The 57,435-nt window shown below is 72.7% G+C and carries 47 protein-coding genes (2 of these 47 only partly in view); 20 read left to right on the top strand and 27 right to left on the bottom strand.

The window, feature by feature from the left end; translation table 11 throughout:
- The 3 genes from ACZ53K_RS10955 to ACZ53K_RS10945 all read right to left on the bottom strand — a co-directional run.
- On the bottom strand, window positions 1–92 hold the beginning of the coding sequence (locus tag ACZ53K_RS10955; RefSeq protein ID WP_468833922.1) for a DUF979 domain-containing protein. 877 nt of this gene lie to the left of the window's left edge; only the first 92 of its 969 coding nucleotides appear in the window; its start codon is at window positions 90–92; its stop codon lies off the left edge, out of view.
- On the bottom strand, window positions 89–796 hold the full coding sequence (locus ACZ53K_RS10950; protein WP_468833921.1) for a DUF969 domain-containing protein: 708 nt from the start codon (window positions 794–796) through the stop codon (window positions 89–91). The genes ACZ53K_RS10955 and ACZ53K_RS10950 overlap by 4 nt, the downstream gene beginning before the upstream one ends.
- Before the next feature lie 122 nt (window positions 797–918).
- The gene (locus ACZ53K_RS10945; RefSeq protein ID WP_468833919.1) at window positions 919–1,644 is read right to left on the bottom strand and encodes a GntR family transcriptional regulator; all 726 of its coding nucleotides are present in this window, start codon (window positions 1,642–1,644) and stop codon (window positions 919–921) included.
- Between the two features lie 253 nt (window positions 1,645–1,897).
- Here ACZ53K_RS10945 and ACZ53K_RS10940 point away from each other — a divergent pair, with 253 nt between their 5' ends.
- From ACZ53K_RS10940 to ACZ53K_RS10930, 3 genes are read left to right on the top strand one after another with little or no spacing between them, the layout of a single operon-like run.
- Window positions 1,898–2,674, top strand: coding sequence for a LamB/YcsF family protein (locus tag ACZ53K_RS10940; protein WP_468833916.1), 777 nt, complete (start codon window positions 1,898–1,900; stop codon window positions 2,672–2,674).
- A 50-nt stretch (window positions 2,675–2,724) separates the two neighbouring features.
- A complete protein-coding gene (gene pxpB / locus ACZ53K_RS10935) occupies window positions 2,725–3,363 on the top strand; it encodes a 5-oxoprolinase subunit PxpB (protein ID WP_468834025.1) in 639 nt (212 codons plus the stop codon).
- Window positions 3,360–4,241: a 5-oxoprolinase subunit C family protein gene (locus ACZ53K_RS10930; RefSeq protein ID WP_468833915.1), complete on the top strand. Its 882-nt coding sequence runs from the start codon at window positions 3,360–3,362 to the stop codon at window positions 4,239–4,241. Before pxpB ends, ACZ53K_RS10930 begins: the two co-directional genes overlap by 4 nt.
- Here the strand turns inward: ACZ53K_RS10930 and ACZ53K_RS10925 are convergent.
- Window positions 4,224–7,868 carry a hydantoinase B/oxoprolinase family protein gene (locus ACZ53K_RS10925; RefSeq protein ID WP_468833913.1) on the bottom strand — a complete coding sequence of 1,215 codons (3,645 nt, stop codon included), beginning with the start codon at window positions 7,866–7,868 and terminating at the stop codon, window positions 4,224–4,226. The genes ACZ53K_RS10930 and ACZ53K_RS10925 overlap by 18 nt on opposite strands.
- A 332-nt stretch (window positions 7,869–8,200) precedes the next feature.
- On the opposite strand from ACZ53K_RS10925, the gene ACZ53K_RS10920 reads away from it, so the two are divergent.
- The 3 genes from ACZ53K_RS10920 to ACZ53K_RS10910 are packed head-to-tail and all read left to right on the top strand — an operon-like array spanning window position 8,201 to window position 10,574.
- Entirely contained in the window at window positions 8,201–9,064 is an 864-nt protein-coding gene (locus tag ACZ53K_RS10920) for an isocitrate lyase/PEP mutase family protein (protein WP_468833910.1), read from the top strand.
- Window positions 9,065–9,079: 15 nt separating this feature from the next.
- Window positions 9,080–9,526 (top strand): hypothetical protein, encoded by a 447-nt coding sequence (locus ACZ53K_RS10915; protein WP_468833909.1) that lies wholly within the window; start codon window positions 9,080–9,082, stop codon window positions 9,524–9,526.
- Entirely contained in the window at window positions 9,519–10,574 is a 1,056-nt protein-coding gene (locus ACZ53K_RS10910) for a bile acid:sodium symporter family protein (protein WP_468833907.1), read from the top strand. Before ACZ53K_RS10915 ends, ACZ53K_RS10910 begins: the two co-directional genes overlap by 8 nt.
- Window positions 10,575–10,648: 74 nt before the next feature.
- Here ACZ53K_RS10910 and ACZ53K_RS10905 read toward each other — a convergent pair whose 3' ends face one another.
- Window positions 10,649–11,230 (bottom strand): EF-hand domain-containing protein, encoded by a 582-nt coding sequence (locus tag ACZ53K_RS10905; protein ID WP_468833904.1) that lies wholly within the window; start codon window positions 11,228–11,230, stop codon window positions 10,649–10,651.
- A gap of 562 nt (window positions 11,231–11,792) precedes the next feature.
- Window positions 11,793–12,920 carry a glycosyltransferase family 4 protein gene (locus ACZ53K_RS10900; RefSeq protein WP_468833902.1) on the bottom strand — a complete coding sequence of 376 codons (1,128 nt, stop codon included), beginning with the start codon at window positions 12,918–12,920 and terminating at the stop codon, window positions 11,793–11,795.
- 511 nt (window positions 12,921–13,431) lie between these two features.
- On the opposite strand from ACZ53K_RS10900, the gene ACZ53K_RS10895 reads away from it, so the two are divergent.
- Both ACZ53K_RS10895 and ACZ53K_RS10890 read left to right on the top strand, forming a co-directional pair.
- Window positions 13,432–14,271, top strand: coding sequence for an IS5 family transposase (locus tag ACZ53K_RS10895; RefSeq protein WP_468833900.1), 840 nt, complete (start codon window positions 13,432–13,434; stop codon window positions 14,269–14,271).
- 96 nt (window positions 14,272–14,367) lie between these two features.
- Complete coding sequence (locus ACZ53K_RS10890; protein ID WP_468833897.1) at window positions 14,368–14,790, top strand: hypothetical protein; 423 nt, start codon at window positions 14,368–14,370, stop codon at window positions 14,788–14,790.
- A gap of 90 nt (window positions 14,791–14,880) precedes the next feature.
- On the opposite strand, the gene ACZ53K_RS10885 is transcribed toward ACZ53K_RS10890, so the two are convergent.
- A complete protein-coding gene (locus ACZ53K_RS10885; protein WP_468833895.1) occupies window positions 14,881–16,305 on the bottom strand; it encodes a HEAT repeat domain-containing protein in 1,425 nt (474 codons plus the stop codon).
- 323 nt (window positions 16,306–16,628) lie between these two features.
- On the opposite strand from ACZ53K_RS10885, the gene ACZ53K_RS10880 reads away from it, so the two are divergent.
- Window positions 16,629–18,107 (top strand): PP2C family protein-serine/threonine phosphatase, encoded by a 1,479-nt coding sequence (locus ACZ53K_RS10880; protein WP_468833892.1) that lies wholly within the window; start codon window positions 16,629–16,631, stop codon window positions 18,105–18,107.
- A 178-nt stretch (window positions 18,108–18,285) separates the two neighbouring features.
- Here ACZ53K_RS10880 and ACZ53K_RS10875 read toward each other — a convergent pair whose 3' ends face one another.
- Window positions 18,286–19,794 (bottom strand): DNA-binding protein NsdB, encoded by a 1,509-nt coding sequence (locus tag ACZ53K_RS10875; RefSeq protein ID WP_468833890.1) that lies wholly within the window; start codon window positions 19,792–19,794, stop codon window positions 18,286–18,288.
- 260 nt (window positions 19,795–20,054) lie between these two features.
- Here ACZ53K_RS10875 and ACZ53K_RS10870 point away from each other — a divergent pair, with 260 nt between their 5' ends.
- Window positions 20,055–21,188: an aminoglycoside phosphotransferase family protein gene (locus tag ACZ53K_RS10870; RefSeq protein WP_468833888.1), complete on the top strand. Its 1,134-nt coding sequence runs from the start codon at window positions 20,055–20,057 to the stop codon at window positions 21,186–21,188.
- A gap of 247 nt (window positions 21,189–21,435) precedes the next feature.
- On the top strand, window positions 21,436–23,436 hold the full coding sequence (locus ACZ53K_RS10865; RefSeq protein WP_468833886.1) for an N-acetylmuramoyl-L-alanine amidase: 2,001 nt from the start codon (window positions 21,436–21,438) through the stop codon (window positions 23,434–23,436).
- Between the two features lie 68 nt (window positions 23,437–23,504).
- Here the strand turns inward: ACZ53K_RS10865 and ACZ53K_RS10860 are convergent, their stop codons facing one another.
- The 6 genes from ACZ53K_RS10860 to ACZ53K_RS10835 form a co-directional block, all read right to left on the bottom strand.
- Entirely contained in the window at window positions 23,505–23,984 is a 480-nt protein-coding gene (locus ACZ53K_RS10860; protein WP_468833885.1) for a hypothetical protein, read from the bottom strand.
- Window positions 23,985–23,986: 2 nt separating this feature from the next.
- Window positions 23,987–24,487 (bottom strand): hypothetical protein, encoded by a 501-nt coding sequence (locus ACZ53K_RS10855; RefSeq protein WP_030018143.1) that lies wholly within the window; start codon window positions 24,485–24,487, stop codon window positions 23,987–23,989.
- A gap of 42 nt (window positions 24,488–24,529) precedes the next feature.
- Entirely contained in the window at window positions 24,530–27,460 is a 2,931-nt protein-coding gene (locus tag ACZ53K_RS10850; protein ID WP_468833883.1) for an ATP-binding protein, read from the bottom strand.
- Between the two features lie 264 nt (window positions 27,461–27,724).
- Window positions 27,725–29,101: a protoporphyrinogen/coproporphyrinogen oxidase gene (locus tag ACZ53K_RS10845; protein ID WP_468833882.1), complete on the bottom strand. Its 1,377-nt coding sequence runs from the start codon at window positions 29,099–29,101 to the stop codon at window positions 27,725–27,727.
- Between the two features lie 147 nt (window positions 29,102–29,248).
- On the bottom strand, window positions 29,249–30,433 hold the full coding sequence (locus ACZ53K_RS10840) for a terpene synthase family protein (RefSeq protein ID WP_468833881.1): 1,185 nt from the start codon (window positions 30,431–30,433) through the stop codon (window positions 29,249–29,251).
- A 14-nt stretch (window positions 30,434–30,447) separates the two neighbouring features.
- Window positions 30,448–31,998, bottom strand: a complete 1,551-nt coding sequence (locus tag ACZ53K_RS10835) for a cytochrome P450 (RefSeq protein ID WP_468833879.1) — start codon at window positions 31,996–31,998, stop codon at window positions 30,448–30,450.
- Between the two features lie 545 nt (window positions 31,999–32,543).
- Between ACZ53K_RS10835 and ACZ53K_RS10830 the strand changes: the two genes are divergently transcribed.
- The 5 genes from ACZ53K_RS10830 (at window position 32,544) to ACZ53K_RS10810 (ending at window position 37,053) form a co-directional block, all read left to right on the top strand.
- Window positions 32,544–32,792: a hypothetical protein gene (locus ACZ53K_RS10830; RefSeq protein WP_468833877.1), complete on the top strand. Its 249-nt coding sequence runs from the start codon at window positions 32,544–32,546 to the stop codon at window positions 32,790–32,792.
- 64 nt (window positions 32,793–32,856) lie between these two features.
- Window positions 32,857–33,654: a DUF2637 domain-containing protein gene (locus ACZ53K_RS10825; protein WP_468833875.1), complete on the top strand. Its 798-nt coding sequence runs from the start codon at window positions 32,857–32,859 to the stop codon at window positions 33,652–33,654.
- A gap of 441 nt (window positions 33,655–34,095) precedes the next feature.
- On the top strand, window positions 34,096–34,782 hold the full coding sequence (locus tag ACZ53K_RS10820; protein ID WP_468833873.1) for a hypothetical protein: 687 nt from the start codon (window positions 34,096–34,098) through the stop codon (window positions 34,780–34,782).
- Window positions 34,783–35,038: 256 nt separating this feature from the next.
- A complete protein-coding gene (locus ACZ53K_RS10815; protein WP_468833871.1) occupies window positions 35,039–36,253 on the top strand; it encodes an RICIN domain-containing protein in 1,215 nt (404 codons plus the stop codon).
- A 53-nt stretch (window positions 36,254–36,306) separates the two neighbouring features.
- Window positions 36,307–37,053 (top strand): leucine-rich repeat domain-containing protein, encoded by a 747-nt coding sequence (locus ACZ53K_RS10810; protein WP_468833869.1) that lies wholly within the window; start codon window positions 36,307–36,309, stop codon window positions 37,051–37,053.
- A 68-nt stretch (window positions 37,054–37,121) separates the two neighbouring features.
- Here ACZ53K_RS10810 and ACZ53K_RS10805 read toward each other — a convergent pair whose 3' ends face one another.
- From ACZ53K_RS10805 to ACZ53K_RS10785, 5 genes are all read right to left on the bottom strand, one after another.
- Entirely contained in the window at window positions 37,122–37,361 is a 240-nt protein-coding gene (locus tag ACZ53K_RS10805; RefSeq protein WP_468833866.1) for a DUF397 domain-containing protein, read from the bottom strand.
- A gap of 70 nt (window positions 37,362–37,431) precedes the next feature.
- Complete coding sequence (locus tag ACZ53K_RS10800; protein ID WP_468834023.1) at window positions 37,432–38,598, bottom strand: thiolase domain-containing protein; 1,167 nt, start codon at window positions 38,596–38,598, stop codon at window positions 37,432–37,434.
- A 26-nt stretch (window positions 38,599–38,624) separates the two neighbouring features.
- Entirely contained in the window at window positions 38,625–39,701 is a 1,077-nt protein-coding gene (locus tag ACZ53K_RS10795) for a thiolase domain-containing protein (RefSeq protein ID WP_468833865.1), read from the bottom strand.
- A complete protein-coding gene (locus ACZ53K_RS10790; protein WP_468833863.1) occupies window positions 39,701–40,699 on the bottom strand; it encodes a Zn-ribbon domain-containing OB-fold protein in 999 nt (332 codons plus the stop codon). The genes ACZ53K_RS10795 and ACZ53K_RS10790 overlap by 1 nt, the downstream gene beginning before the upstream one ends.
- Before the next feature lie 71 nt (window positions 40,700–40,770).
- Entirely contained in the window at window positions 40,771–41,571 is an 801-nt protein-coding gene (locus ACZ53K_RS10785; protein ID WP_468833860.1) for a crotonase/enoyl-CoA hydratase family protein, read from the bottom strand.
- A 236-nt stretch (window positions 41,572–41,807) separates the two neighbouring features.
- Here ACZ53K_RS10785 and ACZ53K_RS10780 point away from each other — a divergent pair, with 236 nt between their 5' ends.
- A complete protein-coding gene (locus ACZ53K_RS10780; protein ID WP_468833858.1) occupies window positions 41,808–43,442 on the top strand; it encodes an acyl-CoA synthetase in 1,635 nt (544 codons plus the stop codon).
- A 412-nt stretch (window positions 43,443–43,854) separates the two neighbouring features.
- Window positions 43,855–45,147, top strand: a complete 1,293-nt coding sequence (locus tag ACZ53K_RS10775) for a cytochrome P450 family protein (RefSeq protein ID WP_468833856.1) — start codon at window positions 43,855–43,857, stop codon at window positions 45,145–45,147.
- Between the two features lie 21 nt (window positions 45,148–45,168).
- On the opposite strand, the gene ACZ53K_RS10770 is transcribed toward ACZ53K_RS10775, so the two are convergent.
- The 6 genes from ACZ53K_RS10770 to ACZ53K_RS10745 all read right to left on the bottom strand — a co-directional run bounded on the left by ACZ53K_RS10770 (window position 45,169) and on the right by ACZ53K_RS10745 (window position 50,460).
- Window positions 45,169–45,828 (bottom strand): chorismate mutase, encoded by a 660-nt coding sequence (locus ACZ53K_RS10770; protein WP_468833854.1) that lies wholly within the window; start codon window positions 45,826–45,828, stop codon window positions 45,169–45,171.
- A 113-nt stretch (window positions 45,829–45,941) separates the two neighbouring features.
- Complete coding sequence (locus ACZ53K_RS10765; protein WP_468833851.1) at window positions 45,942–47,600, bottom strand: adenosine deaminase family protein; 1,659 nt, start codon at window positions 47,598–47,600, stop codon at window positions 45,942–45,944.
- Window positions 47,601–47,793: 193 nt separating this feature from the next.
- On the bottom strand, window positions 47,794–48,243 hold the full coding sequence (locus tag ACZ53K_RS10760) for a hypothetical protein (protein ID WP_468833850.1): 450 nt from the start codon (window positions 48,241–48,243) through the stop codon (window positions 47,794–47,796).
- 130 nt (window positions 48,244–48,373) lie between these two features.
- On the bottom strand, window positions 48,374–49,216 hold the full coding sequence (locus ACZ53K_RS10755; protein WP_468833847.1) for an RNA polymerase subunit sigma-70: 843 nt from the start codon (window positions 49,214–49,216) through the stop codon (window positions 48,374–48,376).
- A 193-nt stretch (window positions 49,217–49,409) separates the two neighbouring features.
- Window positions 49,410–49,652 carry a hypothetical protein gene (locus ACZ53K_RS10750; protein ID WP_468833845.1) on the bottom strand — a complete coding sequence of 81 codons (243 nt, stop codon included), beginning with the start codon at window positions 49,650–49,652 and terminating at the stop codon, window positions 49,410–49,412.
- A 109-nt stretch (window positions 49,653–49,761) separates the two neighbouring features.
- A complete protein-coding gene (locus ACZ53K_RS10745; RefSeq protein WP_468833844.1) occupies window positions 49,762–50,460 on the bottom strand; it encodes an alpha/beta fold hydrolase in 699 nt (232 codons plus the stop codon).
- A 119-nt stretch (window positions 50,461–50,579) separates the two neighbouring features.
- On the opposite strand from ACZ53K_RS10745, the gene paaK reads away from it, so the two are divergent.
- Complete coding sequence (gene paaK, locus ACZ53K_RS10740; RefSeq protein ID WP_468833841.1) at window positions 50,580–51,956, top strand: phenylacetate--CoA ligase PaaK; 1,377 nt, start codon at window positions 50,580–50,582, stop codon at window positions 51,954–51,956.
- Between the two features lie 456 nt (window positions 51,957–52,412).
- On the opposite strand, the gene ACZ53K_RS10735 is transcribed toward paaK, so the two are convergent.
- Together ACZ53K_RS10735 and ACZ53K_RS10730 are read right to left on the bottom strand one after the other, a co-directional pair.
- Window positions 52,413–53,207: a VOC family protein gene (locus ACZ53K_RS10735; RefSeq protein ID WP_468833840.1), complete on the bottom strand. Its 795-nt coding sequence runs from the start codon at window positions 53,205–53,207 to the stop codon at window positions 52,413–52,415.
- A 188-nt stretch (window positions 53,208–53,395) separates the two neighbouring features.
- Window positions 53,396–54,943 (bottom strand): acyl-CoA synthetase, encoded by a 1,548-nt coding sequence (locus ACZ53K_RS10730; protein WP_468833838.1) that lies wholly within the window; start codon window positions 54,941–54,943, stop codon window positions 53,396–53,398.
- 209 nt (window positions 54,944–55,152) lie between these two features.
- Between ACZ53K_RS10730 and ACZ53K_RS10725 the strand changes: the two genes are divergently transcribed.
- Window positions 55,153–57,435, top strand: the 5' portion of a protein-coding gene (locus ACZ53K_RS10725) for a penicillin acylase family protein (RefSeq protein ID WP_468833836.1). It continues 186 nt past the right edge of the window; the window shows 2,283 of its 2,469 coding nt (coding positions 1–2,283); its start codon is at window positions 55,153–55,155; its stop codon lies beyond the right edge, outside the window.

The following is a 57,435-nucleotide window of genomic DNA, read 5'->3' as shown; positions in this document are numbered from 1 at the left end:
CGCTTGGGGTTGCTGCGGTCGGTGAGCATCTGGGAGGCCATCACCAGGAAGCTCAGGCCGACGAGCCAGTAGAACCACTCTGCCTTGATCACTTGGCTGCTCCCTCGGCGACGGGCTCGATGTTGGCGGCGACCAGTTCGCGTTCCAGGTACCGGTCCAGGCGCAGCAGCCGCCAGCCGTGCACGGCCAGGGCGCACAGCGCGGTGGGGATGGCCCACAGCGCCAGGTGCAGCGGCTCCAGGTGGGTGTTGTACGTGGTGTTGACGAAGCTGGTGATCAGCAGGATCGAGCCGACGGCGAGGAAGACGTCCTCGCCGAAGAACAGCCCCACGTTGTCGGCGCTCGCGGAGAACGAGCGGACCTTCTCCCGGCCCTTCTCGGTCAGCCGCCCGTGCTTGCGCTCAGCGGCTCCCTCGGCCATCGGCACGGCCAGCGGGCGCACGGTCTGCGCGTGTCCGAAGACGTGCGTCAGTCCGACGGCCGCGCCGATCTGCCGCATGGCCAGGTAGATCGCGAGGAAGCGGCCGGTGGTCAGCTTGGCGAAGCGGGCGATCAGGCGCCGGGCCTGCTCCTGGAGGCCGTAGCGCTCCAGGAGGCCGATCACCGGAAGGGTGATCGCGAAGATCGTCACCGCCCGGCTGCTCGCGAAGCCGGTGCCGAAGGCCGCCAGGACCTCCTGCGGCGACAGGCCGCCGAGCAGGCCGGTGACGATGCCCGCAACGCCCACGACCAGCAGGGCATTGCGTTTGGTGGCGAAGCCGACCACGACCACGAGCACGCCGAGAAGCACGATCATGGGTCCGCCTTCCGCATACGGGACCCCACGCGGACCGTGAGGAGGATGCGAGGAGGTTAGGCGATTGTTCAACGATCCGACAAGGGGTTGACGGGAGTGAAACTCCAGCCCTCCCATACGCCCTATTGCGCCGCTATGCGCTGGGCGTACGCCCCGGAAAGCTGCGCCCTGGAGTCCTCCAGATAGACCTCCAGCAGCCGCTCGGCGGCGGCCCCGTTCCCGGCCTGCAGCTCCTCCAGGATCTGCCGGTTGCGGGTCAGGTACGGCGCGTGGAAGCGGCGCGGATCGTCCATCACGTGGAACACCAGCCGCAGCTCCGCGAGCACCCCGCGCATCAGCTCGTCGGTGCGCGGACTGCCCGCCAGGCCCGCCACCGCCTGGTGGAAGCGGAGGTTCGCGGTGCCCAGGTCGCGCCAGGCGCGCTCCTCGAAGGCGCTCTCGCCGGCCACCACGGCCGCCTCCATCGCCCCCACCGGGTGCGGCGGCTCGCCCAGGCTGCGTACCGCGGCGCACTCCACGAGCGTACGGACCCGGTAGATGTCGTCCAGGTCGGCCACCGTCACGATGCGCACGAAGACGCCGCGGTTGAGCTGGTGCACCAGCAGGCGCTCGTGCGTGAGCAGGCGGAACGCCTCGCGCAGGGTGTTGCGCGAGACCCCCAGGGCCCCGCCGATGCTCTCCTCGGACAGCCGCGCGCCGGGCGGGAAGTAGCCCTCGGTGATGCGGTCCCGGAGAATGTCGGCGACCCGCTCCGCGGTGCTGGACCGTCCCAGCAGCACCCGGTCGCCCGCCAGGTCCGAGACCTCGGCGAGCCTGTGCCGATCGCCCCGTGTCGTCCCGCCCGCCATCGCCGTCCCCGCTTTCGCCCCGTACGCGCACCCCTTGTGCTCTGTGCGGCAGTCAATCCCAGATGGCAGAACGAGACAACACACCTCTTGTCGGATCGTTGAACGATCGCTTACGTTGGCCTGACCACCGGCCGGCCCGAGTGCCCTCAGGGGGAGAGCCACTACGGATACGGGCCGGCCGGTTCAGAACCAGTGATCTGCTGCCCGTGGGCCCACCCGCGTGGGCCACTTCCGGAACGGACTTGCGACTTCTATGAGCGACCCGGTGACCACCCCCCTCGTCGATCTCAACGCCGACCTCGGGGAAGGCTTCGGGCGCTGGGAGCTCACCGACGACGAGGCCCTGCTGTCCGTTGTCACCAGCGCCAACGTGGCCTGCGGTTTCCACGCCGGGGACCCGGGCACCATGCGCCGGGTCTGCGAGCTGGCCGCCGAGCGCGGCGTGGTCGTCGGCGCCCAGGTCTCCTACCGCGACCTCGCGGGCTTCGGGCGCCGCGCCATGGACGTACCGCCGCGCGAGCTGGCCGACGAGATCGCGTACCAGATCGGCGCGTTGGAGGTCTTCGCCCGCGCCGCCGGGACCCGGGTCGCGTACGTCAAGCCGCACGGCGCGCTCTACAACCGCTGCGTCCACGACGAGGCGCAGTCCGCCGCCGTCCTGGAGGGCGTACGGACCGCCGGCACCCCGCTGCCCATCCTCGGCCTGCCCGGCTCCCAGCTGCACGAGGCGGCCCGCCGCGTCGGCCTGCCCGTCGTCGGCGAGGCGTTCGCCGACCGCGCCTACACCCCCGAAGGCACGCTGGTCTCGCGCCGCGAGCCGGGCGCCGTCATCCACGACCCGGACGAGGTCGTCAAGCGCGCGCTGGGCATGGCGACGGAGGGCACCGTCACCGCCGTCGACGGCAGCACCGTACGGACCGAAGCGCGCTCACTGTGCCTGCACGGCGACACCCCCGGCGCCGCGGACCTCGCACGGCGGGTACGCGACGAGCTGACCGCGGCTGGCGTGCGGATCGGCAGCTTCGCGTGAGTACCGGTACGTCCGGCGGCCGTGCCCCGGCCGTCCGGTCCCGGCTGCCCCTGCGCCCCGTGCCGGTCGGCGACCACGGCCTGCTCGTCGAGCTGGACGACGCCGCGGCCGTCGAGGCGTTCCACGCCGAGCTGCTGCGCCGCGCCGCCGCGGGCACCCTCCCCGCGGTCCGCGAGATCGTCCCGGCCGCCCGCACGGTCCTGCTCGACGGGCTGGCCGACCCGGGCCGGCTGGCCGCCGAGCTGCCCGGCTGGGACATTCCCCCGGCCACCGCCGGCGACCGGCCCGCCATCGAGATCCCGGTGCGCTACGACGGTCCCGACCTCGCCGATGTGGCGGCCCTGTGGGACACCACGCCCGAGGACGTGGTCCGCATCCACTCCGGTACCGAATTCCACGTCGCCTTCTGCGGGTTCGCGCCGGGCTTCGGCTATCTGACGGGCCTGCCGGAGCGCCGCCACGTGCCGCGCCGGGCCACGCCACGTACCAAGGTCCCGGTCGGCTCGGTCGCCCTGGCGGGCCCGTACACCGGCGTCTATCCGCGCTCCTCGCCGGGCGGCTGGCAGCTCATCGGCACCAGTGACGTCGACCTGTGGGACCCGGACCGCGATCCGGCGGCCCTGTTCTCCCCCGGCACTCGCGTCCGCTTCATTCCGGTTTCAACGCAAACATCCCAGGAAGCCCGATGACCGACCGCGCCTTCTGTGTCGTACGCGCCGGAGCCCTGACCACCGTCCAGGACCTCGGCCGCGCGGGCCACGCCCACCTCGGCGTACCGCGCGCGGGCGCCCTGGACGAGCCCGCCCACCGGCTCGCCAACCGGCTCGTGGGCAACCCGGAGACGTCCGCCACCCTGGAGACCACCCTCACCGGCTGCGCCGTACGGGTCCGCACGGACACCGTGGCCGTGGTGACCGGGGCGCCCTGCCCGGTCACCGTCGACGGCCGCCCCGCCCCCTGGGGCGCGCCGGTACGCGTCCCCGCGGGCGCGGTGCTGGACGCCGGTCCGGCCACCGCCGGACTCCGCTCGTACCTCGCCTTCGCCGGCGGCGTCGACGCGGAGCCGGTGCTCGGCAGCCGCGCCGCCGACCTGCTCTCCGGCCTCGGCCCCGCGCCGCTGACCGACGGCGGTGTGCTGCCGCTCGGCACGCCGTACGGCCCGCCCGCCCAGGTGGACGCCGTCCCGCGCTCGGGGCTGCCCATCACGGAGCTGGTACTGCCCTGCGTACTGGGACCGCGCGACGACTGGTTCACCGAAGCGGGCCTGCGCACCCTCGCCACCGGCCGCTTCCGCGTCTCCTCGGCGAGCAACCGCATCGGCCTGCGCACGGAGGGTCCGCCCCTGGAACGCCGCCAGGAGGGCGAACTCCCCAGTGAGGGCATGCCCTTGGGCGCCCTCCAGGTGCCCCCGAACGGTCTGCCGGTGCTCTTCCTCAACGACCACCCGACGACAGGCGGCTATCCGGTCGTCGGCGTCGTCCCGGAGCGCTTCCTCACCGCGGCGGCACAGGCGGCACCGGGGACGCCGGTCCGTTTCGTGCCCCGGCGCTCACGCGCCGCCGCCTGAGCCGGGCGGCGGCGGCCCGTACCCCCCGCCTCCCGGCGTCCGGATCACCAGCACGTCCCCCGCGCCGATCTCCGCCACGTCGCACCCTGCGAGCGCCTCTTCCGTACCGTCCGCCCGGCGGACCAGGTTGTCGCCGGTCGCGCCCGGCCCACCGCCCGCCATGCCGTACGGCGGCACCCGCCGGTGCCCGGTGAGCAGGGCCACGGTCACCGGTTCCAGGAAGCGCAGCCGGCGTTCGACGCCCTGGCCGCCGCGCCAGCGGCCGGAGCCGCCGCTGTCCTCGCGTACGGCGAAGTACTCCACCCGTACGGGGTAGCGCCACTCCAGTACCTCGGGGTCGGTCAGCCGCGAGTTGGTCATATGGGTCTGTACCGCGTCCGCGCCGTCGAAGCCGTCGCCCGCGCCCGAGCCGCTGGCGACTGTCTCGTAGTACTGCACCCGGTCGTTGCCGAAGGTGAGGTTGTTCATCGTGCCCGAGCCCTCGGCCTGCACGCCGAGGGCGGCGTAGAGCGCGCCGGTGACGGCCTGCGAGGTCTCCACGTTGCCCGCGACCGTGGCCGCGGGGAATTCGGGCGCGAGCATGGAGCTGGGCGGGATGCGCACCTCGACCGGCTTCAGGCAGCCGCTGTTGAGCGGGATGTCCTCGGCGACGAGCGTGCGGAAGACGTAGAGCACCGCCGCCATCACCACCGAACTCGGCGCGTTGGCGTTGCCGGGCAGCTGTTCCGAGGTCCCGGCGAAGTCCAGCACGGCGCTGCGGGCCGCGCGGTCCACGGTCAGCGCGACCTGGATGACCGCGCCGCTGTCGGTCTCGTAGCGGTACGAGCCGTCCGCCAGGCGCGCGATGATCCGGCGAACCGATTCCTCGGCGTTGTCCTGGACGTGTCCCATGTAGGCGCGCACCACGTCCAGGCCGAACTGCCCGATCATCGTGCGCAGTTCACTGATGCCCTTCTCGTTGGCGGCGATCTGGGCCCGAAGGTCCGCGATATTGGCGTCCGGGGCCCGTGAGGGGTACGGCCCGGCGGCGAGCAGCTCGCGCGTCTCCTCCTCCCGCAGCCGGCCGTCCCGCACCAGCAGCCAGTTGTCGAAGAGGACGCCCTCCTCCTGGATGGTGCGGCTGAAGGCGGGCATCGAGCCCGGGGTGATACCGCCGATCTCGGCGTGGTGGCCGCGCGAGGCGACCAGGAACAGCAGCTCCTCGCCGGCGTCGTCGAAGACCGGGGTGACGACCGTGACGTCCGGCAGGTGCGTACCGCCGTGGTACGGGTCGTTGACCGCGTACACATCGCCGGGGCGCAGGTCGCCCGCGCCGCGCCGCCGCTTGAGCACCTCCTTGATGGACTCCCCCATCGACCCGAGATGCACGGGGATGTGCGGGGCGTTGGCGATGAGGTTGCCTTCGTGATCGAAGAGAGCACAGGAAAAGTCCAGCCGCTCCTTGATGTTGACCGAGTGGGCGGTGTTCTCCAGGCGGACGCCCATCTGCTCGGCGATCGCCATGAAGAGGCTGTTGAAGACCTCCAGCAGCACCGGATCGGCGTCCGTGCCGACCGCCGACCCGCCCGCGCGGGGCCGCGCCCGGGTCAGCAGCAGATGGCCGCGCTCCCCCGCGCACGCCTGCCACCCCGGATCGAGGACCGTCGTCGCGTCGTCCTCGGCGATGATCGCGGGGCCGGTGAGGGTGTCACCGGGGCGCAGGTCGCCACGTGCGAACAGATCGGTGTGCTGCCAGCGCCCCTGCGCGAACATCTCCACCGTCGCGACCGGCTCCAGCTTCCCTGCCCGCTCCCCCGTCGGCACCTCGTGCCCGGCCGTACCGCCCGCCGCGCCCACCGCCTCCACCGAGACCGCCTCGGCGATCAGCGGCTTGTCCATCGTGAACGCGTACCGCGCGCGGTGCGCCCGTACGAACTCGGCGGCCATCGCCCGCGGGCTGTCCAGCGCCACGCCGATCGCCGAGTCCGTCCCGGCGTAGCGGAGCAGCACCCGCGCCCGGGTGGTGACGCTGCCCTCCGGGACGCCGTCGTCGAGCAGTTCGCGGCGGGTCCGGCCGGCCAGCCGGTCACAGACACCATGCACCTCGGCGAGGTCTGTTGCGTCCGACTCCGGGTCGATCTCCACCTCGACGGCCTGCTCCCGCATGGCCGTCGCGTCGGCGACCCCGATGCCGTACGCGGACAGCACACCGGCCAGCGGCGGTACGACGACCGTGCCGATGCCCAGCGCGTCGGCGACCGCGCAGGCGTGCTGGCCGCCCGCGCCGCCGAAGCCGGTGAGCGCGTAGCGCGTGACGTCGTATCCGCGCTGGACGGAGATCTTCTTGACCGCGTTGGCCATGTTCAGCACCGCGATGTCCAGGAACCCGGCCGCGACCTCCTCCGGACCGCGCCGGTCGCCGGTGGCCTCGGCCGCCTCCTCGGCCAGCCGCGCGAAGCGGTCCCGTACCGTCACGGCGTCCAGCGGCTCGTCCCCGTCCGGCCCGAACACCGCGGGGAAGTACGCCGGCTGGACGCGGCCCAGCATCACGTTGGCGTCCGTGACGGTCAGCGGTCCGCCGCGCCGGTAGCAGGCCGGTCCCGGGACGGCGCCCGCCGAGTCGGGGCCGACGCGGTAGCGCCGCCCGTCGAAGTGCAGCACCGACCCGCCGCCCGCCGCGACGGTGTGGATGTTCATCATGGGCGCCCGCATCCGTACGCCCGCGACCTCGTTGCCGAAGATCCGCTCGAAGGAACCCGCGTAGTGCGACACGTCGGTGGAGGTGCCGCCCATGTCGAAGCCGATCACCCGGTCGTACCCGTCGCCCGCCTCGGCCGAGGCGCGGGCCATCCCGACGACGCCGCCCGCCGGGCCGGAGAGCACCGCGTCCTTGCCGCGGAAGTGCGCGGCCTCCCGCAGCCCGCCGTTGGACTGCATGAACATCAGCCGGATGCCGGGGAGCCGGCGGGCCACCTCGTCCACGTACCGGCCGAGGATCGGCGAGAGGTAGGCGTCCACGACGGTGGTGTCGCCGCGCGGCACCAGCTTCATCAGCGGGCTGACCTCATGCGAGCAGCTGACCTGCGCGAAGCCCGCCTCCTTCGCCAGTGCGGCCACGGCCTTCTCGTGGCCGGCGTGGCGGTAGCCGTGCAGCAGCACCACCGCCGCGCTGCGCAGCCCGTCCCCGTACGCCCGCGCCAGCTCCGCCCGCACCGCGTCCGGCTCCAGCGGCCGGACGACCCCGCCGCGCGCGTCCACCCGCTCCGGGACCTCGATCACCCGCTCGTACAGCGCTTCGGGCAGGACGATCCGCCGGTCGAAGATCCGCGGCCGGTTCTGGTAGGCGATGCGCAGCGCGTCCCGGAAGCCCTCGGTGGTGACCAGCACGGTCGGCTCACCCGTGCGCTCCAGCAGGGCGTTGGTGGCCACGGTCGTGCCCATCTTGACGACGGCGATCCGCTCGGCGGGGACCGGTTCGCCGGGCGCCAGGCCCAGCATCGCCCTGATCCCGGCGACGGCGGCGTCCTCGGTGCTTCCCGGGCGGTGCGAGAGCAGTTTGCCGGTGACCAGCCGCCCGTCGGGCCGCCGCCCCACCACGTCCGTGAACGTGCCGCCCCGGTCGATCCAGAACTCCCAGCGTCCCGTCATGCCGCCATTGTGGCAGCGGACTTGGCGGGCCCGGCGATTTCCGCCACCGGCGCCGTCCGGCGTGCGCGGCGAACCGGCCGCGAACGGCCGGGAAGCCTCCGGCGCATTTCAGCTCATCGCCAATACGCCCCCTCGATCCCTCGCCGAAACGTCACTTCCGTGGTAGGCGCATCAGATCGTAAGGAATTCCACTTTACGGGTTTGACCTGCACCGTTTCCCCAAACGGGTGCTGCTTCCCGAAATCCTTTTACTCGCCCTTGGTTTCCTGGGACCGTCGGGTCAAGAGCACCCCAAGAACCCGCGCCCCGCGGGTTCGAGAGGCGGGAGAAACATGCAGCACGGCAGTGCCCTGCGCGAGGCGGTCCGGTCGCCTCGCACCACACCGCTCATCGGTATCTACGACATGTATTCGGCGTCCATCGCGGCCCAGCACTACGACGGGATGTTCGTCTCCGGATTCGGCTTCGCCGCATCGCATTACGGCCTGCCCGACATCGGATTCATCGCCTGGCCGGACATGGTGCAGTTCACGGAACGGCTGCGGCTGGCCTTCCCCTCCCACCACCTGCTGGTGGACATCGACGACGGCTATGTGGACCCCGAGGTCGCCTGCCACGTCGTCCAGCGCCTGGAGCGCGCCGGAGCCTCCGGCGTGATCCTGGAGGACCAGAAAAGACCCCGCCGGTGCGGACACGCGGACGGCAAGCTGATCCTCCCGCTGGAGGAGTACCTGGACAAGCTCAACCTGGTGCTGAGCAGCCGCACGGACCTGGTCGTGGTGGCGCGTACGGATGCCACGGAGGAAGCGGAGATCGTCCGGCGGGCGGCGGCGTTGGCGGAGACGGACGCGGACGTCGTCCTCGTGGACGGGGTGCGCAGCGTCGAGTGGATCGAACGCATCCGGTCCGTCGTGGGCGGCAAACCGCTGCTGTTCAACCAGATCGCGGGCGGCAAGTCGCCGCGCCTGTCGCTCACCGAACTGACCGACCTCGGCGTGGACGTGGCGATCTACAGCACCCCGTGCCTGTTCGCCGCGCACGGCGCCATCGACGGGGCGCTGGCCGACCTGAAGAACGCCGACGGCCGGCTGCCCGGCACGGGACAGACCGGCAGCGTCGAACTCCGGGGCGCCACCGAGCTGTTGGAGAAGAACATCAGCAGGCACCACACCCACCGCGAACCGGCCCCCGTCTGAGATGAGGTCCTCCTGATGGCACCGAACCCCTTCCGGGGCGGCGCCGGGCGGCGCCGGGACCGCGGCCAGCGGTCCCGGGCCGTGCGCCCCTCCACCCTGTCCGTCGCCGTCGCGGCGGTGATGGGCGTGCTGTGGGGCGGCACAGCGGCCCAGGCCGCGACGCCGTCCCCACCGGACCCGCCGCGACCGCCGTGCGAGTCCCAGGACGACGAGGAGGAGACACCGCCACCGCCCCGTGCGGGCACGTCCATCGGCCTGCTGGTGGTCGACAACTCCTCGGCGGACTCCTGGCTGGAGGTCGACCGGACGCTCAACACCCTCCTCGCCGGCAAGGGGACGGCGGGCAGCGACCACGACGGGGGCGGCGGCGCCATCGACGTCCACACCCGGGACGCGAACGGCCCCGGCGCCGACCCGTCGCGCGTCGGGCACCCGCCCTGGCAGACCGGTGACGATGAGTGACCCGGCGCGGGCCGCCCGGACGGCGCGCCGGCTGAAGCAGACGGTCGACCCGTATGTGGCGGCCCTCCTCGGCACGGTCCTGCTCGCCACCCTGCTGCCCGCCACCGGACAGGGCGCCGTGGCCGCGGGCACCGCCGCCGACCTCGCCATCGGCCTGCTCTTCTTCCTCTACGGAGCGCGGCTGTCCACCCGTGAGGCGCTGCACGGACTGCGGCAGTGGAAGCTCCACCTGCTGACCGGGGCGAGCACCTTCGTCCTGTTCCCGCTGCTGGGACTGGCGGCGGTCGGCCTCGTCCCGTTCCTGCTCACCGACCGGCTGTACACCGGGCTGCTCTTCCTGTGCGTCGTCCCCTCGACCGTCCAGTCCTCGATCGCCCTGACCTCCACGGCCCGTGGCAACGTCCCGGCCGCCATCTGCGCCGGCACGTACTCCAGCCTGTTCGGCATGGCCGCCACCCCGCTGCTCGCGGCCTGGCTGATCGGCTCCGCCCTCAGCTTCTCGGCGGCCGGCCTGCTGTCGATCGCCACCCAGCTGCTACTGCCCTTCCTCGCCGGCCAGCTGCTGCGCCGCTGGGCCGACGGCCTCCTCACCCGCCACCGGAAGCCGCTCGGCCTCCTGGACCGCTTCTCGATCCTCCTCGTCGTCTACACCGCTTTCAGCAGGAGCATGGCGCAGGGCATCTGGCAGCAGATCACCCCCGTCCGGCTGCTCGCCCTGCTGCTCCTGGCCGCGGGCCTGCTCGGCACGGCCCTCGTCACGACCTCGCTGGCCGCACGCCGGCTGGGGTTCTGCCGGGAGGACCGCATCACCATCGTCTTCTGCGGTTCGAACAAGAGCCTCGCCACGGGACTGCCGATGGCGGCGGTGCTCTTCGGCGGCGCGGCCGGTCCGGTCATCCTGCCACTGATGCTCTACCACCAGCTCCAGCTGATGGTCTGCGCGGTGATCGCCGCCCGCTGGTCCCGTCAGCCGGAGAACAGCCCGGCCGCCCCGGAACCGTCACTGCGCCTCGGTGCCCGGCGGGTGGAGGGGGAAGCGTCGGCCTGACCCTTCCGTACGGGCGGTACGGCGACGCCGTGGGCCGCGACTGACGAAAACGCCCCCCGAGAGGCGCCGTCGGCCTACTGCGCCCCTCCGTGCCCGGAAGGGCGGCCGGCCGACGCGTTCTCGGACACCGCCGCGAGCACCGGCCGCCCGGCGCCGTATGCCGCGGCCATGGGAGAGCTGCCGGCGGTGATGAACGTCTTGATGCCCGCCAGGTAGGCGTCGCGGCCGACCAGCCCGTCGCCGTCGGTGTCGAGGGCGTCGAAGGCCGCGGCGGCGTCGGGTCCGGCGTTTCCCGCGGCGGTGCGCAGGCGGACGAACGCGTCGCGGTCCAGGCACCCGTCGGCGTCGAGGTCGGCGATGTCGAACAGGGAGCCCAGCGCGGGCCGGCAGGAGCGTTCGAACGTCTCGTGTCCCACCCAGGCGCGGTACTCCTCGAAGGTCACGCGGCCGTCGTGGTCGGCGTCCATGTCCGCGAAGACCGCCTCATGGGCGGCGAGCGCGGCGGTGACGACGGGATGGTGAGCCTCGCGCTCCATGGCGGACGCCACGCGGCCGACCCGTTCGAGGTATTCCGCACGGGTGATGGCGCCGTCACCGTCCACGTCCAGCATGGCGAAGATGCGGTGCTGCGGTGAGTCGGACAGGGGGTGGGCCACGGTGCTTCCTCCCGGCTGCGTGCAAGATTTTTCAGCCACGAAGATACCCACGCGAAGCGCAGAAAACGCGCATTCCGTCAGTGTCGCGCGGAATGCCTTCCTCTCCGCAGACCGGAACGGCGCGCCGACGAGTCGACCAACCGGAGAGGCGCCCAAGGCGGGCACCACTACCGAGCGTGCGGGACCTGCAAATGCGGTGACGTGATAGCGGTACGCGACTCGAAGAACGAGGGTCGCCCGGCCCGGACGGCCTCTGCGCCCCCGGCCGACAGACGCTCAGACCGGCATCGTCACGGCGTGGAAGACCGTCGGCCCGGAGGGCGTCCGCGGCGGCCGGGCTGGCTCGGCTACCTCGAACGGAGCCGGCAAGAGCCAGTTCGCGCGCCTCGCCCGCTGCCGCAGGAATCGTTACTCCTTGTACCGCCGCACCCACTGCCCCCTCGCGCCGTACGCGAGATCTTCGCGGCAGACGGAGACGAGTCGGTGACCTGCCGATTCTCTTGTCCAAGAGCAAGATCTGGCGGCTTTCTGCCGTATCTCGGTCAGCCCCGTGGTCGCGCCGTCATACGGCCACCGCCGTCCGTTCCGCGAGCACGTCCTCGTAGTGGCCCAGCAGTTCGTCGCCGACCACTTCCCAGGTGCGGTGCTCGACCGCTGCCCGGCCCGCCGCCCCCAGCCGGGCGCGCGCGGCCGGGTCACCGGCCAGCAGCCGGACCGCGTCGCGCAGCGCCGCTCCGTCCCCCGGCGGCACCAGGAGTCCCGTACGGCCGTGCCGCACGAGGTCCAGCGGGCCGCCCGCGGCGGGCGCCACGACGGGCGCGCCGCTTGCCATCGCCTCCTGGACGGTCTGGCAGAAGGTGTCGTAGCGGCCGGTGTGCACGAACACGTCCAGGGATGCCATGAGCCGCGCCAGTTCGTCGCCCGTGCGGCTGCCCAGGAAGCGCACATCGGGCAGCGCGGCACGCAGGCCGGGGGCGCTCGGCCCGTCCCCGATCACCACGGTCCGGACGCCGGGCAGCCGGGAGACCGGGGCCAGCAGCCGCACCTCTTTCTCCGGCGCGAGCCGCCCGACGTAGCCGACCAGCAGCTCCCGGCCTGCGGCGAGCGAGCTGCGCAGCACCTTGTCGCGCCGGGCGGGATGGAACCTCATGGAATCCACCCCGCGTGGCCACAGCCTCACCCGGGGCACGCCGTGCGCGGCCAGGTCGTGCAGGGCGGAGCTGGACGGGGCGAGTGTCCGGTCGGCCGCCGCGTGCACCGCCCGCAGGCGCCGCCAGGCCGCCGCGCTTCCGGCTCGCAGGTAGGTGCGGGCGTAGCGCCTCAGGTCGGTCTGGTACACCGCGACGGCGGGCACGCGGCGCCGCACGGCCGCGGCCATGGCGCGGGCTCCGAGGACGAACGGGCCGGCCAGATGGACGACGTGCGGGCGGTGCCCGTCCAGCGCGGCGGCCAGGCGGCGGCCGGGCAGGGCCACCCTGACCTGCGGATAGCCCGGCAGCGGTACGGAGGGCACGCGGACGACGGGGCACGGCCCGGCCCGCCCGCCGTCCGGCGTGCCGTCGGCACCGAAGGGGGCGACGACGAGTACGTCATGGCCGCGCCGGACCAGGTGCCGGGCGGTTTCGAGGGCGCAATGAGCGACGCCGTTGACGTCGGGCGGGAAGGACTCGGTGACGATGACAACACGCATAGGGCTGTTGTCGGCCCGCCGGGCGTGGTTCCGGCCACGTGGATCTTTCCAGCCGGGGAACGTCCCATGAGCGTTGGCGCCCGCGCCGGAGCGCGGGCACCGGGCGGGCGCCGGAGCGCGGGCGGCCCGTGAGAGCCTGTCTTTGAACCCCCGTCGTCCGCCCGAAGGGCGGGCGCAGCGGCGGTCGGTGCGTGCGATGGGGGTCCCCCTGCTCGAAGAGCTCGGGGGAGGGCGTGCCGGGCGTCGGGGCACAGGCGGGGGTTCAAAGACAGGCTCTCAGAGGGCGTTTAGCCCGCGTTTGTGACGTTTAAGGCCGTTTGATGGTGAGTGATTGGTGGGGTTGGAGGGGGCGGCGGTTCGAGTGGGGTGGAGGGGACAGCGAAGTCGTTGTTGCGCCCCATCTGCTCCTGTTTCATCCCAACAGGCGCTGGTTCACGCCGAATGCTTCCGCTCCGGTCTTGCGCGCCCTGCCGCCCTGCCGCCCTGGGCATGCTTGCCGCCTCCTGGCAGTATGAGCGAACGGCGGCGGTATCCCAGCGACCTGTCCGATGCCCGATGGGCCCTGGTAGAACCGCTGTTGACGAGCTGGCGGGACGACAAGGCCCGCCATGGGCTCAACATCGGCACCCCGCCCCAGCACGATCTGCGCGACCTGCTCGACGCCATCCTTTACGTCGCCCGCACCGGCATCCCCTGGCGCTACCTGCCGCACGACTACCCGCACTGGAACACCGTCTACGGCTACTTCGGCCGGTGGGAGAAGGACGGCATCTTCGAGCATCTCAACGCCCTGCTGCGGCGCCGGGTCCGCGAGGAAGAGAGCCGCAACGCGGAATCGACCGGTTTCGTGATCGACGCGCAGAGCGTGAAGACCTTGACCAACGTCCCCCTTCGTGAACAGGGCGCTGACGTGACCAAACGGATCGTGGGCCGCAAGCGGAGCATCATCATCGACACCACCGGCCTGATGCTCACCGTGCTGGTCACCGCCGCCAGCATCCAGGACTCCGTCGCCGGCGAACGCCTTCTGGACCGCCTCGCCGCCGACCACCCCGGCCTCCGCAAGGGCTGGGCCGACCGCGGCTACCGCGAGTACCTCGTCGACCACGCCGCCCGCCTCGGCATCGACCTCGAAGTCGTCCGCCGAGCCCCCGGCACGAAGGGCTTCAAGGTCCTGCCCCGCAGGTGGGTGGTCGAGCGCACCCTGGGCTGGCTCATGCACCACCGCCGCCTGGCCCGCGACTACGAAGCCCTGCCCACCCGCTCCACCGCCATGATCTACATCGCCATGATCGCCCTCATGACCCGCCGCCTCACCCATGAATCCACCCCAACCTGGCGAGGAGCCTGAACCACCATCACGTGCCCACCCGGAAGCCGGCCGAAGGATGCTCGCTGGTACCGATTCTCGGTGTCGTTGTGGAAGGCGCTGCGGGATACTCGCCCTGTGGAATGGCGGGAGCAGGTACAAGCGGCAGAACAGATCAGTGATTGGGATGCAGCTATCTCGCTGGTGAGCGCTCGTGCCGAGTGCTACTCCACCGATTTCCTCGCGCATGACAATCATCTGTGGCACATGGATCTGCTCGTTCGTGCGGAGCGATTCGACCAGCTCACCGAACGCGCACTCACAGACGTCCACGCGCGTCGGCGCCTCAACAGATCGCTTCACGAGCGGGGGATGGACACAGCGCTGCGCCACCGAGCTGAGGCTGGCGACAGTAGCGCCTTGTATCACCTCGTGAGGTTGCTGTGCGAAAGAGACCAGCTTCAGGAAGCCCACGAAGCGGTTGAGCGTCTAGATCCTGAGAACGAGTACGCGCACCAGCTCGTGGCCGACTTCCGGGCGGCCTCGGGCGGCACTCGGTAGCTCTCCGCTGCGGACTGCCGTACGTCCGTGAAACGATGCCATTTCCGGACGAAGTATCGGCAGAAAACACCCTCTCAGCCCCCCGCGCGCTCAGAGCGCCGGCGCGTCCGGCCCGAACCGGCTGCGTACCGCCGTCTGCACCTCGGCCTCCTCGGCCGGATCGGCGGCCAGCCGCCGCAGCTGCTCCACGACCCGGTCGTCCCCGGTCGCGGCGTGCCGGGCGGCCAGCTCCCGGGTGCTCTCCTCGCAGTCCCACAGGCACTCGACGGCGAAGCCCGCCGGGAACCCGGGATCGGTGACGGCCAGCGCGCCCGCGGCACGGCCCCTGAGGTGCGAGGAGGAGGTCTCGCGGTAGATGTGGCGCAGTACGGGCGCGGCGCAGGCCACGCCCAGCCGGCCCGCCCCGTCGACCAACTCCCACAGCCCGTCCGCGTCCGGGCCCTCGGTCCGTACCGTACGGCGCAAGGCGGCCAGCACCAGGTCGGCGTCGCCGCGGCCGCCGCGGCGGGCCAGCATCGTGGCGCCGGCCGCGCCGACGGGATCGGGGCGCGGGGCCCACCGGCGGGCCCGCTCGATGGCGGCCGGGCCCCGCATCCGCTCGAAGGCGGCGAGCGCGGCCTCGGCGAGCGGCCGGCTGGAGAAGGGATCGGCGGCCGCGGTCTCGATGAGGTCGAGGGCGTCCGGGTCGCCGCGCTCGGCGAGGTGGCGCAGGGCGGCGGCGCGGGCGGCGTCCGGGCCGGTGCGCGCGGCGCGCAGCAGCTCGGGGCGGTCCTCGGGGCCCGCGACGGCCGCCAGGCAGCGTGCGGCCGGTACCTGGCGCCACTCCTCCGGGTGCAGCTCCAGGCCCTGCTGGGCCCAGTCGAGCACTTCGGTCACGCTCCAGCCGGGGCGCGGCCCGCTCGGCCGCATCTGGCGCTGCCAGCGGTCGAAGCAGCCCTGTTCCTGGGCGGCGCGGATGCGTTCGCCGTACCGGGGGTCCTCGGCCCACAGCCGCCACGGGCGGGGTTCGAAGGCGTCGCGCACGGCGGCGGCCAGCTCGGCGTCGCCCTCCGCGGTGCGCGGGAAGCGGGCGAGGACGGCGGGGGCGAGGGTCGCCAGGCCCGCGTCGTCGTCCCGCAGGGCCAGCTCGTCCAGGGCCCAGCGCCAGTTCGTGCCGGCCGCGGCGTAGCTGCGCAGCAGCAGGAGGGCGGCGTCCCGGCCGTACGCGGCGAGGTGGCCGAGGACGGCGAGTGCCAGGCCGGTGCGCTCCTCGCCGGGGTCGGTGAGGTCATCGGGGTGGAAAAGATGCCGTTCGATCTCTTCGAGGCCGCCGTCGAGCTGCATGTAGAGGCGCGCGTAGTACAGGGAGCGGTTCTCGACCTGCCAGTCGCGGCGGGGGTCGCGCAGCACGCTGTCGTTCAGTGCCGCGAGCGCCTCGGCCCGCGGCGCCGCGAGGGCGTGCAGGGTCCCGTCGCCGCGGCCTCGCTGCAGGAGGCCGAGCAGGGTGCCACTGGGCGCTATGTCTGGATCGAACATGAGGTCAGCATCCGGTGCGGGGGACAGGCTGGCAACGGGATTTCCGCTGACCGGCATTCTTGCCGGTGACCGCGGGTCGTATGCGTCGTTCCCACCATGGATCGGTGGGACCGAGCGCGCTACGGCGGCCGAAGCCTAGCCTGGAACGCTCCGTTCCGCTGATTCGGCGGACGGTTGCCCCAGGGAGGCCGGGGGCATATGCCAAATGCACCACCGTATCGGGTAATGCCAAATCCCTTACGGGCGGTCGCAGCCTGTGCAACAGTCGTTACCGGCCCTTCCGTCAGACCTGGCCCCGGCGCCGCCTGATATCGGAGTACGTCATGCCGTCCCCACTCTTCGCGGACCGACCAGCCGCCCAGCCGCCCGAGCGCGACGTGGTCGAAGCCCTGATCACGCAGGCCCGCAGGCTGCGGGGCGGCCTGGACGCCGTACGCCGGGAGACCTCGGCGGCGGACGACGAACCCGCCGACCCCCGGCTCCGCTGGCAGCGCGCCTTGTGCGACCTCGCCGTCCACCACCTCGACGACCTCGGCGGGCACCTGGACCAGCTCCGGGAGGGCCTGCCCGCCGACCCCGGGACGGCCGCCGACGCCCCGGTGGAGGAATGGCTGCCGGTGGCCCCGCCCGAGCCCGAGCCCGCCGGGTATCCGCGCGGCTCGCTGCTCAGCCGGGTCGGCAGCGCCGAGTGGAACCTCCTCACCGACGAGGTGAGCTGGTCGGAGGAGCTGTTCGGGATCTTCGGCCGGGAGCCGGCCGAGGGCCCCCTGACCCTGGACGAGCTGCCCTCCCTGATCTTCAGCGAGGACCAGCAGCTGCTGACCACGATGGTCACGGACTGCCTGGTGGACGGCCGTCCGATCGACGGCGAGTTCCGCATCGTACGAAGCGACCAGAGCGTCCGTACGGTGCACATGATGGGCGAGCCGGTGCTCGAAGCCGACGGCAGCACGGCCTGCATGTGGGCCGTGCTGCGCGACGTCAGCGAGCTGCGCCGCAGCCAGCGGGCGGTGCGCGAGACCCGTGACTCGCTGCAGCGCCAACGGCACCAGGCGCAGACCGAGCACCGGCTTGCGGTCGAACTGCAGGAAGCCGTGCTGCCGCCGTGGCGCGGCTCCCTGCGGTTCCCGCAGGGCGGACCCGTCGCACTCGACCTCGCCGCCCGTTACCTCCCTTCCGGCACCAGCGCCCTGATCGGCGGCGACTGGTACGACGCGCTGCAACTGCCGGACGGCCGGACGCTGTTGAGCGTCGGCGACCTCACCGGCCACGGCGCCACCGCCACCTCCGGCATGGCCATGGTGCTCGGCGCGCTGCGCGGTATGGCGGTGTCCGGCCAGGATCCGGGCCCGCTGATGGGCTTTCTGAACCAGCTGCTCGACACCTCCGCACAGCCCGCTCTGGGCAGCGCGGTCTGCTGCCGTTTCGACCCCTCCTCCCGTCAGCTCGTCTGGGCCCAGGCCGGACATCCCGCCCCCCTCCTGTTCCGCGACGGCACGGGCAGCCCGCTGAACCCCCCGGAGGGGGTACTGCTCGGCGCCACCACCGGAGCCGCCTACACACAGCGGTGCGAGCAGCTGGCGCCCGGCGACGTGCTGGTGCTGCACACGGACGGTCTGGTGCCGCGCCGGTCGCACGGCACGCTCGCGCCCCACGAAGGGACCGAGCGCCTCCTGTCACTGGCACCGCGGTTCGCCGCGGCGCGTAACGCGCAGGACTGCGTCCGCGTCATCGCCGAGGAGTTCGGCGGCGCCGACCGCGAGGACGACGCGTGCGTGCTGATCGCCAGGGTGAGCGGGTAAGCGCGTACGTACGGGTACTACGTACAGGTACGCAGGGGCATGGGGCCAGGACCGGGGTCACGGGTCTTGGCTTCTCGCTGCTCGACATGGTCGTCTTGGTGGTCGGTGTGGGGGGTGTGACTGCCGTACACCGGTCCCGTACGGCCGGCCTCCTCCCGTACGCCGGTGACCGCCGGTGTCAGATCCGCAGGTTGGAGCCCACCGGCCCCAGCCCCGGTCCCAGCCCCTTGGCCTTGGCCGTGGGCATCACCCGCTGGATCTCCTCCCGCAGATCCTGGATCTTGGCGTAGTTCGCGTACCGTCCGGTGAGCCGGTACATCTCCCGCAGCCGGTCCCAGGTGCGGTGGGAGGAGTTCTCCTTGATGGACACCAGCGCCAGTCGCGCGTAACGGTCGGCCTGTTCGGGGTCGTTGCCGATGAAGCAGGCGGAGGCGAGCGAGAGATAGTCGAAGATCTGCGACCGCTGCCGGCCGTTGTCGCGCAGCCGCAGCGCCTGCTTGGCGTGCGCCTGGGCGATCTTCGCCGCCCTGGGGTCGTGCTCGGCCAGCGTACGGAAGGCCAGGGCCTGCATACCGTGCAGGTCGGCCTCGTCGAACATCTGCATCCAGCTCGGCGGCGGCACATCGCCCCGGTCGGAGACGAACAGCTCCTCCGCCTCACCCAGGGTGCGGCGCATCGCCTGGCCCTGGCCCTTGCTCGCCTGGGCCCACGCCTCGATGGTGTAGAGCATCGCGCGGGTCCGGGGCAGCGTCTCGCCACCGGAGCCCGACTTGGCCAGTTTCATCAGGTCCAGGGCGTCGTCCGGGCGGCCCAGGTGCACCATCTGGCGGGCCGCCCGGGAGAGCGCCTCGCCCGCGCGCGGCCGGTCACCGCCCTCGCGCGCCGCGTGCGCGGCGATGACGAAGTACTTCTGGGCGGTGGGCTCCAGCCCCACGTCGTGGGACATCCAGCCCGCCAGGACGGCGAGGTTGGCCGCCACCCCCCACAGCCTGCGCTGCAGATGCTCGGGATGGCGATAGGCGAGCATGCCGCCCACCTCGTTGAGCTGGCCGACCACCGCCTTGCGCTGCAGCCCGCCGCCGCGGGCCGCGTCCCAGGCGCGGAAGACCTCGACCGAGCGCTCCAGGGCGTCGATCTCCTGCGACCCCACGGGGGCCGCTTCATAGCGGTCGAAACCGATCTGGTCGATGGTGTTGTCGGCGAACGGGTCGTCGAATCGGGGTGCGTCGGCTGCCAGCGCCGGATCGGTGTGCAGCCAGTCGTGCATGGCGCTGCTGAGTGCGGAGCCCGCGGCAAGCGCCGCGCCCGCGCCCACCAAGCCGCGTCGGTTGAGCATGAGGTCCATTCCCGTGAATTCCGTGAGGACCGCCGCCGTTCGCTCGGGCGGCCACGGGAGACCGTCCGCGGCCTGTTTCCTCCCCGCGCGCCCGGAACGACCGAACCCGAGGTCCTCGATGGTTACGACACGGCCGAGACGCTCGGTGAACAGGGCCGCCAGCACCTTGGGCACCGGGTCGCGCGGGGTCTCCCCCGTGTCGATCCAGCGCCGCACCCGCGAGGTGTCGGTCGCCAGCTGCGGATGCCCCATGGCGGCCGCCTGCCGGTTGACCAGTCTCGCCAGCTCGCCCTTGGACCAGCCGGCCAGGCCGAAAAGGTCCGCGAGACGGGTGTTCGGCTCCCTGTCCACGTCAAGCCCCCAGGTTCCTCGACTGACTTGACAGTAACGGGCCGTCCGGGACGCCCGCGAGCATTCGCCAGGGTTCGCCAGGGTCCGCCAGATGGTCTGCCACCCGCGCCCGCGTGTTCTGTTAGGAGGGCAGCCCCCGGCCCGGTGTCGGTACCGCATTCCCCAGGGTGCGGACACCGGAATCGAGGCCTTCGGGCCCCGGTCATCGGGCCGGAGGCGGCACTGCAACTCGTCGGCGCACGAAGGGATCTGTCTCACCCATGTACGCAGCATCGTCCGCCGTGAGCGCCCCGAACCGGCCGTACCGTCCGCAGCCTCCGGGAAGCGGACCGTATCTCGACCCCTCCCAGTCTCCGGGGGCGGTCTCCGGCCTCACCGGCGGCCGCAACCGGCGGGTGCAAGGGGGGACAGCCCAACCGCTCAGCGGGAGACTCGACTTGTCCGGCCCCCAGGGCGCCCAGCTGCGCGCCGCGGTCGCCTCCGTGCACCGTATCTGCCCCGAGTTCCACCCGGTCCAGGTGCTGCGCCGGACCGGCAGGTCCGTCCTGCTGGTGGGCACCACCGGCCGGACGACCGCCGTCGCCAAGTGTTTACTGGACCATTCCCCCGCGTGGGCCGAGCGGTTCCGGCACGAAATAGCTGCTTATCGGTCCTTCGTACGCCACCGCCCGCCGGTGCGCGTACCCAGGCTGGTCGCCGCGGATCCTGACAACTGCACCCTGGTCGTCGAGCGGATGCCCGGCCGGGTCGCCTCCCTCCAACGGCATCCGACCGAAGCACCACCGCGCGCGGACGTACGGGCCGCGCTCGGCGCGATCTGCCGGGTCAACCTCTGGCGGCCGCCGGCCGGGATGTTCGACGCGCCGCTGGACTACGCGGGCCGTATCGGTCGCTTCCACGACCTCGGTCTGCTGACCGACCGGGACCTGGGCGACCTGCAGAAACTGCTGCACGGCCTGGCCCACACCCAGGGGCAGTTCTGCCACGGCGACGCGCTGCTGAACAACGTCCTGCTCTCCCCCGCCGGTCCGGTGCTGCTCGACTGGGACCACGCCGGCTGGTACCTGCCGGGCTACGACCTCGCGACCCTGTGGTCGGTGCTCGGTGACGCCCCCGTGGCGCGCCGCCAGATCAGCCAGCTCGCGCAGGCCGCCGGACCGGCCGCGCGGGACGCCTTCCTGGTCAATCTGATGCTGGTGCTCACCCGCGAAATACGGCGTTACGAAACCGCCGTGCAGCGCACCATGCGCGAGCCCACGCCGACGGGCACGCCGGGGCCGGGACACCCCGGTGCGTTGGCGGCGGGTGAGGAACAGCGGCTGCTGCTGCGCCGGCTGCACGACGACTGCCAGATGGCGCGGCGTGCGGTGCGGGCGGCGGTCGGCACCCGCTGATCCGCCAAGGGGGGTAGGTGAGCGGCACGCCGCACGGCGTGCCGCTCACGTGTGTCCGGGGCCGCCGGGAGCGCCCCTCTCGTACGGGGTTGCGGATGGCGCGCTGACATACGAAACCCTTGTGGCGCACGGTGATTGACGGATCGTCGGCCAGGCGATAGCTGTAGGGATTCCGTTCCGCGCACGGTCGTATGCACACCATCCGCCAGACGCCCCGGCTCGTTCCGGTCGGCCACAGGAGGCTGCATTGCGAGGATCCGACGAGAAGAGAACCTCCCGCTCCAGAGCGCGCAGGGCCGCCACCGCCGTCGCGGCGGCGGCCTTGTTGCTGCCCCTGGTCTCCGCCACGCCGTCCGCCACGGCCGGGCAGCCCCGCGCCGTGGCGGCACGGCCCGCCGCCGGCGCCCTCCAGCAGGCGTTCGCGGACGCCTCCGCGCGGTACGGCGTCCCGCAGGGCGTGCTGCTGGCCGTCGCTTACCTGGAGTCGCGCTGGGACGGGCACGGCGGCGCGCCCAGCGTGTCCGGCGGCTACGGCCCGATGCACCTGACCGACGCCCGTGCGGCACTGGCCGAGCGGCCGCACCACAGCGACGGCGACGAGGACCCGCGGGGCGACGGCTCCCGGGCCCGCAAGCGGGTCCACGCGCCACTCCCGGACGTCACCGAGCTGCCGGCCCGGCTGCGCACCCTGGAGCGGGCGGCGCGGCTGACCGGGCTGCCCGCCGAGCGGCTGCGCCGGGACCCGGCGGCCAACATCCGCGGCGGCGCGGCGCTGCTGGCCGCGGAGCAGCGCCGGATCGGCGTGCACTCCGCCGACCCGGCCCGCTGGTACGGCGCCGTCGCCCGCTATTCCGGCGCCGACGACGCCCGGACCGCGGCGGGCTTCGCCGACGACGTGTACGACGTCCTGCGGCAGGGCCAGTCCCGTACGACCGGCTCGGGCCAGCGGGTGACGCTGCCCGCCTCCCCCGGGCTGACGGCGGACCGGGCGCAACTCGGGCGGCTGGGCCTGCGGTCCGCCGCCGCGCCGGCCGGACCCCGCCTCGAATGCCCGCGCACGGTCTCCTGCGTATCCGTACCGGCGCCGTACGAGGAGTTCGGCGACGGCGATTACGGCAACCACGACAAGGCGGACCGGCCGCGGGACCAACGGATCGACGCCATCGTCGTCCATGACACCGAGGGGTCGTGGGAGACGACGCTGAAGCTCATCAAGGACCCGACGTATGTGTCCTGGCACTACACGATCCGGTCCGCGGACGGGCTGATCGCCCAGCACGTGCCGACGAAGGACGTCGCCTGGCACGCGGGGAACTGGTACGTCAACGCGCACTCCGTCGGCATCGAGCACGAAGGTTTCCTCGCGGCTCCGGACGCCTGGTACACGGAGGCGATGTACCGCGCGTCCGCGCGGCTGGTGCGCTACCTGGCGCACAAGTACGACCTGCCCCTGGACCGGCAGCACATCATCGGCCACGACAACGTGCCGGGCACGACGCCCGCCACGATCAAGGGGATGCACACCGACCCGGGCCCGTACTGGGACTGGGCGCACTACTTCCGGCTGCTGGGCAAGCCGTTCGTCCGTACGGCGGGCCCCGGGGGCGGCCTGGTCACCATCCGCCCCGATTACGACCGGCACCGGCCCCTCTACACGGACTGCGCCAAGCCGGGGCAGCCCTGCGCGCCGCACGGCTCCACGGCGGTACGCCTGCACACCGAGCCGAGCGGGAGCGCCCCGCTGGTCCGGGACATCGGCCTGCGCCCGGACGGCAGCCCCTCGACGACCGGCGTGAACGACACCGGCGCCCGCGCCACCACCGGCCAGCGGTACGCGGTCGCGGAGCGCCGGGGCGAGTGGACCGCCATCTGGTACCTCGGCCAGAAAGCGTGGTTCCACAACCCGCCCGAGCAGCCCACCGCGGTCGACGCGAAAGGGCTGGTGATCACACCGAAGGCCGGCCGGGCGGACATCCCGGTCTACGGCCGGGCGTACCCGGAGGCGGCGGCGTACCCGGCGGGCGTCCCCGTGCAGGCCGTCACCCCGCTCCCGTACAAACTGCTGGCCGGCCAGCGGTACGCCGTCGGGAACCGGGTCCGCGGCGAGTACTTCTACGCCCCGACGTACGACCTGTCCCAGCACGCGGTCGTGCGGGGCACGGATGTCTACTACGAGATCCAGGTGGGTCACCGGGTGGGCTACGTACGGGCGGCGGACGTTGACGTGCGGTCTTCTTCCAAGCGGTGACACGGGCGGGCACGGCGCCCGGGCCGGGCGCCGTGCACCGCTCGCCGTCCAACGGCTCCGCCCGTCCGTCAGTCCCACGTGTTGAAGAGGATCCCGCCCACGGTGGTGCTGCCGTGATAGCGCGCCTCACGCCATTCGCCCTCGGTGAGCGCCGAGGGGTCCAGCTCGGTGAGCGGTGTGGCCAGCTGCTCACTGCTCAGGACCTCGAAGCCCGCGGCGGTGAAAGGCGCGGCCCAGGCCGGTGGCGCGAGGAATTCCTCCCCGTACCAGTGCCGGCGTTCCGGGGAGAAGGCGATCCAGGGGTGATGGGCGTGGCACAGGACAATGTGCTCGCCTGCGCGGCCGGTGACCGTCGCGGTGTGGAAGGTCCGCGGGTACGCCCGTTCCCGCACCTCTCCGACGGTCCCTCCGCCGAGACGGGCGGCGGCGTACAGAGCGGTGCGGAACATCCGGAGATCGGTCTGCGGGAGCGGCCCGTCCTTCGGCCGGAAGAAGCCCGTCGCGCCCCGTGGCAGCGTACGTCCGGCGCCGCCGTCGCTGAACAGCATGCTCAGCCCTGCTGGAACATCTCCGCCGGCAGCGGCTTCAGGAGGGCGTACAGGTCGTCGGTGATCGGCCGGTCCCAGCTGGCGATGGTGACCAGGACGCCGTCGCTGCGGTCGAACTGCGCGCAGGAGATCCGGCCCTCCGAGCACTTCACGCGCTTGACGATGAGCAGGTTGTCGTCGTGCATGACCGGGGTGTCCTCGGTCTCGACGACGGTGACCGGCTCGTCGTTCTCCAGCGCCGCGAGGAGCTGCGCCACCTCGAAGGGCACCTGGCCGTCCGCGAGGTCGCGCGCCGGGGAGCCCTCCGGGAGGTTGCCGATGATCATCGCGGGGCCGCGGCCGCCGAACAGGTCGTAGCGCAGGAAGACCCCCTGGCAGCTGCCGTCGGGGGCGGGCAGCAGTCCCGCTCCGAGATTGCCGGGCCAGTCCCCGGGGTCCATGGCGAGGACGTCGAAGTCAGGCCCGGCGGGCGTGGCTGCGCTGCGGCGGCGGAGGAAGGACATACCGCCATCGTACGTGGCCGCCGGCCGCCGCCGGGCCCGGCGTCAACGCAGTGGCGGCCCGTCCGGCGCGGAGCCCGCGCCGGAGGTCTCCAGCAGCCGCGGCAGGCCCGTGTAGTCCGTGCCCATCTTGCGGCAGACGCTGGACAGCAGGCGGGTGACGACCGTCTCCGGGGTGGCCAGCTCCTCGGCGATACGGCTGGTGGGCCAGCCCAGCGCGAGCCGTTCGGCGGCCGCCCGTTCCTGGGCGGTGAGCGCCTCGGTACCGGTGCTGTGCAGCTGGAGCGGGCGCAGGCCGGCGGCGGACAGTTCGTCGCGGGCGCGTTCCGCCAGGCCGTCGGCCCCGCAGTGGACCGCGCCTTCCAGCCCGCGGTAGAGGCGTTCGGCGGCATCCTGGGGCAGGCCGGCCCGGCGCAGCGCCGCTCCGTGGTCGACCAGGGCCTCGGCCAGCGCGTGTCCGGCCGGTGAGTGCTCCAGCTCGCGTACGGCCTCGGCGAGGAGTTTGAGGGCCCGGCCGCCGCCGATGACGGTGGCGGCGCAGTGCAGCGCCTCGCCGATCGCCGTCGCGGTGCCGAACCTGCGGGCCCGCCGTACGCCTTCCTCGGCCAGCTCGACGGCGCGCGGGCTGTCGGTGAGCGCCGTGGCGCGGGCGAGGTGCAGCTGCCAGGGGCACCAGGCGGGGTTGCGCATGCCGCGGGCCTCCAGCCGCCTGCCGACCGTCCTGAGGTGGTGTTCGGCGTGCCGGTGCAGTCCGCGGGCCAGCAGCAGTTCGCTGTAGACGGTGCGGGAGTCGGGGTAGACGACGGCGTTGGGCACGACGTCGCCGTAGCTGAAGTGGTCGGCGAGTTCCTGGGCGTCGTTGACGCGGCCGCGCGCGAGCAGGATCTCGATGAGGATGCCGATGGCGTACCACTGGGCGGGCACCGCGCCGCCGACCCGTTCGGCGATCCGCAGTCCTTCGCGGACCAGCGTCTCGGCTTCGGTCAGCGCGCCGCGGCGGTAGCGGATGTAGCCGAGCAGGGCGTGGCCGAAGGCCAGGTGGGCGCCGCGCCAGCCCTTGCGTTCGCACTCGATCATGCCGCGGGTGAACAGTTCCTCGGCGCGGCCGGGCTGGTCGCAGTACATGAACGTCATGGCGACGGCGACCGGGACCTCGAACCCGCGGTTGTCCTCGGTCCAGCTCAGTCCGCCGACCAGCGCCGCCTCGGCGTAGCGCAGGGCGGTGGCGGCGGGCTCGCCGTGCACCACGCAGTCCCAGGCGCGCAGGCCCAGGATGTAGCGCTCGGCGAGGCCGTCGCCGGTCAGGTGGTCGGCGAGCCGGGCGAGCCTGCGGGAGCGGGCGGCGGAGTCCGGTTCGTCGGCGCGGAAGGCGCTCCAGACGAAGTTCTCGGCCTGCATCCGCAGCCGGGTGCCGGGGAGGCTGGTGCGGCGGGCCTCGTCGGCGGCGAGCGCCGCGGCCTCGGCGACCTGGTCGGTGTGGGCGAGTGCCTGGGCCAGCCGGTAGGTGACGGCTTCGCGCAGCTCGGGGGCGACGTCCGGTTCCTCCAGGGCTTCGCGGAGGTAGTTGACGGTGACTTCGGGGGCGGAGAGGAAGGTGGCGGCGCCCAGTTCGAACAGGACGGCGGCGCGGTTCTCGGGTGAGGGCGGCTCGCGCAGGGCGCGGGCCAGGAAGCGGCGGGCGGCGTCGGGCGCGCCGGCCCGTACGTATTCCTGTGCGGCCTGGCGCAGCCGGTGGACGACCCAGTCGTCTCCCTGGCAGGGCACCTCCAGCAGGTGCCGGGCGGCGACGGTCGGTCCGAGGCCGGCTTCGACCACCGCTTCGGCGGCCATGTTGTGCATACCGACGCGCAGCGCGGTCGGGATGGCGCGGTGTACGGCGGTGGCGATCAGCGGGTGGGCGAACTGCAGGACGCCGTCCGGTGCCTCGGCCTGGGACAGGATGCGTGCTGTGCGCAGCTGGGTGACGGCCTCGTCCGCCGCGTCGGTGCCCAGTGCGGCGACGCCGGCGGTGATGTCGGGTGTGGCCGAGGTGCCCAGTACGGCGACGGCCCAGGCGAAGCGGACGGTGGCGCCGCCGAGCCGGTCGAGCCGGTCGGTCAGGCCTTTGCCCTTGACGGCGGAGGCGAGTTCGCGCAGGGCGGGCAGGTCCTCGCGGCAGCCTTCGACGCCGCGTTCGCGGAGTCCGGCAGCGAGTTCGACGGCTTCGAAGGGGTTGCCGTCGGTGACCGCCCAGCATTCGGTGCAGAACTTGTCCTCGGCGCTCTCGCCGATCGCCTCACGGACGATGCTGGCGACCGCGTCGCAGGTGAGCGCGGTGAGGGTGAAGGGGCGGGTGGCGTGGCGTTCGGCGAGCTTGCGGAAGGGGGCCGCGTCGCGCGGCAGTTCTTCGGGCCGGTAGGCGACCACCACGAGCATGGGGAGGTGTTCGGCCCGTGGCGCGAACGCGGTGAGCCAGCTCAGGGACTCCTGGTCGGCCCAGTGGGCGTCGTCCAGGACGAGCACGGTGGGCCCCCGCTGCACGGCGAGACGGGTCACCAGCCAGTCCAGGCCGTCGCGTACGCCGGTCGGGTCGGGCACGCTGCCGCCCGCGTCCGCCTCCAGGCCGAGGGCCGGGGCGACGATGTCGTACCAGCTGCCCAGGACGGTGCGGGAGGCGGTCTCGTCGTATGCGGCCAGGACCGGCTGCACGAGCTGGCGTACGACGTGGAAGGCCATGCCGTGTTCCTGTTCGCCGCCGCGCGCGGAGAGTACGGTGCAGCCGTGGGACGCGGCCCGGGCGCGGACCTCGGCGAGCAGGGCGGTCTTGCCCATTCCGGCCGCCGCGGCGAAGGAGAGCAGGCCGCCGCGCGGTACGGCGGCGGGTCCGCCGCCGGGCCCGCAGAGCCGGTCCAACGCCGCCTCCAGGGATTCGAGTTCGGCGTTGCGTTCGAGCAGGGCGCGGCGCGCGTCGCGTGCCTGCTCCCATCCGTTGGCCATGACTGAATCCGTTCGCCGCGTTGGGTGCTCCCGCCCGCCGCGAGTGCGGGCCCGTACCGGCCGCACTCTGCCTGCGATAGCGCAGAGCGTACGCCCATACGGACCCGCGGTAACCAGGATGAGTGACATGCTGCACACCGGGGGCCGGGCCGTGCTATAAGCGCGCGCAGCCAGCCGTTCCGGCCTGCCCGGAACCCCCGTAAGCAGCCACTCTTACGGGGGAAACGGTTGTGCGCGGGGGCAGTCGCGCCACCCGCGCGCGACTCAGCGGCGATCCGGCGTGAGCGACCCCTCGGTGCGCAACCGGGTCAGGAGGTTGCGGGCGGCCCGCTCGCCGGACGCCACACTGCTGTTGGTGGTGGAGTGGCCCAGGATGTCACCGCCGGCGAGCTGGACGCGGCCGCGCGGGTCGAATCCGGCCGCGAAGCGGGCGATGGCACGGTAGTCCCCCGGCCGCCGGCCGATCAGGCACGGGGAGACTCGCCAGATGTGCGTCATCGTGGTGTGGCGTTCCAGTTCGGGCAGCACGCCCATCCGGTGGACGCCCGCCAGAACGTGGTCCACCACCTTGTCGTCCCCCAGGTCCCAGTTGCGGTCCGACCACGCGCCGCGCAGGTGGGTCATGACCAGCCCGGCCCCCTCCGGTACCCGCTGCGGGGAGAGGTTGTGCTCCAGCACGAACGCGCAGAGGTCCGGGTGTTCGACGCGGGACGCCTGCACCAGCATGGCCCGTTCCGCTGTCGGGCGGTCCAGCCCGAAGGCGACGTGGATGCTCCGGGCGTACGGCGCGTCGTCCAGGAACTCGCGCTGTTCAGCCGCGAGTTGTCCGTACAGGTGCGGTACCTGCGGCGGCGGTACGGCCAGCACGCAGGCGGCGGCGGTCTCCAGATGCTCCGCCTCGCCCGGCCGGTGCCAGGTGACCGCCACCTCGTCACCGCGGTCCTCGACGGAGGTGACCCGGGCGCGGTATTCGACGCTGAGCTGCCGGGCCAGTCCCTTGGGCAGGAAGCCGACGCCTTCCTTGGAGGTGAAGAAGCCGCCGCCGCACAGGATGACGTCGATGAAGACGAACGGCATCGCGGCGGAGACCTCTTCCGGCTCGCCCAGGCACAGCCCGGAGACGAGCGGGTCGAGCAGGTACTCCAGTGTCTCGGGCCGCAGTCCGCGGCGGGTGGCGTACTGGTGGACGGATTCGAAGTCGGCCGCGGCCATCGCGGACATGTCGTGCGGCGTCAGCAGGGGACGCACCCGGCGGTAGTCGCGCAGCAGCTTGGCGACGTCGCCGAGGGGGAAGCTGGTCAGCAGTCCGCCGGTGGCGAGCTGCCGGCGGGAGCCGAGGCGGACGCGGTCCACCCGGCCGCCGCGGACCAGGCCGAACAGGTCGGATCCCGGTACGACCTCGCCGGCCAGGCCGGCGTCGGCTATCAGCCGGATCAGGTCGCGGTAACTGTTGATGAGAATGGTCGCCGCCCGGTTGACGGCGAATCCGCTGACGTCGACGGTGGCCATCCGGCCACCGGTCAGCTCCGGTCCGGCGCTTTCCAGGACGACGGTCGCGCAGCCGGCCCGCTGGAGCCGGAAGGCCGCGGACAGGCCGGCGATACCGCCGCCCACCACGACGACACGGGGCTTTGCACTCACACCGGTTCACCCTTCCTGCCGGTGCCCGGCCCGCGCCCGCCGGGGCGCCGGCACGGGTACCGGAACGTGATGACTGGGCAGAAGGTCCGAGGGGCCGCCGGGAACGGCCGGCCCCGTGGACCGCGATGCCGGGGGTGTCCCCCGGCCTCAGAGCCCGGGGCTCAGCTGGTCCCACCACCACTCGACCGGGCGCAGCGGCAGCGGTTCGAGACTCCCATCACTGGGCGAGTCCGCCCAGAGACCGAACGCGGGCGCCGGGTCGGGGGCGGCGCTCGGGTCGGACCGGTAGCGCGGGGACACGGCGCTGTAGTCCAGGTTGCCCCGGATGAAGTGGTCCAACTGCCCGAGGTAGCACCCCACCTCGGGGGTGGCCCGTACGGCGGTCCGGTCCCGCAGGGTGACGTACAGGCACATCAGGCGGTCGTGCAGCGCGGCTGCCCGGATCATGGCTTCCTGGGGCGGTACCCGCAGTTCGTGCTCCAGGACGCCGACGAGGTTGGACTCCAGGGACTGCTCCTTGACCTCGCGGTGGTACGAGTAGACGTCGTTGGCGAAGGTCACCAGTGCCGACGCGATCTGGGTGAGGGCTCGTATTCGCGGTGTCTCGGCCGCCTCGTTGGGCAGCGAGGTGCCCTCCGCCAGTTCGATGACGGCGATGGACGCCTTGGTGCCGCGGTCCCGCGGACCGATGACCAGGTACTCCTCCAGGCTCGGCACGGTTCCCGAGGCGCGCTGGCCCATGCCGACGCACGCGGCGAGAAACCATTCGGCAACTCCGTCGACCCAGCGCCGTACGACCGTGCCGGTGGCGTGCCGCCGGTAGCGGTGCGAGACCTCGCCGAAGGCCGCGGTGTAGGGGTCGGTCGCCGCGTCGTCGGTGGTCTCGGGGTGGTCGGCTCCGTGGATCACCTGGACGGCCATCGGGAGGAAACGTTCCGGGTTCCGGCTGAAGAGCCCGCCGTCCAGATAGACGTCGTCCAGCAGCAGCCCCAGGCAGGACCAGTCGGCGCCGATCTGCAGCAGGTCGGCGGCGCCGTCGGGCGCGATCCGGCAGGCCCACTCGGCGGTGCGGTTGGCCAGAACCTGTGCGTGGTGGAAGTCGTTGTCGCAGAATCCGAACCGCGCCATCCAGTCGACCACCCGCGCTTCGATGCCGGCGGTCTCGTGGTGCGGCGCCGCCGGGATGGGGCAGAACAGCTGGGGGACGACGACCGCGCCTTGCGTCGCCGTCGGGTCCGGGTCGTTCTCCGGCCGGTCCCCGGTTAACGGGACCGTGGCCGACCGGGCGGCGGGGGTCTCGTGTTCCGGGGCGCCGTAGCCTGTTGCCTGCATGGTTCTCTCCATGTTCACGGTGCTTGAGACGGCACTGCCGGTGCTGTGCCGCCGTCCGGCCTGCTGCGGGGCTCGCAGACCATGGGCAGCGGGCCCGGGCTCAGCACGGCCGCCGGGACCGGGCGTACGGTCCTGGCGGACGGCGGGCGCAGGCGCCAGCGCGCGGCGATGGCGGCAAGGGCGAGCACGGCTTCGGTCATCGCGAAGTGGTCGCCGATGCACTTGCGGTTGCCGGCGGCGAACGGGAGCATCGCACCGCTCGGAACGCTTCCCGCGCGTTCCGGCAACCATCGGTCGGGGTCGAACCGTTGGGGGTCGGGAAAGGCCACCGGGTCCTGGTGCAGCACGTACGCGCTGTACAGGACGGTGCTTCCCGGTGCCAGCCGGTGGCCGGCCAGGGTGGTCTCGGTGGTGGTGACGCGGGTCAGCGCCCAGCCGGGCGGGTACATGCGCAGGGCTTCGGTGATCACGCGCCGGGCGTGGCCGAGCCGGGGCAGGTCTCCGGGGGCGGGCGGGCGGCCGGCGAGCACGGTGTCCGCTTCGGCGTGCAGCCGGCGTTCTTCCTCGGGGTGGGCCGCCAGGAGGTGGAAGGTCCAGGCGAGCGCCAGCGCGGTGGTCTCGATCCCGGCCACCAGGAAGGTCATGAGCTGGTCGTGGGCCTCTTGGTCGGTGAGCGGTTCCTTGGCGTGGGGTGCCTCCTGGGAGGTGGGTGCGGTGGTGCCGTGGCGCGGGTCCGGGCCGCCCGGGCAGACGGCCGGTGCCGCGTCGCCACCGGTCGCGGTTCCGCCGTCGTCCGTGGCTTCCAGGAGCGTGGCCAGCAGGTCGTCGTGCTTCTCGGTGCCGGCGCGGCGTTCGGCGATGATGTGGTCGATGATGTGGTGCAGCCGGGACAGCGCCCGGTCGAAGCGGCGGTTGCCGGGGGTCGGGAGCTTGTAGAGGGGGCCGAGCGGTACGACCGCGCGCAGCAGCACACCGCGCATGACGGTCGACAGGCACCTGCGTACCTCCGCCGCGAGCCCCGGGGCGAAGGAGGTGGACATCAGCACGCCGGTGGTCACCCGGGCGGAGAGGTCCATCATCGCGTCGGTGACGTCCAGCGTGTGGCCGGGCCGCCACTGCCGCACGGCGTCGTCGATCTCGGCGCTCATCACGGTCGCGTAATCGGCGATCCGGGAGGGCCGGAAGCAGGGCTGGGCCAGCCGGCGCTGCCGTCGGTGCACGTTCTGCTGGCAGGTCACCAGACCGTTGCCGAGCACCATGCGCATCGTGTCGTACAGCGGACCGCCCTTGTCGTAGGTGCGCGGGTCCATGAGGATCTGCTGCACCAGGGCCGGGTCGCAGGCCAGCCAGACGCGTTGCGGCCCGAGGCGGATCGCGACCAGGTCGCCGTGGGCGGGCAGCGAGGCGAGGAATTCCAGCGGGCGCCGCCACAGCGGGAGCGCGTGTCCCAGCAGCGGTGCGCCGCCGGGTGCCGTCGAGACGACCCAGGCGGTGTCCGGTGCAGCGGTCGCGGAGCCGTGCGCTCGGCGTACGCCCGCCTCTCCGCGCATTCCCAGTATTCCCATCGGAGACCACCTCGTTGTTCGGCCGGTGTCCCGGGGAGCCGCCGAGCGGGCCCGGGACGGAAGGGGACAGGTAGGTGTGACGCACCATTACCTACCCGGGCGACCCTGTCGGTCCCATGGACATACTTTCTTGAGGGGGCGCGTCGGAGTGGGGGTCAGCTCACCGGAGCGGCATACGCTGAAACGGTACGGCGCGCGCCGGAGCCGCCCCGACGTCGGCAGTATCGTTTCACTTTCGAGGTGGGCGCTCTCGGACGGACAACCGTTCGTGCGGACGAGGTGGCGCGCCGGGGCCGTCCGCCCAAACGCGCCGTTCCGGGCCGTGGTGGCGCGCGACGGGGACCGGTGGTATAGGGGCGCCGCCGCGGCGGGCGGCACCCGGGTGCGGTGCACGCGCCGCGCGGGGCGCCGGCGGCGGGCCCCGGGCGAATCATCCACCTTTCCGATCACCTCCTCTTCGTACCCTCCACGTCTTCTTGAGTTCACTTGGGGCCGTCCGGGCCGGGTACCCGTCCCTTAGTGCCGGGGGCTTTCGTTCCGCATGTATGCCTGACACTCCTGTGGATCAGCCGGTACGACGTCTCGGTCGGCGCTTCTTCAAGCCCGTTGGCATCTCCGACTCCCCCGCAACCGACCGGCCGGCGGCCGACGCGGAATGCGAAAGGGAATACTTCCGCCCGGAAATCTCCGCCGATCTGCTGGACCTCCTCGGCGCGGAACTCGACCGGATCAAGGCGACGCTGTGGTCGCAGCACACCGACGCCGAGTGCGGCGCCGGGCCCCGGCGGTGCTGAAGGCGGCTCGCGCCGCCTGACAGCCCGGGCCTCGACGCCGCCGCCCAGCCGCAGGGAAGTTGTTGTGTACGATCCCCCCACCCTCCATCTGCTGATGCCGTCCACCGCGGACGGGTACCGGATTCCCGCCCAGGTCAGCTCCGAGCCCGACCTGACGGCCGGCTTCGGCCTCGCCGACGGTCCGCTCTTCCGCGACCAGCCGGCCCACGAGAGCCTGGCGGACGCCTACGACGCGTACGACTCGGGCCCGATGGTCGTCCCCGACGACCTCGACGCCGAACTGGCGCAGCTGCTGGACACCGCCGAACAGCCCGCCGTCGCCGACCGGGTCCCGGCGGCCGAACGGCACAGCCACCGCAAGCCGACCTTCCTGCACGCCGCCCGCGGCGGCCGGGAGGGCGGCACCCGGTCGTGGCGGCGCACCCTGAGCCTGGTGACCGTCGCCCTGACGTCCGTGATCGTGATGGCGGTCGCCATGCTCGCCGCGGTGGCGTCCTACCCGCCGCTGCGGGCGCTGGCCGGTGAGGCCACGTCGCCGCGCATCGCCCAGCTGTGGCCGCTGCTGGTCTACGGGCCGTGGATGGCCGCCATCCTGTCCATCCTGCGGGCCCGGACCCACCGGCGCCGCACCGCCCACTCATGGTGCGTCGTGATCTTCTTCGCGGCGGTGGCCACGGTGCTGTGCATCGCCAAGGCCCCCACCACTCCGGCGGGGATCACCGTGGCGGGGCTTCCGCCGGTCACCGTGCTGCTCTGCTTCCACCAGCTCATCCGCCAGCTCGACCCCGGGCCCTCGGTGACGCCCACCACCCGGCACGCGTACAGCAACCGCGGCGCGCACCGCCATCGTTCCGGACGCTGAGCCCCGGCCCCCGGCAGCCGTCCGTGGCCCCGGCGCCCCTCCCGTGCGGGGAGGCCGCCGGGGCGCGGCGGTTGCCTTTTCCCGTTTTTCCGGCCCTTTTCGTTGCACCGTGCCGCCTGCCGGGCGGTGGCAGGAATTACTCCGTGCCGTTTGCGGTGGCATATCAGTAATACCGTTCCGGCGGATCGGCTGATTCTCCGATCACCCTGCCGGCCGGGCATGTTCGGGCGGGTTGTGGAAACACCGGTGCCGTTTCGGGCGGTCCGGCGGAAGGGGCCGTCGTGACACTTTTTCCCACGCCCCCCTCATGCGCCCGACTGTCCGGAGGAAACTCCGCAGCAGAAACGTTGTTTGACCCGGGCGAGCGTATCCGGCAATTCCGTTGTTCGTTGGTGGAGGCGTGAACCCGTGCGTCCGTGCCCGACGAAGGAGTGTGCAGCGATGGCAGTGAGCTGGGCGAAGAGAATCGCTGTCACGGAGCCCGCCCCGAAGCCCGTCCGTTACGCCCGCTATCTGGCCCCGCACTGGCAGGGCCTGCTCCGGGTGGACAGTGAGAACGGCATCGGCATCGTTCCGGCCGTCGCGTTCTTCGGCGTCCTCGCCTCGGTCCTCTTCGGCGCGGGCGGCGCGGGGGTGGCGCTGCTGGTCGACGTGGCCATGGACCGCGACCACATGGCGCGCGCCTGGGTGACGTTCGACCTCGTGGTGGTCGTGGCGCTGTCCGTCTCGTACTGGCTCGTCGGCCGGTACGGCCTGCGGTTCTACGACACCGACCCGGCCACCAACGACCTGTGGCGGCTGATCACCGTCGCCAACACCGCCTGGCGGTCGCTGCCCCGGGCACACCGTACGGCGCAGAAGCCGCGGCTGCGTGCCGTGAACACCGCCGCCCGCATCCTGCTGGCCGACCCCGAGGACACCCGTACGCACCAGATGCTGCACGCGCACGCGGACGTCCTGCGGCACCTGGCCACCACGGTCCTCGCGGACACCCAGCAGGACCAGCCGCCGGAGCCCCCCACCACCACGTACGCGTCCCGCGCGGCCGAGCCGGTGCCGCGTGGTGAGCACGACCCGGTGCCGTCGGCGTCGCTGGAGCGGGCTCCTTCCATTCCCAACCAGTGCTGACCTTCGGCCCTTTGGACACCGTCGTGCGGGCGGTGGCTCCTTCCTGCGTGCTGTTCCGGTCGTTGCTGATGCGCGCAGCCGGAACGGCGGAGCGCCGGTGCCGGGAATCCGGCCTTGTGGGCGGTGCGTACCCGGGCCGGGGCCGGGACCTGACCTTGGCCGGGTCTGGTGGCCGCACCGTCGCGCCCCGGGGAGCGGGCTCCTAGGGTGGGACGCCGGAACCGGAACTCTTCCCGTCCGCTCCCAGGAGGTTCCCGTGAGCGTCAGCGCCAAGGGCACGTACCTGATCAAGAATGTGAGCAGCGGCCTGTACCTGACCGTCAAGGGCCACACCAAACAGACCCCCGCGGACATCGTCCAGGAGAGGCTCTACGACTGGCCGCAGCGAGCCGCCCAGACATGGCGGCTGGAGTCGGCACCGGGCGGTGAGCGCACCTTCCGGATGCAGAACCAGCACAGCGGCGGGTACCTCCAGGTCCGCAGGTGCGGCAAGGACAAGGGAACACCCCTGGTCCAGGAGCACCTGAAGGAGAACACCCCGGCGTACCGCAGCCAGTCGTGGCAGCTCGTCGACGAGGACCCGTACCGCGTCTCCAACCTGCACAGCGGGCTGTGGATGAACGTCCGCGACAACGCCGCCGCCGCCGGCACGGTCATCGACCAGTCGACGGAGAACACCGGCGCCTACCGCACCGCCGAGCAGTGGACCTTCGAGCCGGTCGAGGCGCGCGGCGCCGACCCGGTCTTCGACGCGCTGTCCGGGGTGCTGGTGGAGCCGGGCGGCGGCATCATCTCGACCGTCACGCACGTCTTCAAGGCGTCGCTGGAGGCCGCCGGGGGTGTCTTCGGCACCGTCGCCAAGTACGTGCCGGGCGACACCACGCCGTTCGTACGGTTCGAGGGGTTCCGCGGCGACGAGGTCGTCCGGTTCTCCTCGCGCAACCGGGTCGAGGCGGGGCCGCGGAAGATCAGTACGCAGTTCCCGCACCTGCCCAAGGAGTTCCACGGCGGCTTCGACTTCGTCACCCGGGCGCCGCGGCACAGCGGCCGGACCTACCTCGGGATCAAGGGTGATCTGACGGTCGCCTTCTCCGACAAGGGCAACGACGGCATCGACCGGTCCGAGGAGTACTTCCCGTCCCGCGAACTGGAGCCGTACGGCCGGGTCCTGGAGGCGGTGCCCGCCCGGCCCGACGACTCGCAGTACCTGCTGTTCTGCGAGCAGGGCACGGTGCTGATCGACGGCCGGTTCCGCGCGCCGGACCTGCGCGAGGTGCAGCCGGTGTCGCTGGGCCAGCTCCCCAAGGGCTGGCAGAGCCCGGACGCGGTGGCCTCCGCCACCGTGGGCGACGAGGTGCACTTCTTCGCCACCAAGGGCAACGAGTACACCGTCTTCACCCTGCGCGACCTCGTCCAGGGGCCCGCCCCGGTCCTGAACGCCTATCCGTTCCTGCTGGGGCTGTGGGCGTAGCGAGCGGCCGGCCGCGCGCGAAAAGGCCGCCGGGCGTGCCTTAGCCTGCGTCCATGAAGAACGCCCCCGGCCCCGACGGCTCCCCGCAGGTGCTCAACCGCTGGAAGGCGGGCCTGCGTTCGGTGCCCGCGGAGGTCTGGGGGCGTACCGGCCTGCGGGTGCTGATCCTCGCCGAAAATGAGCTGGCCGTAATCCCGCCCGGGATCGGCCGGCTGCGCGCGCTGCACACCCTCGACCTCGGACACAACATCCTGACGGCCCTTCCCGAGCAGATCGGAGACCTGACCGGACTCACCCGCTGTCTCTACCTGCACGACAACCGGCTCACCGCGCTCCCGGCCGCCCTCGGCAAGCTGGCCCGGCTCGGCTATCTCAACGTCGGGGACAATCCGCTCGGCCGGCTGCCCGAGTCGCTCGGCGACATGGCCGGGCTGCACGAACTCCGCGCACAGCGCGCAGCCCTCACGGACGCCCCGGCCTCCCTCGGCCGGCTCGCGCGCCTGCGGGAGCTGTGGCTGCGCGGCAACCACCTCACGGGGCTGCCCGCCACCGTGAGCGGCCTGCGGGCGCTGCGGGAGCTGGAGCTGCGGGAGAACGCCCTGTCCCGGGTGCCGGAGGGCCTGCGCGGGCTGCCGTTGCTGCGCCGGCTCGACCTGCGCAGCAACGGACTGGACGACGTACCGCACTGGCTGGCCGAGTTGCCGTGTCTGGAGAAGCTGGACCTGCGCTGGAACTCCGTGGACCACGACGCGGCTGCACTGCGCGCGCTGCGCGAGCGCGGCTGTGTCGTGCTGACGTGACCCGGCCGCCACCTGGCACGGTCGGCACCGGCACGGCCGGACCGCCCCCGCCTCCCGCCCGCGGCACGTCAGGTCAGGTCGAACTCACCGTCGCGGGCGCCGAGGACGAACCCGCGCCACTCGGCCGGTGTGAAGACCAGCGCGGGCACTTCCGGCGTGCGCCGGTTGCGCATCGCGATCCAGCCCTCGACGAAGGCGACCTGTACGTCGCCCATTCCCTGGCTGCTCGACTGCCACGCGGCGCCCGTCAGGTCGAGCTCCGTCCTGGCTCCGTCCGCGAACCGCTGTTCGATGATGCCCTCGGCCACGTCGCTGCTCCTCCCGGTTCGGCGTCGCGGTCAGCCTAGCCACCGTGTCCGGTGTCGGACAGGGCGCGCTTCAGGTGGCGGGCGGTTCGGCGCCCACCAGCCACATGGAGAAGAACTGGGACCCGCCCCCGTAGGCGTGTCCCAGGGCCCGGCGCGCGCCGGGGACCTGGTGTTCTCCCGCCCGGCCCCGCACCTGGAGCGCCGCCTCGGCGAAGCGGATCATGCCGGAGGCGCCGATCGGATTGGCGGACAGCACCCCTCCGGAAGGGTTGACAGGCAGGTCGCCGTCGAGTTCCGTCACCCCGGACTCGGTGAGCTTCCAGCCCTCGCCGGGCGCGGCGAAGCCCAGGTTCTCCAGCCACATCGGCTCGTACCAGCTGAACGGTACGTACATCTCCACCGCGTCGATCTCCCGGCGCGGGTCGGTGATCCCGGCCTGCCGGTACACGGCGGCCGCGCAGTCCTTGCCCGCCTGCGGGGAGACGAAGTCCTTGCCCGCGAAGAGGGTCGGTTCGCTGCGCATCGCCCCGCCGTGCACCCAGGCGGCGGGCCGGGGCGCCCGCCGCGCGCCCGCGCGGTCGGTCAGGACCATCGCGCAGGCGCCGTCGGAGGACGGGCAGGTCTCGGAGTAGCGGACCGGGTCCCAGAGCATCGGGGACGCCTGGACCTTCTCCAGGGTGATGTCGTGCTCATGGAGGTGGGCGTACGGGTTCTTCAGCGCGTTGCGGCGGTCCTTGTACGCGACCAGGGAACCGACCGTGGCGGGCGCGCCCGTACGCCGCATGTAGGCGCGTACGTGCGGGGCGAAGAAGCCGCCGGCGCCCGCCAGCAGCGGCTGCTGGAAGGGGACCGGGAGCGACAGCCCCCACATCGCGTTGGACTCGGACTGCTTCTCGAAGGCCAGGATCAGGACGGTGCGGTGCACCCGGGCGGCCACGAGGTCGGCGGCTACCAGGGCGGTGGAGCCGCCGACCGAGCCCGCGGTGTGCACCCGCAGCATCGGTTTGCCGACCGCGCCGAGCGCGTCGGCGAGGTACAGCTCGGGCATCATCACGCCCTCGAAGAAGTCGGGGGCCTTGCCGATGACGACGGCGTCGATGTCCTGCCAGGTCAGTTCGGCGTCGTCCAGGGCCCGCCGGGCGGCCTCGCGTACGAGGCCGGCCAGGGAGACGTCGCGGCGCGCGGCGACGTGCCGGGTCTGGCCGACGCCGATCACGGCAACGGGCTCCTTGGACACTGCGGACCGGGACGCTCCGGCCTTGCTCATCGCGGCTCCCCTTCGAGTACGGCGACCAGGTTCTGCTGGAGGCAGGGCCCCGAGGTGGCGTGGGCCAGCGCCCGCCGCGACTCGCCGCCCCGGACGCGGAGCGCGGCCTCGCCGATCCGGATCAGTCCGGTGGCCATCATGGGGTTCGCGGCGAGCGCGCCGCCGGACGGGTTGATCCGCACCCCGTCGAGCAGCCGCAGCGCCTTGCGGAGCACGACCTCCTGCGAGGAGAACGGGGCGTGCAGTTCCGCGGTGTCCACCGGCCGTTCGAAGGCTCCGGCGCGCTCCGCGGCCAGGCGGGTGGACGGCGAGTCGGTGAGGTCCCGTACGCCGAGACCGTGGGCCTCGATGCGGTGGTCCATGCCGCGGATCCAGGCGGGCCGGTCGCACAGCCGCCGCGCGGTGTCACCGGCGGCGAGGACCACGGCGGCGGCGCCGTCGGTGACGGACGGGCAGTCGGCGGTGCGCAGCGGCCGTACGACGTACTCGCCGGGCGGCACGGGTCCGCCGATCCGGGCGTGCGGGTTGGCGGCCGCGTCGGCGCGGCTGCGGGCCGCGACTCCGGCCAGCGCCGCTTCGTCCGTGTCGCCCGCGTCGATGAGGGCCTGGGCCTGGAGTGCGGCCAGGGAGACGGAGTCCGGCCACAGGGGCGCGAGGTGGTACGGGTCGAGCTGGCGGGTGAGCACGTCGCGGACCTCGCCGGACGAGGACTTGCCGTACGCGTAGACGAGCGCGGTCTCGGCATCCCCGGTCAGCAGCTTGACCCAGGCTTCGTACAGCGCCCAGGCGCCGTCCGTTTCGACGTGCGACTCGGCGATGGGCGGCCAGGCGCCGACGCTGTCCAGCGCCATGGTGAAGGAGAAGGCCCGCCCGGCCAGGTAGTCCGACGACCCCGAGCAGGTGAAGTCGGTCTCCCCGGCCCGCAGGCCCGCCTGGCCCAGTACGTCCTGGAGCACCGGCAGCAGCAGTTCGGCCTCGGAGACCTCGGCGGTGTCGCGGGTGTGGTCGCTCTGCGCGAAGGCGACGACCGCGACCTGGCGGGGCGGCGCGGCCGGCTCGTGGGGCGCGGGCATCAGACCAGCTCCTTGTAGCTGTCGTAAGCGGCGTCGGGTTCGCCGGTGGGCCGGTAGTGATCGGGGAAACGGCCGTCGCCGCGCCAGACCGGCTCCACCCGCAGCCCCATGCGTACCTCGTCGTACGGGATGCCGCCGATGCGCGCGTGCAGGGCCAGGTCCGCGCCGTCCAGGGCGATGTGCGCGTACACGTACGGCACGTCGATGTCGAGGTTCTTGGCCTTGATGTTGACGATGCAGAAGGTGGTGACGGTCCCCTTGGGGCCGACCTCGACCCGGTCGCGGGTGGCCACACCGCAGGTGGGGCAGGCGCCGCGGGGAGGTACGTACACCTTCCGGCAGGACGGGCAGCGTTCGCCGACCGTCCGGTGCCCGGCGAGGGCGGCGAGGTAGCGGGACTGGGCACGGCCGGGCGAGTAGGTGTAGTCGAGGCGGGCGGGGGCGGTGATGCCGGTGACGGGGTCGGCGAACTCGCCGCTGTGCGGCGCTGCGTCCTTCGCATTCTCCGGCGCTCCGCCCTCGTACGGCTCGAAGCACGCGATGTCGGTGATGGCGCCGGTGCGTTCCGGCGCCCACCGGACGCGTACCCGCATCCCGGTGCGCACGGCGTCCGGCCCGGGCGCGTCCAGGGCGTGCAGCAGGGCGGTGTCCGCACCGTCGAGGCGCACCAGCACCCAGGCGAACGGCGTGTCCAGCGGCTGGTGGCGGCGCGGAGCCGGATTCCAGGCCCAGGTGGTGACGGTTCCGGTGCCGCCGACCTCGACGAGGTCGCGCAGCTCCTCGGCGGTGGCCGGGTCGTACTCGACGGGCGGCACCAGCACCCGCCCTTCGCGGGTGCGGACGCCGAGGACGACGCGCTCGCGCAGCCCGGTGAGGAAGGCGCTCTGTACGGGTCCGAGCGACCGGGTGAAGGGGAACTCGACGACGAGCGGGGCCGACAGGATGTCCGGGGTGTCCGAGGTATCCGGGGTGTCCGAGGTGCGGGAGGTCGGGGGCATACGGGCTCCTCGCTTCCGTACGGGGCCGGGTGCGACGGGAATCTGGCCCGGCGGGGTGGGGCGGGCCGGGGTCAGGCGCGCCGGAAGACGGGCGGGCGCTTCTCGGCGAAGGCCCGGGAGCCTTCCTTGGCGTCGGCCGTGTCGAAGACCGGCCAGCCGCGTTCCAGTTCGGCTTTCAGCCCGTCCTCCTCGGTCATCGCGGCGGTCTCGTAGACGGACGCCTTGACCGCCTCGACGGCGAGCGGGCCGCATGCGTTGATCTGTGCGGCGATCTCCAGGGCTGTGCCGAGCGCGTCGCCGTCCGGCACGACGTGGCCGATCAGCCCGATGCGGGCGGCCTCTTCGGCGGTGTAGGGCCGCCCGGTGAGCAGCATCTCCAGGGCGTGGGTGCGGGGGATCTGGCGGGCGAGGCGGACGGTGGAGCCGCCGATGGGGAACAGTCCGCGCCGTACTTCGAAGAGCCCGAATGTGGCGCTCTGTCCTGCCACCCGGATGTCGGTGCCCTGGAGGATCTCCGTGCCGCCGGCGACGCAGGGGCCTTCGACGGCTGCGATGACCGGTTTGCGCGGGCGGTGGTGGCGCAGCATCGCCTTCCAGTGCAGATCGGGGTCGGCCTTCAGGCGCTCGCGATACTGCTCGCCGTCCATGCCCCGCCCGGCCAGCGCCTTGAGGTCCATACCGGCACAGAAGGCGCCGCCCGCGCCGGTGAGCACGACCGAGCGCACGGAGTCGTCCTCGTCGGCCGCGGTCCAGCCGTCGTACAGGCCCACCAGCATCGGCAGGGAGAGCGCGTTCCGCGCCTCCGGCCGGTCGAGGGTGAGCACCAGGGTCGCGCCGTCGCGTGCCACGGTGAGGTGTTCGGTGCCGCCCATGCGTCCTCCTGTCCGTGCGGCCGCGGGCCGTGCGCGTCCGCCGTCGGGCGGCCGCCGGTCCGCCGGCCGGTCGCCGCCGGCCCGTTCCGGAACGTAGAACAGGTTGCAGTAGCGCGGGGACGACTTCAATAGTTTTCTGACAGCCAGTCAGTTTCCGGTGCTGTGCCCCTTCCCCCGTACGGCGCGCGGCGCTCTAATGACCGCGAACCGACGCCGCCGCCCGTTCTGGAGGAGACGTGGAATACAATCTCGCCGATCTGTTCGAGTCGGTCGTCGACACGGTTCCCGGACGCGAGGCGCTGGTCTTCCTCGACCACCCGGGTACGGGCGCGGAGCACCGGCTGACCTACGCCGAGCTGGACCGCGCCGCCAGCCGCCTCGCCCACCATCTGCGCGACCACGGCGTCACCCCGGGCTCACACGTCGGCCTGCACCTCTACAACGGCGTCGCATACCTCCAGACCCTCTACGCCTGTCTGAAGATCCGCGCCGTCCCGGTCAACGTCAACTACCGCTACGTCGAGGACGAGCTGGCCTACCTCTACCGGGACGCCGACCTGGTCGCCCTGGTCTTCGACGCGGAGTTCACCGGCCGGGTCGCGGCCGCCCTGCAGCGCGCGGACCGGCTGCGCCATCTCGTGCGGGTGGGCGAACCGCCCGCGGGCGCCCCGGAGCCCGGCATCGCACCGGTGCCGTTCACGGACGCCGAGGCGTCCGGCTCGCCCGACCGCGACTTCGCCCCGCGCTCCGGCGGCGACCGGCTCGTCATCTACACCGGCGGCACCACCGGAATGCCCAAGGGCGTGCTGTGGCGACACGAGGACATCTTCTTCTCCGGCATGGGCGGCGGCGCGCCGACCGGCGAACCGGTACGGCGCCCCGAGGAGCTGGCCGAACGCGTCGCCGCCGGCGGCGAAGGGCTCGTCTTCTTCCCCACGCCCCCGCTGATGCACGGCACCTCCACCCTCACCGCCTTCATCGCCTTCCACTTCGGCCAGAAGGTGGTCCTGCACCGCAAGTTCGTACCGGAAGAGGTGCTGCGCACCGTCGAACGCGAGAAGGTGACCAGCATCTCGCTGGTCGGCGACGCGATGCTGCGCCCGCTCGCCGACGCGCTGGCGGGCCCGCTCAAGGGCACGGACTGCTCCTCGCTGTTCAGCGTCAGCAGCTCCGGGGCGATTCTCTCGGAGACCGTACGGGCCCAGTTCGCCGCGCTCGTGCCGGGTGCCCTGCTGCTCAACAACTTCGGCTCCTCCGAATCGGGCTTCAACGGCACCGCCACCGAGGACTCCGGCCCGGGCAGCGGCTTCCGGTTACGCGTCAACGCGCACACCGCCGTCGTCGACCCGGCCTCCCCCGCGCACGCCCGGGTGGCGGCCGGCGAGGTGGGGCGGCTCGCGCTGCGCGGACACGTACCGCTCGGTTACTACAACGACCCGCGCAAGACCGCCGAAACGTTCTTCGAGGCGGACGGCGAACGGTGGGTGCTGCTCGGCGACATGGCGACCGTCGACGAGGTGGGCATCGTCACCGTCCTCGGCCGGGGCTCGCAGTGCATCAACTCCGGCGGCGAGAAGGTGTACCCGGAGGAGGTCGAGCAGGCGCTGAAGGCACATCCGGACGTGTACGACGCGCTGGTCGCCGGGATACCGGACGAGCGGTGGGGCAGCCGGGTCGCCGCGGTCGTACAGCTCCGCGAGGGGGCCGCGCCGCTGGGGCTGGAGGCGGTGCAGGACCACTGCCGCACCCGGCTGGCCGGTTACAAGATCCCGCGGTCGGTCGTCTTCACCGAGCACATCCAGCGGTCCCCGAGCGGCAAGGCGGACTACCGGTGGGCGAAGGCGGTCGCTTCCGGAGCGGGCGCTCCGTAGGGCACGGGGCCTGCGGCTGCCCCCGGGGCCGGACTCCGCAGGGGCCGTCCGTGGGGCCTCCATGGGGCCGCTGCCCCTCGGTACGGACCGGGCTCCGGCCGCCGCCCCGACGGCGGCCGGAGCCCCTGACCCGCTGGTTCAGGCGGTACGGCGGTGGCGGCGGCGCGGCCCACACACCCGGAATCCGGTGTGCGCCGCGCCTGGCCGGGGTATGACGGCGAGAATCTTCGACATGGGGAGTTCTCCTGAATGGGAAGAAGGGGACACCCGCACGGTTGCCCGCGCCCCGCGCCGGGTCGACAACCGGTCCGGCCGCTTCACCCGCTTGGCACACGCCGCGCCCCCCTAATGCAGCAAACCGGAGCCCGCGCCAAGGCTGGGAAGGGACCCGGCGGCGGTTCTAACCTGAAGCATGGACTTCGACGGCGTGGAGCTCGGTGACGCCCCCTCCGGGACGCACGGCATCCGGGTACGGCTCGACCCCGCGGAGCACGATCCCCGCTCCGGCACGGCATCGCTGTGCGCGGCGGGGCCGGTGGTGCCGGTCCTGCTGCCGGGCGGGGTGTCCGCCTGGCTGGTGACCCACCATCAGGCCGGGCGGGCGGTGCTGGCCGACAGCCGCTTCGTCAAGGACATCGGCGCCTGGCGCGCCTGGCGCGGCGGGGAGGTCCCCCGCTCCTGGCCACTGGCGCCACTGCTGACCGTCGCCAACATGACCACCGCGACGGCGGGCGACCACACCCGGCTCCGTGCGCCGCTGACCCGCGCGTTCACCGCGCGCCGCGTGGAGGGGCTCAGACCGCGCGTCGAGGAACTGGCCGGGGTACTGCTCGACGGACTCGCCCAGAGCCGTCCCGGGGAGCCGGTCGAGCTGCGGACCCGCTACGCCCACCCCCTGCCCATACGGGTCATCTGTGAGCTGTTCGGCGTGCCCGACAGCCGCCGCGACCGGCTGCGGTCACTGTGCGGCGCCCTGTTCGGCGCCCCGTCCGGCCCGTCCGAGGCACTGACGGTCCACCGCGAGCTGCGCGCTGCACTGGCCGGCCTCCTCGGCGAGAAAAGGGACCGGCCCGGGGACGACCTGACAAGTGCGCTGGTGGCCCCCGGCCCCCACCCGCTCAGCGAGAACGAACTCGTCGACACCCTGCTGCTGATGATCGTGGCAGGCCATGAGACCACCGTGAACCTGCTGGTCAACGCCGTACACGCACTGCTGACCCACCCGGGGCAGCTCGCCCTCGCGCGCAGCGGACAGGTGCCCTGGAGCGCGGTGGTCGAGGAGGCGCTGCGCTGGGACCCGCCGGTCGCCCACTTCCCGTTCCGCTACGCGCTGTGCGACGTGGACGTGGCCGGCCGGACCATCCGCGCGGGCGACCCGGTGATGCTCTCGTACACCGCCTTCGGCCGTGATCCGCGGCAGCACGGACCCGAGGCGGAGCGCTTCGACATCACCCGGACCCCCACCCGCCACCTCGCCTTCGGGCACGGCATCCACCACTGCCTCGGCGCGCCGCTCGCCCGGCTGGAAGCGGCCGTCGCCCTGCCCGCGCTCTTCGAGCGCTTCCCCGGCCTGGCCCTGCACATCCCGGAACAGCCGCCGTCCCGCCGTCCGTCCCTGGTCTTCAACGGCTTCGGCGAACTGCCGGTCCTCCTCTCCGCCGGAAGCGACCGGCCACAGCCCCCGCGTCCGCGCGACGGCGTATGACGGCCGCCCCGTCCCCGTCCGTCAGAGCCCCGTGGCACGGTCCGGGCCGCGGCACACGGACCGTACGGAACGGGCCAGCGCCACCGTGTGCAGGATGTCCAGGTGCTGTTCATGGCGGACGTGCGCGGCGGCGCCCGCCAGCGAGGGGACGCAGCGCGGCGATGTGCGCGCCGCGCCGGACGCGGCGATCGCCCGCACCAGCGCCTCGTTGACCCGGTTGATCTCCTCGCGCACCTCGCCCAGATCCGGCCGCTCTGCCGGTACCCGCGTGGGGTCCACGGTCCACCGGCGGTGCAGTCCGCGCTGCACGGTCTTGTTGGCCTCGATCTGGTCCCGGAAGATCCGCGCGGTCCACCGCGGGTCGGCGCCCAGCTCCGCCGCCCGCCGCGCCACCGCGTCCAGCACCTGCCGCTCACGCGCCGGGTCGTCGACGGGGCTGCCGGTGCCCCACTTGGCGGCGGCCACCAGATCGGCGGTGACGAGGCGTCGGGCGGACAGCACGGCGAGGGGACGCAGGGCGTTCGTCTCCCGGAGGGCCGGGGTGGGGACGGCGTCCGCCAGGGCGGGCACGGCACCCGGGGCCGCGGGCACGGCGCCGACCGACGCGGGCGCCGGTACGGCGGTGAGGAGGGCGACCGCGGCAGCACCCACGACCAGCAGCCGCCGCACGGGAGTTCGCATGTTCAGCACCACCGTCAGCCCTTCCGGACGTGGACATCTCCCGGCGATCCTACTGACAGCGGAGCGGGAGCGAGGCCCCCTCCTCGCTCCCGCCCTGCTCCGCTTTCCCCCGCTCAGCGCCGCCCGTGCAGAACGCGGTGCTCGAAGCGGGCAAAAGCGGCCTCCTGGCGCCACTCAAGAGCCGCCTTCAGGTTCTTGGCCAGGAACCGGCTGCAGGCCCTACGCGGCTGACGCGCACCGGGCCGTTCCGTACGGCACGGCCCCGAAAGCCCGTACGTACGCCGTCCGTCGACCCCGTCGCGCCACAGGCTGCGGCCCGGCAGGAAGGCGTGCTCCAGAGAGGCGCGGGCCAGGTCCTTCAGCTCGCGGTACCGCAGACCGTAGGTGACGGCCGCGTACCGGTACTCGCTGCTGATGTCGCTGCGCGAGATCCCGGGGTCGTCGGTGGCGAGCACGACCGGTACGCCGTAGCGCCGGTAGAGCGGGAACGGGTGCTCGGCACCGGAGACACCGAGGATCTGCCGGTTGCTCGTGAACGGCACCTCCACGGCGATGTTGCGCCGGGCCATGGTGCGCAGGAGAGCGGGCGCGCCGTCCTCGTGCGCCACGTCGACGCCGTGGCCGATGCGCTCCGCGTGCCCGGTACGCACCGCTTCGCTGATGTGGAAACGCAAGTCCTCGGGCTTGACCAGGCCGGGGACGAGTTCACCGGCGTGCAGGGTGATGTGGGCGCGTGGATAGACGCCGTGCAGATAGTCCAGCATCCGCATGTGGAGCCGGTAGTTGCGCAGCGCGTTCTTCTCGTCCTCCGGCTGGACGAGGTTCACCGCGACGTACCGGTGATCACGTTCGGCGAGGCGCATGCCGAGCGCCATCTGGGTGAAGACCCGCTCGGGCGTACCGCCGCGCGACACCTGCGAGATGTAGCGGACGGTCAGCCGGCAGCCGGGCCCCGGCCTGGCGGTGTCGCAGCGCGCCGCCCTGCGGAACTGCGCGGTGCCCTTGTCGACCTCCCGGCCCGCCTCGCGCACGAGCTTGTCCAGCTTGCCGCCCGCCACCAGCAGTTGGTGCATCCGGCGCAGGTCCGCGTGGTAGCCGACCCGTTCAGCCAGCTTCTTGCTTCCCGAGGAGGCAGGCGTCAGCATCGTCTCCAGGTAGAACTGGTTCTGCCGCGCCGCGGTGTTCGCCACGTCGGCCAGCAGCTCGCCGCCGTGCCGCCAGCTGACCTCGCCGAACTTCCCGAAGGCCGCGAAGAAGTGGTCGTGCCCCGACTCACCGGACGCCGACGAGAAGTCCTGCATCGACCAGGCCCGCAGGATCTGCCGGTGGAAGGCACGGTCCTTCCGGGCCTGCGCCGCCGGACGCGTGCCCGGCCCGCACGGTGCGGGCCGGGCGGCCATCGTCTTCTTGTCGATGCACAGCCCGTCGTCCCCGGCCAGCTTGATCAGCAGTTCGGTCGAGGCCGCGCCGGACAGGTGGTTGTGCAGGTCGGCGCCCTTGGGCAGGTCACGGAAGAAGGCGCGCAGCGCGGCAGGACGGTTTCGGAGCCCGTCGAGGCGGGCGGCGACCCGGCGTTCGGTGCCGGTGGGCACGGGGGCCGTACCCGGGAGTGCCGTGTCCGGGGCAGCCGGCCCCGGGGCCGCCGTGTCCGGGCCCGGTGGCGCGGCGAGCGCGGAGGACGGCAGCAGCGACAGCACGGCCAGGACGCCCGCACCCAGGACGAGCGGGGCGGACCGGCGGTGCCGTCGGCGATGGCGAGGGATAGTGATCACCCGCTCATCCTGGCGAGTCCGGCGGCCCGGACGGCGACGGCAGGCGGGACTGCGTCCCCTTGGGTGAACAAGATCCCGCCCAGGTGCGGGGCGGGGGTCCGGCGCGCGACGACACGTTGCCGCGGCCGGGGGCGAGTGGCCCCGCCTTGGCACGGCAGACCCGCCCCCGTCTCGGCAGAAGGTCAGCCGACAGTCAGCCGACCCTGGTCATCGTGGACTCGTACCCCCCGCCGCCCGGATAGACCCAGGCCCCGGCGAGGACGTTGCCGTCCGCGGTGAAAGTGCCCCTGAAGTACGCGGGCGAGCCCTTCTCGCCGCCCCAGATGGTCAGGGTGTCACCCTCCATCTCGTACACGTAGTCGAAGGTGTGGCCCTCGCTGTCATAGAAACGGGACCTGATGTCGTCCCCCGGCGCCTCCGCGCCGAAGGGCCGCTCCCTGCCGATCACCTCCATACCGGTGACCCGCTGTCCGTGCTGTTCCAGGTCGACGTCCTGCACCAGGAAGAAGCCTCCGTCGAGCGGGCGGAAGGTGACCGTGCCGGTCGCCCCGCCGTCGACCCGCCACCGGCCCACGAGCCGCTCCAGCGCCCGGATTCCCTCGTCCAGCCGCGCCGCTTCGCCGTGTTCAGTCCGCTCCGTCACGTCCGGCTCTCCGTTTCCGTACTCGTCCGTACGCCCTGCGCGCATCCTCGTGCGGCAGCGGCGCCCTACGGCTTACGGCCCATACGGCCGACGGGCCCCGGAAGGAATCGACACCCGGAAGCGACCCGCGTCACTCCCCGGCCGTACCGTTCCGGTCACTCCCCGGCCGTACCGTTCCGGACGTCGCCGGGCGCCAGGACCGAGGCGAGGCCGAGGGCAGGCAGCAGATCCGGCGCGAAGGTGGTGATCTCGGCGATCCGGCCGCCCTCGACACGCAGCACTCGGACGCCCGGGAAGCCGCGACGAACCGCTGGAGGAGCGCGCGCTCGGCCTCGGTGGGGCCGGTGACGCCTCTCCCCCAGTCGGCGCGCCGCTCGGGCAGCCGCTCACGCAGCGTGGCGCGGGCCCGTTGCAGTGCGCTCTTGACCGCGGCGACGCTCAGTCCGAGCGTTCCGGCCGTCTCCGCGGCGGGCAGGCCCACGACATCACGCAGGATCAGCACGGCCCGCTGCCGTGGCGGCAGATGCTGGATCGCCGCCAGGAAGGCCAGTTCGATGGTCTCCCGGGCGATCGCCACCGCTTCCGGACCGCCGTCGGCCGGTGCGGCCAGGTCCAACAGGGCGTCCGGATAGGGCTGCAGCCAGGTGACTTCGGCCGGTGCGGAGCGCGTCGGCACGCCCGTACTGCCGCCCGCGATCGCGATCTCCCGGCTGCGGGCGGGACTTGTCAGGGCGTCCAGGCAGGCGTTGGTGGCAATCCGGTACAACCAGGCCCGGAACGTCGCCCGCCCCTCGAAACTCGCCCTACTACGCCAGGCCCGCAGCAGCGTTTCCTGTACGAGGTCCTCCGCGTCGGCGAACGAACCGAGCATCCGGTAGCAGTGCACCCGCAGTTCGTGCCGGTAGCGCTCGGCGAGCCGCGCGAACGTCTCCTCGTCGCCTGCCCGGACCGCGGCCTCAGCCCGCTCGTCCACCCCACGCGGCCCACCGGCCCCACGCTCCCCCGTACCCGCCCCCGTACCCATACCCACGTCCGCCCCCTCCCCCTGACGCCCTGCACGCACCGCCTTCCGCCCGGTCGGTCACGATACGGCCGGGCGGACAGCGGTGTCGGTGCAGGGTCGGGGCCGAGTCGGCCGGACCCGCTCAGATCAGATCACATCCCGGTCAGTCCTGGTCCGACACGCTGGTGACACCCACATTGGCGTTCTTGGCGAGGCCGTCGACCGGAAACAGGAACCCGCTCTTCGAGGGCTGTTCGACCGCGGCATGACTACCGGAGGCGGGGCGGGACCCCGGCCCGTCGCCCGAGTCGGCGTGAGCCACCGCGGGCAGCACCGCGCCGGACAGGGCCGCGGCGGCCAGGAGACCCCACGCCGCACGGATGGTCATACGAAGTGATGTACGCATGATGTTCCTTTCGAGGGTTGCGCGGTCAGCGCACCACGGGAAAAGGGCATCGCCGCGGCATTGGGCCGTACGTGGGCGCGCCCGCGTACTCCGCTGCGCCCGGGGCTCCTCAAGGGTGGGGCACGAGGAACGTCCGGACCGCGTCCAGGAACTCCAGAGGCCGCTCCTCGTGTACGAGGTGGCCCGCCCCCTCGACCGTGACCAGACGGCAGTCCGGAATGCGCTCGGCCATGTCGTGGAGCTGCTGCTGCGGGATGTGACTGGTGGGGCCACCGGCGATCACCAGGGTCGGTGCGCTGATCTTCGCCAGACCGTCCCACCACACGGGGTCCGGCGCGTTGCGCTGCGCCACCACGGCCACCTTGGCCTGCCAGTCGAACGCCGGCGGCCCCGGCGGCGGTTCCGGGATCTCCTGCGGCGGAACCGCGGGAAGGGGCGGGGCGGCCTCCTCCAGTACCAGCCGCTCCACCAGCTCGGGCCGGTCGGCGGCCAGCAGCAGCGCGGCGACCGCGCCGACGGAGTGACCGATGAGCGCCACGGGCCCCAGCCGCAGCTCACGCAGGAACCCGGCCACGTCGTCGCGCCACCGCTCGAAGCCGTACTCCCCCGGCCAGTCGCTGTGCCCGTGCCCCCGGAGATCCAGTGCGTACACCCGGTGGGTGGTGGCGAGCTGGCCGACCACGCCGCGCCAGTCCTCGCCGTCCTCACCGAGGCAGTGCAGCAGCACCGCCGGGGGCGCGTCCGCGTCACCCCAGCACCGGTATGCCAGGCGAACGTCACCGACCTGCACTTTCTGAACGTCACTCATGCGCTGGAAGCTACCCGAGCGCGAGTTCGTCACGCCCCTTGACGCGTTCGCCGCCCGCTGATTACTTGGACCGGACTCGGCTACCGAATGATCGGTAGGGACACGGAACGGTGACGCACATGCCGGATGCGCGAAGCAGGGGCGGGGAGACGGGTCCCAGCACGGGAACGGAACGGGGAACGGGAACGGGAGGCAGCGGCCCGGTCGCAGCCCCGGAGGCGGTCGACGCGGTGCGGCGGCTCTCCACCGAGGAGCTACGCGCCCGCCAACTGGGCCGACTGCGCGCCTCGTTGCGGCATGCGTACGAGAACGTCCCGTTCTACCGGCAGTCCTTCGACCGGGCCGGCGTGCACCCCGAGGACTGCGGGTCGCTCGCGGACCTGGCCCGCTTCCCCTTCACCGTGAAGGACGACCTGCGGGCCAACTATCCCTTCGGGATGTTCGCCGTGCCGCAGAGCGACATCCGCCGCATCCACGCCTCCAGCGGTACGACGGGCCGCCCGACGGTCGTCGGCTACACCGAGCGCGACCTGTCCGTCTGGGCCGACGTCGTCGCCCGCTCGATCCACTCGGCAGGCGGGCGCCCCGGCCAGAAGGTCCACATCGCGTACGGGTACGGGCTGTTCACCGGCGGACTCGGCGCGCACTACGGCGCCGAACGGCTCGGCTGTACGGTCGTCCCGGCCTCCGGGGGCATGACCGCACGGCAGGTGCAGATCATCCGGGACTTCCGGCCCGAGATCATCATGGTGACGCCGTCGTACCTGCTCACGCTCCTCGACGAATTCGAACGGCAGGGCGTCGACCCGCGTACGACCTCCCTCCGTACGGGGATCTTCGGTGCGGAGCCGTGGACGGAGGAGATGCGCCGCGAGATCGAGGAGCGCTTCGCGATCGACGCGGTCGACATCTACGGCCTCTCGGAGGTCATGGGCCCCGGCGTCGCACAGGAGTGCGTGGAGACCAAGGACGGGTTGCACATCTGGGAGGACCATTTCTACCCGGAGGTGGTCGATCCGCTCACCGGTGAGCCGCTGCCGGACGGCGAGCACGGCGAGCTGGTGTTCACCTCGCTGACCAAGGAGGCCATGCCGGTGGTCCGCTACCGCACCCGGGACCTGACCCGGCTGCTGCCCGGCACCGCCTGCCCCGCCTTCCGCCGGATGGAGAAGATCACCGGCCGCTGCGACGACATGATCATTTTGCGCGGTGTGAACCTCTTCCCCGCCCAGATCGAGGAGATCGTGCTGCGCACCCCGGGCGTCGCCCCGCACTTCCAGCTGCGGCTGACCCGGGAAGGCCGGATGGACCACCTGACCGTACGGGCGGAAGCACGGCCGGACGCGACCCCGGAGGTCCGGACGGCCGCCGTCGGCCGGATCGCCCGCGACGTCAAGGACGGCATCGGCGTCTCGGTCGCCGTGGAGATCGTCGACCCCGAAACGTTGGAACGCTCCGTCGGCAAACTGAAGCGCATCGTCGACGCCCGCGACTGAGCCGCCGCCGCGACCCACCCGCACCGAAAACGGCTCCCCGCTCTCCCCCCTCGGCCCCCGCCCCTCTCCTCCGCGTCGTCCCACGCACAACCAAGGCCCAGCCCGGCCCGGCCCGACCCGGCCCGCGCCAACCCACACCGCGCGGCCTGGCCACAACTGCGCCCCCAGCCCCGACCGGCCCCAGCCCCGGCCCGGCCCGGCCAGCAACTCGCCGGCGCTCATCGTGCCGCCGTCGACGAGCACCGCCGGACCGGCTCAGCCAGGCCCACAGCCCGGCTGAGCCAGCCACGGCCGCAGCCCGGCCAGACCACGATCACAGCCCGGCCGCGCCAGCCACAGCCCAACCGGCCCAGCCCCAGCCACGGCCCGCCCGCCCACAACCGCAGCCCGACCGCCCCTCCCGTCTCCCTCCTACCTGTCTCCTCCCTGCCCCCTACTCCCCCAGCCCCAGCCCAGCTACTTCGGACCAGGCGTGATCAGCGCATACGGAGCGCCGAACGGATCCAGCAGCATGGCCAGCCTGCCTATGCCCTCGGCGTCCACCGGCGGGATGATGACCGTCGCGCCGCGTTCCGTGGACGCGGCCACCGTGGCGTCGCAGTCCGCCACGCCGAAGTACGGGTGCCACTCCGACGTCGAGCCGGCCTCCAGGTGCTCGGCGCCCAGCTGCAGGATGCCGGCATGGCCGGAGTCGCCGGCCGGGTCCGTGCCGGCGGGTGAGGCGACGGTGTAGATCATGTTCTCGCCCATTTCGTTGTCGGCCGTCTCCCATCCGAGGACCGTGCGGTAGAACTCCTTCGCGGCGGCCGCGTCGGTGGTGTACAGCTCGGTCCAGCAGGCGGCGTTCGAGGTGCTGACCACTTCCATCCCCGGGACGTCGCGGGGCTGCCAGACCGCGAACTCGGCGCCGGTCGGGTCGGTGAACCCGGCCAGCCGGCCGGCGGTGAAAACGTCGCACGGGCCGAAGCGGACCGTGCCGCCGGCCTGCTCCACCGTCTTGGCCAGGGCGTCCACGTCCGGGCTGTGGAAGTGGACGGTCCAGGACGGGTTCGCGCCCTCCTCGGTCAGCGGTCCGGCCCCGGCGACGGTTTTCCCGTCGAGCTGGAAGAAGCCGTACCCGCCGGCGTCGGGGCCGGCCGACACGAAGGTCCAGCCGAAGACGCCGCCGTAGAACGCGACGGCCGCGTCGATGTCGGGGGCCCCGAGGTCGAGCCAGTTCGGCGCACCCGGGACGTACTGGGTCGTGAGCATGATGATCTCCTCCGGCGTCCTGTCGTCGCGGCGCGACGCGGGCGGCCGCCGAGCGAGCACGAGCGCCCTCGTCACCGGGGAACACGCGGTGTGGGTCGGTGCTTTTCCCCGGCACTTTCAGCATGGCAGGGGGGTCTGACAATCGCCCTCCGCGACCGCCGGGAGGAGGCTGGGGGCGGCGAGATCGTTCAGGCTCCGCCGGAGCGGAACCGGTCCCGCAGTTCCCGCTTGAGGATCTTGCCGCTGGCGTTGCGCGGGAGCGCTTCGGCGAACAGCACCCGCTTGGGCACCTGGAACCCGGCCAGCCGCTCCCGCGCGACCGCGATCAGCTCCGCCGCGTCCGGTGTCCCGGCCCCTGCCCGCGGTACGACCACGGCGGTCACCGCCTCGATCCACCGCTCGTCCGGCAGCCCGATCACCGCCACCTCGGCGACCGCCGGATGTGCGTACAGCGCGTCCTCGACCTGTCGCGAGGCCACCAGCACGCCACCGGAGTTGATGACGTCCTTGACCCGGTCGACGATGGTGAAGTAGCCCGCCGTGTCCCGCACCGCCAGGTCCCCGGAGTGGAACCAGCCGTCCCGGAACGCCGCCGCGGTCTCCGCCGGTTTGTCCCAGTAGCCGGAGCACAGCTGGGGCGAGCGGTAGACGACCTCTCCGGGCGTGCCGTCCGGCACTTCGAGGCCGCGTTCGTCCACCACCCGGGCTTCCACGAACAGCACCGGACGGCCGCACGAGTCCATCCGGCCGTCGTGCTCGTCCGGTCCCAGAACGGTGGCCAGCGGGCCGATCTCGCTCTGTCCGAAGCAGTTGTAGAAGGCGAGGCCGGGCAGCCGCGTGCGCAACCGTTCCAGTACGGGTACCGGCATGACGGATGCGCCGTAGTACGCCTTGCGGAGGCCGCCGAGGTCACGGGTGGCGAATCCGGGGTGCTGGGAGAGGCCGATCCACACGGTGGGCGGCGCGAAGAGGCTGTCGGCCCGGCCCTCCTCCACCAGTTCGAAGATCCGGTACGGGTCCGGTGCGTCGAGGATGACGTTCTCCGCGCCGACGGCGAGGTACGGCATCAGGAACACGTGCAGCTGCGCCGAGTGGTAGAGCGGCAGGCTGTGCACCGGCCGGTCGGACGCCTTGAGGTCCAGGGCGGTGATCGCGGACGCGTACGCGTGGACCAGCGCGCCGTGCGTCATCATCGCGCCCTTGGGCAGCCCGGTCGTGCCGGATGTGTAGAGCAGCTGGACCAGGTCGTCGGAGTTCGATCCGTACGGGCTGCCCGTTCCGCCCGCCACGAGGACCATTGATTTCTCCGGCAGCCCCTCCTGGGCGCGTTCCAGCAGCGATCCGGTGGCGTCGCGCAGCCGCATGGTGCGCACACCGGGCGGCAGCCGGTGTTCCAGCACGGGGTCGGTCAGGACGAGGGAGCTGCCCGACTGCTCGATGATGTAGCGCAGTTCGTCGCCGGTGAGGTTGTGGTTGACGGGTACGTGCACCAGGCCGGCGCGGGCGCAGGCCAGGAAGCCGATCAGGTACGCGTCGGAGTTGTGCCCGTACGCGGCGATCCGGTCGCCGGACTCCGCTCCGGCGTCCAGCAGGGCGCACATGGCGGCCGTCACCGCGTCGTCCAGTTCGCGGTAGGTCCAGGACCGGTCGCCGTGGCGCAGCGCCGTGCGGTCGGGGGTCCGCCGCGCGCTGCGCCGCAGGACTCCGTCGACCGTGTTCGTCCGTACTCCCGTCATGGCGTGATCCTGTGCCCCGGCCCCGGGCGGGTCAAGGGCGCCCGGCGGGACGGGATGTTCCGAGCCAAAGGGCGCGCGGCACGGCGCCGCGGCGATCGATCGTCGTTATTCTCAAACTCCGCTGCACTCCCGCCAGTTGGCACACGTAACGCGTACGACGACCGTCAACGACGGCGCAGGCGTCAGGACCACAGGGAGGATCACCCGAAATGCGCGACCGACTCAGAAGACTCGCCGTGGCCGGGGTGGTGCTGCTGTCCGTGGCGGCGCTGGCGCCCGCCCCGGGCGCGGCGGCCGCCGCCGAGGTGTCCCGTCCGTCGGGCGGCGGCCTGGCGGCCGACATCCGTTACACGGAGTACGGCGTACCGCACATCGTCGCCCGCGACTATCCGGACCTGGGCTTCGGAGTGGGCTGGGCGCAGGCCGCCGATCAGGTCTGCACCCTCGCGGACGGCTTCGTCACCGTACGCGGCGAACGGTCCCGGTACTTCGGCGCCGGCGGCCGGACCGACGGTTCGCACTCCTCCGCGAGCACCAACCTGGCCAGCGATCTCTTCTTCAAGGGCGTCCGGCAGGCGGGCACCGTCGAGAAGCTGCTGCGGCAGCCGGCCCCGGCCGGTCCGAGCGACGACATGAAGGAGCTGTTGCGCGGCTGGGCGGCCGGGTACAACGCGTGGCTGGCGCAGCAGAAGATCACCGATCCGGCCTGTGCGGGCAAGCCCTGGGTCAAGCCGGTCACCCGGGCCGACGTGGCGGCCGGCGCCCACGCGCTCGCGATCACGGCCGGTCAGGGCGACATGGTGGACGGCATCACCGCGGCCACGCCGCCCACGGCCGGTACGGCGCCCGAACCCGGTGCCCACCGGAACCGGCAGCCCGACCCGCGGCAGCCTGATCCGCGGCAGACCGTCGCGGCCGTCCGTGCCCGTCTGACGCACGGCGCGGGCGACATGGGTTCGAACGCCGTCGCCTTCCGCGGCACCACCACCGCCAACGGCCGCGGCCTGCTGCTGGGCAACCCGCACTACCCGTGGTCCGGGAGCCGCCGTTTCTGGCAGTCGCAGGTCACCATCCCCGGCGAACTCGACGCGGCGGGCGGCTCGCTCCTCGGCGCTCCCACCCCCTCCATCGGCCACAACGCGCACGTCGCCTGGAGCCACACCGTCTCCACCGGCGTGCCCTTCAACTTCCACCAGCTCACCCTGGACCCCGCCGACCCGACCGCGTACCTCGTGGACGGGAAGTCCGAGCGGATGACGCGGCGGACGATCACCGTCCCGGTCAAGGACGGCGAGGACGTCCGGCGCACGCAGTGGTGGACGCGGTACGGCCCGGTCACCACCGATTATGGCGGTCTCGACCTGTCGTGGACGAACCGTACGGCGTACGCGCTGAGCGACCCGAACGCGGCGCAACTGCGCATGTTCGACACCGGCCTGAGCCTCGGCAAGGCCCGCGACGTGGCGGGCGTGCAGCGCGCGCTGCGCCGCTCGCAGGGGCTGCCCTGGGTGAACACCGTCGCCTCCGACTCGGCGGGCCGCACCCTCTACTCCCAGTCGCAGGTGCTGCCGCGCATCACCGACGACCTCGCGGAGCGCTGTTCCACCCCGCTGGGGCGGGAGCTGTATCCGGCCACCGGTCTGGCCGTGCTGGACGGGGCGCGCTCCGACTGTGCGCCCGGCCGCGACCGGGACGCCGTACAGCCCGGCATCTTCGGCCCGGCCGCGATGCCCACCCTCACGGACGCCCCGTACGTGGAGAATTCCAACGACAGTCCCTGGCTGGCCAATGCGGACCGGCCGGTCACCGGCTACCCGCGCGTCTTCGGTGACATCGGCACCCCGCGCGAACTGCGCACCCGCGGCGCCGTCCAGGACGTTGCCGCGATGGCGGACCGGGGTGGTCTGACGGTGGCCGACCTCCAGCGCCAGCAGTTCGCCAACCGGGTGCCCGCCGGCGATCTGGCCGCCGCCGACACCGCGCGGGCCTGCGCCGCGCTCCCCGGGGGCACCGCGACCGGCAGCGACGGCAAGGCCGTCGACGTGGCGGAGGCGTGCCGGGTGATCGGCGCCTGGGACCGTACGCTACGGACGGACAGCAAAGGCGCGCTCCTCTTCGACCGCTTCTGGCGCGCCCTGTCCGCGAAGGTGCCCCCGGCCGGCCTGTGGAAGACGCCGTTCGACCCGGCCGACCCCGTGCACACCCCGCGCACCCTGAACACCGCGGCTCCCGGCTTCGCGACCGCGCTCGCCGACGCCGTCGCCGAACTGCGCGCCGCCCGCATCCCGCTCGCCGCCCCGCTGGGCGAGCACCAGTTCGTCGTACGCAACGGCAAGCGCATCCCGGTCAGCGGCGGCGCGCACGGGCTGGGCGTCTGGAACATGAGCGTCGGCCAATGGAACCCGGCGGACGGCGGTTACACCGAGGTGCGGCACGGCTCCAGCTACATCCAGGCGGTGTCCTTCAAGGGCGAGGGCAAGGGAGAGGCCAAG

It is taken from the genome of Streptomyces sp. NPDC033221, assembly GCF_055577005.1.
This window is presented reverse-complemented; position numbering and strand designations above follow the sequence as displayed.

Coding starts and splice junctions, on each gene's coding strand:
- ACZ53K_RS10810 (WP_468833869.1), top strand. CDS start 36,307: ATGAAGAACGCCCCCGGCCCCGACGGCTCCCCGCAGGTGCTCAACCGC.
- ACZ53K_RS10820 (WP_468833873.1), top strand. CDS start 34,096: ATGGCAGTGAGCTGGGCGAAGAGAATCGCTGTCACGGAGCCCGCCCCG.
- ACZ53K_RS10850 (WP_468833883.1), bottom strand. CDS start 27,460: ATGGCCAACGGATGGGAGCAGGCACGCGACGCGCGCCGCGCCCTGCTC.
- ACZ53K_RS10915 (WP_468833909.1), top strand. CDS start 9,080: ATGGCACCGAACCCCTTCCGGGGCGGCGCCGGGCGGCGCCGGGACCGC.
- paaK (WP_468833841.1), top strand. CDS start 50,580: ATGCCGGATGCGCGAAGCAGGGGCGGGGAGACGGGTCCCAGCACGGGA.
- ACZ53K_RS10940 (WP_468833916.1), top strand. CDS start 1,898: ATGAGCGACCCGGTGACCACCCCCCTCGTCGATCTCAACGCCGACCTC.
- ACZ53K_RS10840 (WP_468833881.1), bottom strand. CDS start 30,433: ATGCAGGCAACAGGCTACGGCGCCCCGGAACACGAGACCCCCGCCGCC.
- ACZ53K_RS10835 (WP_468833879.1), bottom strand. CDS start 31,998: ATGGGAATACTGGGAATGCGCGGAGAGGCGGGCGTACGCCGAGCGCAC.
- ACZ53K_RS10770 (WP_468833854.1), bottom strand. CDS start 45,828: ATGCGAACTCCCGTGCGGCGGCTGCTGGTCGTGGGTGCTGCCGCGGTC.
- ACZ53K_RS10925 (WP_468833913.1), bottom strand. CDS start 7,868: ATGACGGGACGCTGGGAGTTCTGGATCGACCGGGGCGGCACGTTCACG.
- ACZ53K_RS10860 (WP_468833885.1), bottom strand. CDS start 23,984: ATGCTGTTCAGCGACGGCGGCGCCGGACGTACGCTGCCACGGGGCGCG.
- ACZ53K_RS10920 (WP_468833910.1), top strand. CDS start 8,201: ATGCAGCACGGCAGTGCCCTGCGCGAGGCGGTCCGGTCGCCTCGCACC.
- ACZ53K_RS10790 (WP_468833863.1), bottom strand. CDS start 40,699: ATGCCCCCGACCTCCCGCACCTCGGACACCCCGGATACCTCGGACACC.
- ACZ53K_RS10910 (WP_468833907.1), top strand. CDS start 9,519: ATGAGTGACCCGGCGCGGGCCGCCCGGACGGCGCGCCGGCTGAAGCAG.
- ACZ53K_RS10945 (WP_468833919.1), bottom strand. CDS start 1,644: ATGGCGGGCGGGACGACACGGGGCGATCGGCACAGGCTCGCCGAGGTC.
- ACZ53K_RS10900 (WP_468833902.1), bottom strand. CDS start 12,920: ATGCGTGTTGTCATCGTCACCGAGTCCTTCCCGCCCGACGTCAACGGC.
- ACZ53K_RS10745 (WP_468833844.1), bottom strand. CDS start 50,460: ATGAGTGACGTTCAGAAAGTGCAGGTCGGTGACGTTCGCCTGGCATAC.
- ACZ53K_RS10735 (WP_468833840.1), bottom strand. CDS start 53,207: ATGCTCACGACCCAGTACGTCCCGGGTGCGCCGAACTGGCTCGACCTC.
- ACZ53K_RS10855 (WP_030018143.1), bottom strand. CDS start 24,487: ATGTCCTTCCTCCGCCGCCGCAGCGCAGCCACGCCCGCCGGGCCTGAC.
- ACZ53K_RS10930 (WP_468833915.1), top strand. CDS start 3,360: ATGACCGACCGCGCCTTCTGTGTCGTACGCGCCGGAGCCCTGACCACC.
- ACZ53K_RS10870 (WP_468833888.1), top strand. CDS start 20,055: ATGTACGCAGCATCGTCCGCCGTGAGCGCCCCGAACCGGCCGTACCGT.
- ACZ53K_RS10830 (WP_468833877.1), top strand. CDS start 32,544: ATGCCTGACACTCCTGTGGATCAGCCGGTACGACGTCTCGGTCGGCGC.
- ACZ53K_RS10775 (WP_468833856.1), top strand. CDS start 43,855: ATGGACTTCGACGGCGTGGAGCTCGGTGACGCCCCCTCCGGGACGCAC.
- ACZ53K_RS10750 (WP_468833845.1), bottom strand. CDS start 49,652: ATGCGTACATCACTTCGTATGACCATCCGTGCGGCGTGGGGTCTCCTG.
- ACZ53K_RS10885 (WP_468833895.1), bottom strand. CDS start 16,305: ATGTTCGATCCAGACATAGCGCCCAGTGGCACCCTGCTCGGCCTCCTG.
- ACZ53K_RS10785 (WP_468833860.1), bottom strand. CDS start 41,571: ATGGGCGGCACCGAACACCTCACCGTGGCACGCGACGGCGCGACCCTG.
- ACZ53K_RS10730 (WP_468833838.1), bottom strand. CDS start 54,943: ATGACGGGAGTACGGACGAACACGGTCGACGGAGTCCTGCGGCGCAGC.
- ACZ53K_RS10795 (WP_468833865.1), bottom strand. CDS start 39,701: ATGCCCGCGCCCCACGAGCCGGCCGCGCCGCCCCGCCAGGTCGCGGTC.
- ACZ53K_RS10950 (WP_468833921.1), bottom strand. CDS start 796: ATGATCGTGCTTCTCGGCGTGCTCGTGGTCGTGGTCGGCTTCGCCACC.
- ACZ53K_RS10880 (WP_468833892.1), top strand. CDS start 16,629: ATGCCGTCCCCACTCTTCGCGGACCGACCAGCCGCCCAGCCGCCCGAG.
- ACZ53K_RS10895 (WP_468833900.1), top strand. CDS start 13,432: ATGAGCGAACGGCGGCGGTATCCCAGCGACCTGTCCGATGCCCGATGG.